Source organism: Janthinobacterium sp. SUN100 (assembly GCF_030397705.1).
Lineage (GTDB): Bacteria > Pseudomonadota > Gammaproteobacteria > Burkholderiales > Burkholderiaceae_D > Janthinobacterium > Janthinobacterium kumbetense.
Genome location: NZ_JAPUBU010000003.1, coordinates 631,352 through 689,022, shown reverse-complemented (window position 1 = coordinate 689,022; position 57,671 = coordinate 631,352). Strand labels below are relative to the sequence as shown.

General features: G+C 62.7%; 46 protein-coding genes (2 of these 46 running past the window's edge). 25 read left to right on the top strand and 21 right to left on the bottom strand.

Going from position 1 to position 57,671, the window contains the following annotated elements; all coding sequences use genetic code 11:
• Both O0881_RS19610 and O0881_RS19605 read right to left on the bottom strand, forming a co-directional pair.
• On the bottom strand, positions 1-88 hold the beginning of the coding sequence (locus O0881_RS19610; protein WP_289912594.1) for a DUF4440 domain-containing protein. Its footprint begins 311 nt before the window's first position; the window shows 88 of its 399 coding nt (coding positions 1-88); its start codon is at positions 86-88; its stop codon lies off the left edge, out of view.
• The gene (locus tag O0881_RS19605; RefSeq protein WP_289912593.1) at positions 85-1,506 is read right to left on the bottom strand and encodes an MFS transporter; all 1,422 of its coding nucleotides are present in this window, start codon (positions 1,504-1,506) and stop codon (positions 85-87) included. Before O0881_RS19605 ends, O0881_RS19610 begins: the two co-directional genes overlap by 4 nt.
• 127 nt (positions 1,507-1,633) lie before the next feature.
• Here O0881_RS19605 and O0881_RS19600 point away from each other — a divergent pair, with 127 nt between their 5' ends.
• Both O0881_RS19600 and O0881_RS19595 read left to right on the top strand, forming a co-directional pair.
• Positions 1,634-2,536, top strand: a complete 903-nt coding sequence (locus O0881_RS19600) for a LysR family transcriptional regulator (protein WP_289912592.1) — start codon at positions 1,634-1,636, stop codon at positions 2,534-2,536.
• Between the two features lie 139 nt (positions 2,537-2,675).
• On the top strand, positions 2,676-3,485 hold the full coding sequence (locus O0881_RS19595; protein ID WP_251349619.1) for a hypothetical protein: 810 nt from the start codon (positions 2,676-2,678) through the stop codon (positions 3,483-3,485).
• A 23-nt stretch (positions 3,486-3,508) separates the two neighbouring features.
• On the opposite strand, the gene O0881_RS19590 is transcribed toward O0881_RS19595, so the two are convergent.
• The 4 genes from O0881_RS19590 to O0881_RS19575 all read right to left on the bottom strand — a co-directional run bounded on the left by O0881_RS19590 (position 3,509) and on the right by O0881_RS19575 (position 7,528).
• Positions 3,509-4,564: a bifunctional nicotinamide-nucleotide adenylyltransferase/Nudix hydroxylase gene (locus tag O0881_RS19590; protein WP_289912590.1), complete on the bottom strand. Its 1,056-nt coding sequence runs from the start codon at positions 4,562-4,564 to the stop codon at positions 3,509-3,511.
• Positions 4,561-6,276 (bottom strand): NAD+ synthase, encoded by a 1,716-nt coding sequence (locus tag O0881_RS19585; protein ID WP_289912589.1) that lies wholly within the window; start codon positions 6,274-6,276, stop codon positions 4,561-4,563. Before O0881_RS19585 ends, O0881_RS19590 begins: the two co-directional genes overlap by 4 nt.
• Before the next feature lie 95 nt (positions 6,277-6,371).
• Positions 6,372-6,884, bottom strand: a complete 513-nt coding sequence (locus tag O0881_RS19580) for a ClbS/DfsB family four-helix bundle protein (protein WP_289912588.1) — start codon at positions 6,882-6,884, stop codon at positions 6,372-6,374.
• Entirely contained in the window at positions 6,884-7,528 is a 645-nt protein-coding gene (locus O0881_RS19575) for a metalloregulator ArsR/SmtB family transcription factor (RefSeq protein ID WP_289912587.1), read from the bottom strand. Before O0881_RS19575 ends, O0881_RS19580 begins: the two co-directional genes overlap by 1 nt.
• 59 nt (positions 7,529-7,587) lie before the next feature.
• Between O0881_RS19575 and O0881_RS19570 the strand changes: the two genes are divergently transcribed.
• Positions 7,588-8,076, top strand: coding sequence for a DUF2938 domain-containing protein (locus tag O0881_RS19570; protein WP_289912586.1), 489 nt, complete (start codon positions 7,588-7,590; stop codon positions 8,074-8,076).
• Here O0881_RS19570 and O0881_RS19565 read toward each other — a convergent pair.
• Positions 8,073-10,502 (bottom strand): DUF3772 domain-containing protein, encoded by a 2,430-nt coding sequence (locus O0881_RS19565; RefSeq protein ID WP_289912585.1) that lies wholly within the window; start codon positions 10,500-10,502, stop codon positions 8,073-8,075. The genes O0881_RS19570 and O0881_RS19565 overlap by 4 nt on opposite strands.
• A gap of 268 nt (positions 10,503-10,770) precedes the next feature.
• On the opposite strand from O0881_RS19565, the gene O0881_RS19560 reads away from it, so the two are divergent.
• Positions 10,771-12,450: a methyl-accepting chemotaxis protein gene (locus tag O0881_RS19560; protein ID WP_289912584.1), complete on the top strand. Its 1,680-nt coding sequence runs from the start codon at positions 10,771-10,773 to the stop codon at positions 12,448-12,450.
• A 112-nt stretch (positions 12,451-12,562) separates the two neighbouring features.
• Here the strand turns inward: O0881_RS19560 and O0881_RS19555 are convergent, their stop codons facing one another.
• The 3 genes from O0881_RS19555 to msuE form a co-directional block, all read right to left on the bottom strand.
• Positions 12,563-13,591 (bottom strand): methionine synthase, encoded by a 1,029-nt coding sequence (locus O0881_RS19555; protein ID WP_289912583.1) that lies wholly within the window; start codon positions 13,589-13,591, stop codon positions 12,563-12,565.
• 27 nt (positions 13,592-13,618) lie between these two features.
• Positions 13,619-14,596, bottom strand: coding sequence for a DUF1852 domain-containing protein (locus tag O0881_RS19550; RefSeq protein ID WP_289906017.1), 978 nt, complete (start codon positions 14,594-14,596; stop codon positions 13,619-13,621).
• 70 nt (positions 14,597-14,666) lie between these two features.
• The gene (gene msuE, locus O0881_RS19545; RefSeq protein ID WP_289912582.1) at positions 14,667-15,248 is read right to left on the bottom strand and encodes an FMN reductase; all 582 of its coding nucleotides are present in this window, start codon (positions 15,246-15,248) and stop codon (positions 14,667-14,669) included.
• Between the two features lie 129 nt (positions 15,249-15,377).
• Here msuE and O0881_RS19540 point away from each other — a divergent pair, with 129 nt between their 5' ends.
• Together O0881_RS19540 and O0881_RS19535 are read left to right on the top strand one after the other, a co-directional pair.
• Positions 15,378-16,277, top strand: coding sequence for a LysR family transcriptional regulator (locus tag O0881_RS19540; protein ID WP_289906015.1), 900 nt, complete (start codon positions 15,378-15,380; stop codon positions 16,275-16,277).
• Between the two features lie 13 nt (positions 16,278-16,290).
• A complete protein-coding gene (locus O0881_RS19535; protein ID WP_289912581.1) occupies positions 16,291-17,175 on the top strand; it encodes a methylenetetrahydrofolate reductase in 885 nt (294 codons plus the stop codon).
• A gap of 54 nt (positions 17,176-17,229) precedes the next feature.
• Here the strand turns inward: O0881_RS19535 and glmS are convergent, their stop codons facing one another.
• Positions 17,230-19,059, bottom strand: a complete 1,830-nt coding sequence (glmS, locus tag O0881_RS19530; protein ID WP_099665965.1) for a glutamine--fructose-6-phosphate transaminase (isomerizing) — start codon at positions 19,057-19,059, stop codon at positions 17,230-17,232.
• A 161-nt stretch (positions 19,060-19,220) separates the two neighbouring features.
• Here glmS and O0881_RS19525 point away from each other — a divergent pair, with 161 nt between their 5' ends.
• Positions 19,221-19,694: an Lrp/AsnC family transcriptional regulator gene (locus O0881_RS19525; protein ID WP_289912580.1), complete on the top strand. Its 474-nt coding sequence runs from the start codon at positions 19,221-19,223 to the stop codon at positions 19,692-19,694.
• Between the two features lie 315 nt (positions 19,695-20,009).
• On the opposite strand, the gene O0881_RS19520 is transcribed toward O0881_RS19525, so the two are convergent.
• Positions 20,010-20,708, bottom strand: a complete 699-nt coding sequence (locus tag O0881_RS19520; RefSeq protein ID WP_289912579.1) for a response regulator transcription factor — start codon at positions 20,706-20,708, stop codon at positions 20,010-20,012.
• An 80-nt stretch (positions 20,709-20,788) separates the two neighbouring features.
• Here O0881_RS19520 and O0881_RS19515 point away from each other — a divergent pair, with 80 nt between their 5' ends.
• The 3 genes from O0881_RS19515 (at position 20,789) to O0881_RS19505 (ending at position 30,553) form a co-directional block, all read left to right on the top strand.
• Positions 20,789-22,801, top strand: coding sequence for a sensor histidine kinase (locus O0881_RS19515; protein WP_289912578.1), 2,013 nt, complete (start codon positions 20,789-20,791; stop codon positions 22,799-22,801).
• A 329-nt stretch (positions 22,802-23,130) separates the two neighbouring features.
• Positions 23,131-28,848: a YDG domain-containing protein gene (locus O0881_RS19510; protein WP_289912577.1), complete on the top strand. Its 5,718-nt coding sequence runs from the start codon at positions 23,131-23,133 to the stop codon at positions 28,846-28,848.
• A 34-nt stretch (positions 28,849-28,882) separates the two neighbouring features.
• On the top strand, positions 28,883-30,553 hold the full coding sequence (locus O0881_RS19505) for a ShlB/FhaC/HecB family hemolysin secretion/activation protein (protein ID WP_289912576.1): 1,671 nt from the start codon (positions 28,883-28,885) through the stop codon (positions 30,551-30,553).
• A 433-nt stretch (positions 30,554-30,986) separates the two neighbouring features.
• Here the strand turns inward: O0881_RS19505 and glmU are convergent, their stop codons facing one another.
• The gene (gene glmU, locus O0881_RS19500; protein WP_289912575.1) at positions 30,987-32,363 is read right to left on the bottom strand and encodes a bifunctional UDP-N-acetylglucosamine diphosphorylase/glucosamine-1-phosphate N-acetyltransferase GlmU; all 1,377 of its coding nucleotides are present in this window, start codon (positions 32,361-32,363) and stop codon (positions 30,987-30,989) included.
• 25 nt (positions 32,364-32,388) lie between these two features.
• Here glmU and O0881_RS19495 point away from each other — a divergent pair, with 25 nt between their 5' ends.
• From O0881_RS19495 to O0881_RS19475, 5 genes are all read left to right on the top strand, one after another.
• On the top strand, positions 32,389-33,294 hold the full coding sequence (locus O0881_RS19495) for a DUF6279 family lipoprotein (protein ID WP_289912574.1): 906 nt from the start codon (positions 32,389-32,391) through the stop codon (positions 33,292-33,294).
• Positions 33,295-33,363: 69 nt separating this feature from the next.
• Positions 33,364-34,023: a 16S rRNA (guanine(966)-N(2))-methyltransferase RsmD gene (gene rsmD, locus O0881_RS19490; RefSeq protein ID WP_289899693.1), complete on the top strand. Its 660-nt coding sequence runs from the start codon at positions 33,364-33,366 to the stop codon at positions 34,021-34,023.
• A gap of 112 nt (positions 34,024-34,135) precedes the next feature.
• Positions 34,136-34,633: a pantetheine-phosphate adenylyltransferase gene (gene coaD / locus O0881_RS19485; protein ID WP_034752633.1), complete on the top strand. Its 498-nt coding sequence runs from the start codon at positions 34,136-34,138 to the stop codon at positions 34,631-34,633.
• 14 nt (positions 34,634-34,647) lie between these two features.
• Positions 34,648-34,914: a YfhL family 4Fe-4S dicluster ferredoxin gene (locus tag O0881_RS19480; RefSeq protein ID WP_077398358.1), complete on the top strand. Its 267-nt coding sequence runs from the start codon at positions 34,648-34,650 to the stop codon at positions 34,912-34,914.
• A gap of 112 nt (positions 34,915-35,026) precedes the next feature.
• Positions 35,027-35,635: a chalcone isomerase family protein gene (locus O0881_RS19475; protein ID WP_099665957.1), complete on the top strand. Its 609-nt coding sequence runs from the start codon at positions 35,027-35,029 to the stop codon at positions 35,633-35,635.
• 66 nt (positions 35,636-35,701) lie between these two features.
• Here the strand turns inward: O0881_RS19475 and O0881_RS19470 are convergent, their stop codons facing one another.
• Positions 35,702-36,007 carry a hypothetical protein gene (locus O0881_RS19470; protein WP_034752641.1) on the bottom strand — a complete coding sequence of 102 codons (306 nt, stop codon included), beginning with the start codon at positions 36,005-36,007 and terminating at the stop codon, positions 35,702-35,704.
• A 192-nt stretch (positions 36,008-36,199) separates the two neighbouring features.
• Here O0881_RS19470 and O0881_RS19465 point away from each other — a divergent pair, with 192 nt between their 5' ends.
• Positions 36,200-37,180: a LysR family transcriptional regulator gene (locus O0881_RS19465; RefSeq protein WP_289912572.1), complete on the top strand. Its 981-nt coding sequence runs from the start codon at positions 36,200-36,202 to the stop codon at positions 37,178-37,180.
• Between the two features lie 49 nt (positions 37,181-37,229).
• Here the strand turns inward: O0881_RS19465 and O0881_RS19460 are convergent, their stop codons facing one another.
• Positions 37,230-38,789 (bottom strand): methyl-accepting chemotaxis protein, encoded by a 1,560-nt coding sequence (locus O0881_RS19460; RefSeq protein WP_289905999.1) that lies wholly within the window; start codon positions 38,787-38,789, stop codon positions 37,230-37,232.
• Between the two features lie 204 nt (positions 38,790-38,993).
• On the bottom strand, positions 38,994-39,449 hold the full coding sequence (locus O0881_RS19455; protein ID WP_010393827.1) for an Lrp/AsnC ligand binding domain-containing protein: 456 nt from the start codon (positions 39,447-39,449) through the stop codon (positions 38,994-38,996).
• Positions 39,450-39,655: 206 nt separating this feature from the next.
• On the opposite strand from O0881_RS19455, the gene putA reads away from it, so the two are divergent.
• Complete coding sequence (gene putA, locus O0881_RS19450) at positions 39,656-43,309, top strand: trifunctional transcriptional regulator/proline dehydrogenase/L-glutamate gamma-semialdehyde dehydrogenase (protein ID WP_289912571.1); 3,654 nt, start codon at positions 39,656-39,658, stop codon at positions 43,307-43,309.
• A gap of 166 nt (positions 43,310-43,475) precedes the next feature.
• On the opposite strand, the gene O0881_RS19445 is transcribed toward putA, so the two are convergent.
• Entirely contained in the window at positions 43,476-44,234 is a 759-nt protein-coding gene (locus O0881_RS19445) for a 5'-methylthioadenosine/adenosylhomocysteine nucleosidase (protein ID WP_289912570.1), read from the bottom strand.
• A gap of 1,445 nt (positions 44,235-45,679) precedes the next feature.
• On the opposite strand from O0881_RS19445, the gene O0881_RS19440 reads away from it, so the two are divergent.
• The 7 genes from O0881_RS19440 (at position 45,680) to O0881_RS19410 (ending at position 54,415) form a co-directional block, all read left to right on the top strand.
• Entirely contained in the window at positions 45,680-47,305 is a 1,626-nt protein-coding gene (locus O0881_RS19440; RefSeq protein WP_289912569.1) for a GMC family oxidoreductase N-terminal domain-containing protein, read from the top strand.
• Positions 47,306-47,438: 133 nt separating this feature from the next.
• On the top strand, positions 47,439-48,209 hold the full coding sequence (locus tag O0881_RS19435; protein WP_035823437.1) for an ABC transporter ATP-binding protein: 771 nt from the start codon (positions 47,439-47,441) through the stop codon (positions 48,207-48,209).
• The gene (locus tag O0881_RS19430) at positions 48,209-48,937 is read left to right on the top strand and encodes an ABC transporter ATP-binding protein (protein WP_077398364.1); all 729 of its coding nucleotides are present in this window, start codon (positions 48,209-48,211) and stop codon (positions 48,935-48,937) included. The genes O0881_RS19435 and O0881_RS19430 overlap by 1 nt, the downstream gene beginning before the upstream one ends.
• Positions 48,938-49,013: 76 nt before the next feature.
• A complete protein-coding gene (locus tag O0881_RS19425) occupies positions 49,014-50,222 on the top strand; it encodes an ABC transporter substrate-binding protein (protein WP_099665952.1) in 1,209 nt (402 codons plus the stop codon).
• 159 nt (positions 50,223-50,381) lie between these two features.
• Positions 50,382-51,266 carry a branched-chain amino acid ABC transporter permease gene (locus tag O0881_RS19420; protein WP_034752662.1) on the top strand — a complete coding sequence of 295 codons (885 nt, stop codon included), beginning with the start codon at positions 50,382-50,384 and terminating at the stop codon, positions 51,264-51,266.
• Between the two features lie 31 nt (positions 51,267-51,297).
• A complete protein-coding gene (locus tag O0881_RS19415) occupies positions 51,298-52,278 on the top strand; it encodes a branched-chain amino acid ABC transporter permease (protein WP_099665951.1) in 981 nt (326 codons plus the stop codon).
• A gap of 76 nt (positions 52,279-52,354) precedes the next feature.
• Positions 52,355-54,415: a 3-hydroxybutyrate oligomer hydrolase family protein gene (locus O0881_RS19410; RefSeq protein WP_289912568.1), complete on the top strand. Its 2,061-nt coding sequence runs from the start codon at positions 52,355-52,357 to the stop codon at positions 54,413-54,415.
• Positions 54,416-54,480: 65 nt separating this feature from the next.
• Here the strand turns inward: O0881_RS19410 and O0881_RS19405 are convergent, their stop codons facing one another.
• The 4 genes from O0881_RS19405 to sugE all read right to left on the bottom strand — a co-directional run bounded on the left by O0881_RS19405 (position 54,481) and on the right by sugE (position 56,564).
• The gene (locus O0881_RS19405) at positions 54,481-55,638 is read right to left on the bottom strand and encodes an iron-containing alcohol dehydrogenase (RefSeq protein WP_289912567.1); all 1,158 of its coding nucleotides are present in this window, start codon (positions 55,636-55,638) and stop codon (positions 54,481-54,483) included.
• Positions 55,639-55,714: 76 nt separating this feature from the next.
• A complete protein-coding gene (locus O0881_RS19400; protein ID WP_180278653.1) occupies positions 55,715-55,876 on the bottom strand; it encodes a hypothetical protein in 162 nt (53 codons plus the stop codon).
• A complete protein-coding gene (locus O0881_RS19395; RefSeq protein ID WP_289905988.1) occupies positions 55,873-56,232 on the bottom strand; it encodes an NADH-quinone oxidoreductase subunit A in 360 nt (119 codons plus the stop codon). Before O0881_RS19395 ends, O0881_RS19400 begins: the two co-directional genes overlap by 4 nt.
• An 11-nt stretch (positions 56,233-56,243) precedes the next feature.
• Positions 56,244-56,564 carry a quaternary ammonium compound efflux SMR transporter SugE gene (sugE, locus tag O0881_RS19390; protein ID WP_289899682.1) on the bottom strand — a complete coding sequence of 107 codons (321 nt, stop codon included), beginning with the start codon at positions 56,562-56,564 and terminating at the stop codon, positions 56,244-56,246.
• 317 nt (positions 56,565-56,881) lie between these two features.
• On the opposite strand from sugE, the gene mnmG reads away from it, so the two are divergent.
• Positions 56,882-57,671 carry the 5' end (the start) of a tRNA uridine-5-carboxymethylaminomethyl(34) synthesis enzyme MnmG gene (gene mnmG / locus O0881_RS19385; RefSeq protein WP_251349586.1) on the top strand. Its footprint extends 1,148 nt past the window's final position, so the window shows 790 of its 1,938 coding nt (coding positions 1-790); it begins with the start codon at positions 56,882-56,884; its stop codon lies beyond the right edge, outside the window.

Genomic DNA, 57,671 nt, shown 5'->3' with positions numbered 1-57,671 from the left:
CGGGCGCCGTGGCTACGCCGGAGAGCCACTCGCAAATCAGCACATGCGTGGATAACACGTCGTCAAAACAGGGGGTCGTTGTCTTCATTTTTTTGCTGCTCCATGGTGATGTAAAAGGTCGAGAACGGCGCGGTTATCGATGCGCATGCACAGCGCCAAAGGCAGCACGCACGCGCTGGCGGCCAGCGCAAAACACCAGTGAAAAACCTGCGCCGCGCGCAGGTGCTGGGCGGGGTCGTCCAGCGACGTAATTCCCTGCGCCGCCAGCAAGCCGTTGAGCAGTACGCTGAGCAGCGCCACGCCCAGGCAAAAGCCCAGCTGACGGTTGATATTCCACACGGCGCTGGCCTGGCTCAGCTGCCCGTCGGGCGTGCGCAGGAAGGCCGTGCTTTGCGCCGTGCTGCTGCACAAGCCGCCGCCAAAGCCCATCACGGCATACGCGCCGGCCAGCCAGAACAACTGGCCCGCCGCGTCCACGCGCAGCAACATCAGCATGCCCGCCGCCTGCAGCAGCGCGCCAACGATGAACAGCGGTTGCGGCCCCACGCGGCGATAGCTTTTGCCCGTGAGCGAGATGGCCGCAAACGAGGCCAGCGCCCACGGCAGCATCAGCGCCCCCGCCGTCGACGCCGACATGCCCAGCACGCCCTGCAAATACAGCATGGCCAGCAGGCTCACGCCCATGAAGACGCCCGGCACCAGCAGATACATCAGCATGGCAATGCGCAGCAGCGGTTCGGCGGCCAGGCGCAGGTTCAGCAGCGGCGTGGATTTGCGCAGCGCGCCGCGCACGTAGATCCAGGCGCAGGCGGCGCCCAGCGCCAGCACGCCGGCGCCGGCAAGCAGCTCGCCCGGCGTACCGAGCATGGTCAAGCCCAGCAACAGAAAAAGGATGGCCGTGCTGCCCGCCACAAGGCCGCCCGTGTCGAGACGGGGCACTTGCGCGCGCGGCGGGTCGGGACGCAGCCAGCAGGCGGCCAGCAGCAGCGCCAGCGCGGCAAACGGCACGTTCAAGTAAAAAATCGCCCGCCACGACAGGCTGTCGACGATCACGCCGCCCAAGGCGGGCGACAGGGCGGGCGCCAGCAAGCCCACCAGCATGATGACGGACGACAGGCCGGGCCGCTCGGCCGGTTGATACAGCTGGTAGGTCATGCTTTGCCCCAGCGGGATCAGCAAGCCGCCGCCCAGGCCCTGCACGCAGCGCCAGGCGATCAGCGCCTCGATCGAGGGCGCCAGGCCGGCGCCGATGCTGGCGCATAAAAAAGTTAGCAACGATGCCATGAACACGGTTTTGCTGCCATAATAGGCAGCCAGCCAGGCGCTGGCGGGGATGACGATGGTCAGGCCAAGGATGTAGGCCGTGCTGATCCAGGCCAGCTGCGCCACCGAGGCGTGCAGGGCATGGCCGATGTCGGGATAGGCGACGCTGGTGATGAACATGTTGATCAGGTCGACGAAAAACCCCAGCAGATAGATGGCCGCGACCTTTTTGCGATAGTCCATGGTGCTCCGAATGGCAAACGGCCAGCTTAAGCTTTCATCGCCATTTGCGTAACGGGCCAGCCCCGATTACACTGTCAAAGAAATTTTGACAAACTCCCGCAACCCGCATGTATCCTCATATTTATTTATGATCAGTCTTGACCGTTTGGGTATTTTTATCGCCATCGTCGACGCCGGCTCGCTCACGGCGGCCGCCGCCGTGCTGGGCCAGAGCAAGGCCGTCGTCAGTTTTAACTTGAAACAGCTGGAAGCGGAGCTGGGCGTGTCGCTGCTGACGCGCAGCACGCGCAGCCTGGCGCTGACCGACGTGGGACGGCGCTTTTACGAGGATTGCCAGCGCGTGCTGAGCGAAGCCCAGGGCGCCATCGAGACGGCGCGCCAGGGGCACCAAGGCTTGCGCGGCACCCTGCGCCTGACCACCACCGTCGAGTACGGCAGCCGCACGGTGATCCCCGCGCTGATCGCCTTTGCCGCCGCCCATCCGCAGCTGCAGATCCAGCATTCCTCGTCGTCCTCGCATGAAGACCTGATCTCGGGCGGCTACGACCTGGCCATCCGCATGGGTTCACTCAACGATTCGAGCTACCGCGCCGCGCTGATCGAGCCATATGCGATCTGGCCCGTCGCCTCGCCCGCCTACCTGGCCAGCCTGCCCGGCCGGGACATCGCCACCTTGCCCGACTTGCAGCGCGCGCGCTGGCTGGCGCACAGCCGCCTCGCTATGCCCCTGCGCTGGGACGTGCAGACACCCGACGGTGCCGCCGTCTTCGCCGCGCAGGACGACGCCGCCATCCATTCCGACTCCGCCTCGGCCCTGCTGGGCTTTGCCCTGGGCGGCTGCGGCGTGGCCCTGCTGCCGCAATGGCAGGTGGAAGGGGACGTGCGCGCGGGACGCCTGCGCCGCCTGCTGCCCGACGTCGTCTTCCCGGAACAGGGCGTGTATGCCGTGTATCCGAACACCCAGCATATTGCGGAAAAAGTGCGCGCGTTTATCGACTTCTTGCGCGCCTTCGTGGGCACGCCCGCCTGAGGTTTCACGTGGCGCCACGGCGCCCATGTCACGTCGTCAATACTTGTTGAATACAACGATTTCCAAAGGGCAAACGAGCGCCCATTTCGCTTTTCACGGCCTACACTGGAAGGACGTTGTTCACCGATTGGAGACCATCATGGCACATACATTGGCAGCAGTTTTCGCCGTGCGCGACATGGCCGAGCGCGCCCGGCACGACCTGATCACGGCGGGCTTTCCCGGCGCCAACATCCGCCTGCACGATGCGGGCAGTGACGACTTTTCCGCCACGGAAAACATCCGCCGCGACGACAGCGACAGCCTGCTCGACAGCGTCAAGCATTTCTTCACGGACCTGTTCGGCAGCCACGCCGACCGCCACATCTATGCGGAAGCCGTGCGGCGCGGGCATGTCGTGCTGACACTGGAAGGGGCGAGCGACGCCGATATCCAGCGCGCCACCGACCTCGTCGAGCGCTATGCGCCGCTCGACATCGATGCGCACGCCGAGCACTGGCGCACCGGCGGCTGGCAGGGTGCGCCGCAAGACGACGGCGCGCGGCGCCAGGGCGCCAGCATGCAGCAGGGCGCGTCCGCCGGCAACCTGAACGAGACGGCGGCATCGCAGCAATTTGCGGGCGGCATGGCGCCGCCGTCATCCGGCGCGGGTGCCAACGCGCGCCGCTACCCCAGCGCCGACAACCTGCCGGGCACCAGCTACGACGACGAGCAGTACTACCGCAACCACTGGAGCGCCACCTATGTCGCCACCGGCGCGCGCTTCGAGGACTACGATCCCGCCTACCGCTATGGCCATTCGATGGCGAACAGCGACAGCTACCGGGGCCGCCCGTGGGATGAAGTGGAAGCGGAGCTGCGTTCCACGTGGGAGCACACGTATCCGCAATCGGCGTGGGACAACTTCAAGGCGGCCATCAGACATGGCTGGGAGCGCATCACGTCCTGATGCGCGGCGAGGGGATGGCTCTGTCAGCGCCCCTCGTGCGTGAGCCTGAGGAAGTGGTTCAGGATGTGGAAGTGGTCTTCGAAGAACTGCTCTTCCATGGCCGGCAGGGCGCTCACCGGCACCCACTGCGCCAGCGCCGCATCGTCGGCCGCCGTCACGGCCGGCAGCTGGCGCGTCTTCAAGTCGAAATAATGCGCATGCGTGATGGTGCGCCCCCGCTGGCTGCGGTCCGGATGGTCGAACACGGCCACGCCGACCAGCGCCTCGACCAGGGTGGGCGCCAGCACGCCCAGCTGGGTTTCTTCCGCCAGTTCGCGCAGGGCGCCCTGCAGCAGGCGTTCTCGCGGCTCCAGGAAGCCGCCGGGCAGCGCCCACAAGCCCTTGCCAGGATAGCCGCCGCGGCGCACCAGCAAGACGTGGCCGCCCGTCTGCACCAGCGCATCCACGGTGCAAAAGATGGGCGCATACGGCGCCGTGCGCCAGCGCGCCTTGTACGCTTCGATGGCGCGGTATTCCTGCACCAGCGGCGCGTACCACGGCAATAAGGTCCATGCTTTCAAGTACTGGCCGATGGCTGCCGGCAGCAGCTGCGCCACGGCGCTCAGCGACACGTCCACGTCTTCCGCCTCGAACAGCACGTTGCGGATCGCCGTCGCGCCGATGGGCGCACCGGGATCGATCTCCAGGTTGAGCAACTGCCAGTGCGGGAAGTGGTGCAGGTAGTAACTGGTGGCGTCCTTGAAACAGGCTACCAGGGTGACGCGCTGCACCGCGGGCACGGCGCCCGCCACGGCGCGCCGCACGGCATCGGCCCACAGGCCATCGTCGTAGTAATCGCGCACGGCCACGTAATGCACGCGCGCGCGCTGCGCCTCGGGCAGGGTGGCGGCGATCATGGCGGCCCGCTCCTGCCACGTAAACGGGTTCTTCGGGCTGCGCGCATGGAAGGCGGAACCGAGCACCACCACGACGCTGGCGGCGGTGGCCAGCGCCTTTTGCAGCAAGCCCGCATGGCCATTGTGAAAAGGCTGGAAGCGGCCGATCAGGATGGCCGCGTCGGCAGGATAGGATAAGCTCATGCGTCGTCTCCGGTGGGGTAGTGGGCGGCGATCGGCAATTGACGCCCACTGCCAAACGCGCGCGAACGCACGCGGATGATGGGCGCCGCCTGGCGCCGTTTGTATTCATTGCGGGCAACCATGCCGAGGATGCGCGTCACCAGTGCGCGGCCCTCGTCCGTCTCGCGCAGCTGGTCGACCAGGGTCAAGGCTTGCGCGCTTTCTTGCGCCGGCAGGCGGCGTCCCTCGATATGCCATTTCAAGATTTCATCGAGCACGGGATAGGGCGGCAAACTGTCGGTGTCGCGCTGGCCCGGCGCCAGTTCCGCCGACGGGGGTTTGTCGAGCACGGCGACGGGGATCAGTTCGCGCCCGGCACTGGCGTTGAGGTGGCGCGACAGGGCGAACACCTCCGTTTTATACAGGTCGCCGATCAATCCCAGTCCCCCGTTCGTGTCGCCATACAGGGTGCAGTAGCCCACCGAGATTTCGCTCTTGTTGCCGGTGGTGAGCAGCAGGGCGCCGAAGGCGTTCGAGTATTCCATCAGGATGGTGCCGCGCACCCGCGCCTGCAGGTTTTCCAGCGGCAGCCCCTGCAGCTTGCCATCGAAGGCTTGGGCATAGCCCGCTTCGTATTGCGCCACGATGTCGCGGATGGCATGCGTGTGCAGGACGATGCCCAGGTTGGCGCACAGGGCGACGGAATCGGTGACGGAGCCGGCGCTGGAAAACACGGACGGCATGGTGATGCCCACCACGTTGTCCGCGCCCAGGGCTTCGACGGCCAAGGCCAGGGTCAGCGCCGAATCGATGCCGCCCGAGCAGCCGACGACGACTTTCGTAAAGCGGCAGCGGCGCGCATAGTCGCGCAAACCGAGCACGATCTGGCGGCGCGCAAATTCCACGGCGGGGATACCGTCCGGGTCGGGCACGGGAAACGCCGCGCCGTCCGTGCGCGTAAAACCGCCGTCGGCAAAGCGCAGCAATTGAAAATCCTCGACGAAGCGGGCCGCCTCGAATTGCACGCCGAGGGTGGGGGACATGGCGAACGAGGCGCCGTCGAACACGAGTTGATCCTGGCCACCCACCTGGTTGACGAAGAGCAAAGGCAAGTTCACGCGCGCGCAGGCGGCGCCGAACACGGCATGGCGCTGCGCGCGCTTGCCGATGTCGGACGGGCTGGCGTTGATGCTGACGACCAGGTCGGGCCGCGCCGCGTGCAGGGCGTCGAACGGGTTGACGGCGTAGGCGCGGCCATCGTCGTTCCAGCCATCCTCGCAAATCATGAAACCGACCTTGCAGCCGGCGATATCGAGGGTGCAGGCACCGGGCGGACCCGGCTCGAAATGGCGCCCCTCGTCGAAGATGCCATACGTCGGCAACAGCTGCTTGTAGTATTCGGCCACGATGCGTCCGTCGCGCATCGCCAGCAGCGCGTTGTACAGGGGCTTGCCGACGCCGGGATTCGGCCGCGCCGTGCCGATGACGGTGACCAGCGCAGGCCAGCGCGTGGACGCTTCCAGCAGCTGATCCAGCGCCTGCTGCATGTCGCGCAGGAAGGCGGCGTCCTCGAACAGGTCGCCCGGATAGTACGCGCACAGCGACAACTCGGGGCACACGAGCAGGTCGGCGCCATCGCTGCTGGCGCGGCCCATGCGCGCGATGATGGCGGCACAATTGGCGTCGAAATCGCCCACGGTGGGATTCATCTGGGCGAGGGCGATGGTCAGCATGGCGATCCTTCATTGGTTACGCTTGAAACCACTATCCTGCCTGAAAAATTTTCTGAGCGTACTGATGCAATCGTGCAAGCCTGCCGATCAGGGTGCTACAAGGTCTTGAGCCAGGCCCGCAAGCGCGTGCGCGCATTCGCATAGGGCGACGCCGTATTGAACTGGATCATGCGTCCCATCGTGTAATGCGTGTACCAGGGCTGGCCATACAATTGCGCATCGTCATGGCTTTCAATCAGCGCCAGCAGCTGATCTTTCGCCTGTGCCAAGCGCTGCAGCAAGTCGTCCATATTCAAGTCAGCATAGTCGGCATAGAAGCGCTGCGCCAGTTTTCCCAGAGCGTTCCACGTGAAACCTTCGGCGGGAAAGGCGATGTCCTCGATGCGTTTGCCGTCGCGCAGCTGCGCGTGCCAGTGCAAGACCTGTTCATTCCAGCCGACCAGGTAGGCGAGCAAGTCGCACACGCTCATGCGCGTGCCCGCCACTTGCCCTTCCAGAACGGGTTCCCGCGCCAGCGTGGGCGGCACGCGCGCCAGCTCCTGCATCAACTTGGCATACGTGCTGTCGATGGCGGCTATCAGTGCCTGCTTGCTGTCGGGGATCGCCATCAGGCCGCCTTCACGACCGGCAAGCCGGCCGCCTGCCAATCGTCGTAGCCGCTGCCGAGACGGCGCGCATGCAAGCCGTGCTGGCGCAGGGCCGCCACGGCCTGCACGGACAGCACGCAATACGGGCCGCGGCAATACGCGGCGATTTCTGCATTCTCCGGTAATTCGCCCAGGCGGCGCTGCAAGTCATCAAAGGGAATATTGACCGCGCCGGGCAAGTGGCCGGCCGCGAACTCCTGCGCCGGCCGCACGTCGAGCACGGTGATGCTGGCTTCACGCATGCGTTCCTGCAACTCGTCGCCCGTGATCGCTTCCACGTGGTCACCCCGGCCCAGCGCCTGCAATTCGCTGCGCTGGTGCTGCGCATACACGTCCAGCGCGGCCAGCAGTTGCACGATGGGGCCGCTGCCCAGCCGGTACAGCACGCGCTTGCCGTCGCGCCGCGCCAGCACGAAACCGGCGCGCCGCAACTGCTGTAAATGCTGCGAGGTATTCGCCACGGACAGGCCCGTCAACTCCACCAATTGCTCCACCGCATACTCGCCGTGCACGATCTGCTCGAGCAGGCGCAGGCGCGGCGCGCTGCCTAAAATATGGGCAAACCCGGCGGAACCGGTGAGAAGTTCGATATCGGCATTTTTCATTGACACGATGCTAGCACCCTTATAACATTCAAGCAATCAATTGAATGTTAGGAGCAGCAATGCAAATACTCTGGCTCGATGCGCTGGCGATCGGCGCGGGCGCGACGGCGGTGATGGATGTGTGGGCGGTGGCGTTAAAACGCTTCTGGTGCATCCCCTCGCTGAACTTTGCGATGGTGGGACGCTGGCTGGGCCATCTGCCGCGCGGCACTTTTACCCACGTCAACATCGCCCAGGCGGCGCCCGTGCGCGATGAAGCCATCCTGGGCTGGACGGCTCACTATGCGATCGGCGTGCTGTTTGCGGCCGTGCTGCTGGCGCTGGTGGGTGAGAGGTGGGTGCAAGGGCCGACCTTCGCGCCGGCCCTGCTGGCGGGCCTGGTGAGCGTGGCCGCGCCGTTTTGCATCTTGCAGCCGGGCATGGGCGCCGGCCTGGCCGCCAGCAAGACGCCGCATCCGACGGCCGCCCGCCTGCGCAGCCTGATGGCCCACACGGCGTTCGGCATCGGCCTGTACCTGGCGGCGCTGCTGTGGTCGACGGTCCGTTAGGACGTCAGCGGCGGCACGGGCGCGGGCGCCGGCGCGGCTGCCACCGCCGACATGGCCGGTGCCTCGGGCTGGGCCGGCACCGTGCTCAGCACCATCGTGCTGGGCTTGGCGATCGCGATATGCGCCGCGTCCAGGCGCTTGAGCAGTTCGAACAGCAGCGCGCTGCGGATGCCCGAGGTCAAACGCGGCGACGAGGCATAGCCGGTGGCGTTGAACAGCAACAAGCCATTGTCGATGCCGTCGAGCTGTACGCTGGGCGCCGGCGTGTCGAGCACGTCGGGATTGTCGACAAAGGTGGACAGGATCAGCGCGCGCGCCGCCTGCGCATCCGTGCCCAGCGGCAACGGCAGCTTGACTTGCACCAGGCCCAGCGGATTGGCCAGGGTGACGTTGCGCACCGTCTTGGTGATGAATTCCGAGTTCGGCACGATCACCGTCGAGCGGTCGCTCAGTTGAATTTCCGTGGCGCGCACGTTGATGCGGCGAATGTCGCCCTCCACACCGCCGAGTGACACCCAGTCGCCCACTTTCACCGGACGTTCGGCCAATAAAATCAGGCCGGAGACGAAGTTCTGCACCACCGCCTGCAAGCCAAAACCGATACCCACCGACAAGGCCGACGCCACCCACGCGATGCGTTCCAGGCCGATGCCGGCGGCCGACAGGGCCAGCGCCACGGCCAGCACGCCGCCGATGTAGCCAAACAGCGTGATGAACGACACTTGCATGCCGGAATCAAGGTTGGTGGTCGGCAAATAACTGTTTTGCAGCCAGCGCTTGAACAGGCCCAGCGCAACAAAACCGGCGAGCAACACCAGCAAGGCCTGGATCAGCGCGGCAGGGCGGATCGCCACCTCGCCGATGGCCAGGCCATCCTGCAGCTTGCCGATCCGCTGGAACAGCTCGCCTGGCCCTTCGCCGAACGGCGCCAGCAGCAGCATCAGGGCCAGCAGCACGACGATGGCGCGGCCTATGCCCGACAGCAACACGGCCGCCTGGTCGCGCGCCTTGGGCGTGGCCAGCACGGGGTTGGCCACATCCGGCGGCGGCGGGGTGGAAGCCAGCAGCATGCAGATATCGTCGACCAGCACCGTCAGCAGATAGGTGCTGCACAGCACCACGATGACCCAGGCGATTTGCTTGGCGACAAAGCTGCCGAACGCCACATAGCCGACCAGCAAGCTGATGACGCTGGACGCCAGCGCCAGCCACAGCAGCACCGTGACGCAGCGCAGCCACAGCGGCGTGACCAGGGTGGCGGGATCGGCCTCGCGCAACTGGCGCCAGCAGCGCTCGGCGCGCATCAAGCCGTAGGCGATGGTCGTGCTCATCACCAGGGCGACGATGCAGTTGACGGCCACGGCCGTCGACAGGCCCGCATTGATGACGATGGTGACCCGTTCCGTCGCCCACACGAGCACGACGATGAAGGAAAACATCGATGGAAAATTGCGCATGCGGTGCGCCAGCGCGTCGGGCAGGGGCAGCAAACGCCACGACACGCGCCGTGGCGACAGCAGCGCATGGCCCAGTCCCGCCGTAAAACCGGCAAAACAGATGATGCCGATCAAGCTGCTGAGAAAAGTCGAGGTTTTGTCCGACAGGCCGCCTTCCCAGCGCAAGCCCATGGCCAGCAATTCCGCCACCAGTCCCGGCGTGGCCAGCGCCAGCACCAGCACGGCCAGCGCATGCAAGGAGCGGCGCAAGCGGCCATGCGGCACGCGCGTGGCCGTCACCACCAGCAAGTAGCGCGAAGCCCAGACGCTGGCGCCGATCACGGCCACGATGGCGGCCAGCAAGCCGCCCCAGGCCGACCACGGCGTGGCGCTGGCCGCGTTCGCCAACTCCAGCTCCAGCGCCCGCAGGCGCTGCAAGTTCTGCGGCAATTCCGCATGCAGCTGTTTCCAGAAAGAACCAGCCAAAATCGACGCCGTGCGCTCGCCCAGGCGCGCCTGCAACTGCGCGCGGCGCACCGTCGACACTTGCTCCGAGGCCTGCGCCGCTTCCACGGCCAGCAGGCGCGCCAGTTTCACCTGCGCATCGAGCGCGCTGCTGGTGCGGTCCAGCTGGCTGCGCTGCGCCGCCACGTCGGGCGCATCTTTTACCCCCGCTGCCGGCTTGCCCAGCTCGGCCAGCCGCGCCTGCACGCTCGACAATGTCGGCGCGAGCGCGTCGGCCACCTTGTCCGCTTCGGTGCTGGCCGCCAGCGCATCGGCGCGCATCTGCGACAGGGTCGCGTCATCCAGATCGGCCTCGCCATCGAGCGCCTTCTGGATGCCGGTAATTTGCTTGCGCAAGCCGTCGAGGCGCTGGTCGGCCGTGGCGGCGTCATCGACGGGCTGCGACCAGGCGGGCGGCGCGGATAGCGAGCACGCCAGCAACAATGCCAGCAGGAAAGGGAAGAAACGGAGACGGAAAGAAGTCATGCGGACCTATGCCTGAAAATGAGAAAAACTGCCGGACTGGCGGCGGCGCCGGTCATGGCGTGCCGCCCGGCGGGTGCCTGTCAATATAGCTGAAAACACCGGCAAGCCACAGAATCAGCGGAACTGGCGTGTGCCTCCAGGCGCGACTAGGCATATTGCCCTATGGAAATGTCATTCAAAAAGGTCTAGGATCGTCGTCCGCTTGGCGGCGCGGCACCCATCTGCACGCCGCAGACCTTTTCACCACTCCCTCCGTATTGAGACAGCCATGAAGTTTTTATCCAACCTGACCATCGGCACACGCCTCGCCACAGGCTTTGGCGCCATCGGCGCCATGCTGATCATCATCTCTTGCCTGGGCATCGCCATGCTGGGCAAGATCAACCAGGGCACCGGCCATATCGTGCATGACAGCATGCCGAAGATCGAGCTCGCCAACAGCGTGTCGGCCAACATCAACGACATCGCCATCGCGCTGCGCAACATGATGCTCAGCGCCGATCCGGCCGACCAGCGCAAGCAAACGGACGCCATCCTGGCCGCGCGCCAGGCGGCGGCCGGCAATCTCGGCAAGCTCGCCCGCATGCTCGATTCCGACCGTGAACGCGCCTTGCTGGCCAAGATGAACGACGCCAACACGCGCTATGCGCAGGGGCAGGAAGCCTTGCTTGAACTGATCCGTAGCGGCACGCCGGACGACAGCAGCGCCTACCTGTACGGCCAGCTGCGCCCCGTATTGCTCGTCTACAAACAATTGATTGCTGAACAGATCAGCTTGCAAAATACCCTGGCCAACACGGCGGGCGACAACGCGAATGCCACCTATGCCAACACGCGTACCTTGCTGATCGGCATGTCGCTGGCGGCGCTGGCCATCGCGGCGGCGTTGGCGTATGGCATCACGCGCTCGATCACCGGCCCCGTCACCACGGCGCTGCAGGTGGCCAACACGGTGGCCGCAGGCGATTTGCGCAGCCAGATCACCGTGCAATCGAGCGATGAAATGGGGCAACTGTTGCAGGCGCTCAAGCGCATGAACGACAACCTGGCGCAAACGGTGGGCACGGTGCGCGCCGGCACGGAAACGATCGCCTCGGCCTCGTCCGAAGTGGCGGCGGGCAGCCTGGACCTGTCTGCGCGCACGGAGCAGCAAGCCAGTTCGCTGGAAGAGACAGCGTCATCGATGGAAGAGCTGACGTCGACCGTCAAGCAGAATGCCGACAATGCGCGCCAGGCGCACGTGCTGGCCGACACGGCTTCCGGCGTGGCGCAGCGCGGCGGCGCCGTCATCGCGCAAGTGGTGGCGACCATGCGGCAAATCGATGCCTCGTCGAACAAGATCGCCGACATCATCGGCGTCATCGACGGCATCGCCTTCCAGACCAACATTCTGGCCTTGAACGCAGCCGTGGAAGCGGCGCGCGCGGGCGAACAGGGCCGCGGCTTTGCCGTCGTGGCCACGGAAGTGCGCAGCCTGGCGCACCGCTCGGCCGCCGCGGCCAAGGAAATCAAGACCCTGATCGACGACTCGACCCAAACCGTGGCAGCCGGCAGCGAGCTCGTGCACCAAGCGGGCGACACCATGAGCGACCTGGTCGACAGCGTGCGCCGCGTCACCGACATCATGGAAGAAATCACCTCGGCCAGCGCGGAACAGACGGCCGGCATCGAGCAAATCAACCAGGCCATCAGCGAGATGGACAACGTCACCCAGCAAAACGCGGCCCTGGTAGAAGAATCGGCGGCCGCGGCGGCAGCCATGCAGGAGCAGGCGGCCACCCTGGCACAGGTGGTGAGCGCCTTCAAGCTGGAAGCCGGCGCGCCGGCAAGCAAGCCGGCAATCGCCGCGACAACCGTACCGCGCCAGCAAGCCGTCGCCCTGCGCGTACCGGCCGCCAGGAAAGCTGCACCGGCGGCAACGGCGTCATCCGACTGGGAAGAGTTCTAAGACAGCAACGCCACAGGTGCCTCTCGGCGCCTGTGGCGTCATGCAGCATGGGCTGCTTCCTGTTACGTGACCTGATCCATGTCAATCAACAATCCAGTTTGACACGGTGCGGCTAGGCCGAGAGTTCTCTGCGGATGATGTCTGCGCCGGCACTGAGCGCTTGCAATTTGCCTCTGGCTACCCGGCGCGACAAAGGCGCCATGCCGCAGTTGGTGCTTGGATAGAGTTTGTCGGCATCGACAAACCGCAGCGCCTTGCGCAGGGTGTCGGCCACTTCTTCCGGCGTTTCAATGGTGTTGGATGCCACGTCGATGGCGCCGACCATCACTTTTTTGCCGCGGATGAGTTCAATCAGATCGATGGGCACACGCGAGTTGTGGCATTCCAGCGAGATGATGTCGATATTCGATTGCTGCAGCTTGGGGAACGATTCCTCATATTGACGCCATTCGGAGCCCAGCGTATTTTTCCAGTCCGTATTGGCCTTGATGCCGTAACCATAGCAAATATGCACGGCCGTTTCGCATTTGAGTCCTTCGATCGCCCGCTCCAGGGTGGCAATCCCCCAATCATTGACCTCATCAAAGAAAACATTGAATGCCGGTTCGTCAAACTGGATGATGTCGACGCCGGCCGCCTCCAGTTCCCGGGCTTCCTGGTTGAGGATCTTGGCGAATTCCCAGGCCAGTTTTTCGCGGTTCTTGTAGTGGCTGTCATACAGCGTATCGATCATCGTCATCGGGCCTGGCAGCGCCCATTTGATCGGCTGCGTGGTTTGCTGGCGTAAAAACCTGGCGTCGTCGACAAACACCGGTTTCGGGCGGCTCACGGCGCCAACGACGGTCGGCACGCTCGCATCGTAGCGGTCGCGGATTCTGACGGTCTCGCGTTTGTCAAAATCGACGCCGCTCAGATGCTCGATAAACGTGGTGACAAAATGCTGACGCGTTTGCTCGCCATCACTGACGATATCGATACCCGCCTGCTGCTGTTCCTGCAGCGACAGACGCAAGGCATCCTGTTTGCCTTCGATTAATTCCTCGTCCTGTAATTTCCAGGGCGACCACAGCTTTTCAGGCTGCGCCAGCCAGGAAGGTTTGGGCAAGCTGCCGGCAGTTGAAGTAGGCAATAATTTTTTCATGATGATTGATGTCGTGTATTTGATTAATCAGAGAGCGTAATTGGCAGCCCATTGTTCCAGAATATGCTTGTACGGCTTGATGAAATGCTCTTCCGTATATTTGCCCTGCTTGACGGCCAGCTGGCTGCGCTCTTCCCGGTCATAGACAATTTGCGTGAGCGAGTAATCCTGATTCTTCAGGCTAGGCTGATAAACTTTTCCCGCCGCTGAATTGGCATTGTAGATTTCGGGCCGATAGATCTTTTGAAACGTTTCCATCGTGCTGATGGTGCCGATCAGCTCAAGATTGCTGTAGTCGCCCAGCAAGTCGCCGATAAAATAGAAAGCCAGGGGGGCGGCACTGTTTGGCGGCATGAAATAGCGAACTTGCATCCCCATTTTTTCGAAATATTCATCCGTCGATGAAAATTCATTCTGTTGATACTCGACGCCCAGGATGGGGTGCTGATTTTCAGTGCGCTGATAGGTCTTGCTGCTCGAGGCGCTGATGCAGATAACGGGCGCCTTGTTGAAGTGTTCCTTGTAAGTATTTGACCTGACAAAGTGCTTGAACAGCTTGCCATGAAAATCGCCGAAATCCTCCGGTGCGCTGAATGCAGATTGATTGTTGTTGTGCTCTGGCAGCAACACGCTGAAGTCGTAATCGCGGACGTAAGAGGAGAAGTTATTTCCTGCAATGCCGGCGATGCGTTCGCCGGTTTTTTTGTCGATGATGGTCGGCTTTAATATCTCGATCAAGGGGATATTGCCGCCTTTGACATCAATATTCAATTCGACGGAAATGATTTCAAGCTCGACAGAGTAGCGGTCCGCCTTCGGGTTATCCCAATGCGCCAGGCTGTTGAAACGGCTGTCGATCATTTTCAGGGTGTTGCGCAAGTTCTCCTGGCGGCTCGTTCCCCTGGCCAAATTGGCAAAGTTGGTCGTCAGGCGGGTATTGTCCGATGGATGATAGTTCTCATCGAAAATAATGCTTTTGATGCTGAATGCAAAATCTTTGCTCATGGTGATCTGGTGTCCTGAATTCTGCGAAAGGATGAATGGGGTAATTGCTTGGTGACCGTGGCGATGCGTATCAGGCTGCGACCACCTCTTCAGCGGTGACCGGGTTCGCATGGCGCGTCAATGCGATCAATGGCAATGCCCGTTGCACGGCCAGCGCGGCCCGCTGGATCAGGGCCTCGTCCTGCACGCGGTAGTCGGCGAAATCCTTGTCGGTGGCATACACGCCCAGCGGCAATGTGCGCGCCTGGAAAAAGCTGAACAGCGGACGCAACTGGTGGTCGATCATCAGGGCATGGCGCTCGCTGCCGCCGGTGGCCGCCAGCAGGACGGGCTTGTCGATCAGGGCATCCTGATGAATGAAGTCGAAGAAATGCTTGAACAGTCCCGTGTAGGAGCCGCGGTAGACCGGCGTTGTCACCACCAGGATGTCGGCTTGCTCGACGGCAACAAGTTCCTGTTCCACCGTCTCAGGCAGGTGGGAGCGCCAGACCGCGCCGGCCAGCTGGGGTGCGAGCTGGCCCAGTTCGACCAGGCGTTGTTCGCACAGCACTTCCTCGGCGATCAGGTCCATCAGGTGCTCTGCCAGGGCGGCCGCCTTGGAAGGGCGTTGCAGCCCGCCGGAAACCGCGACTAAACGAAGTGGACGTGTCATGTTTGCTTTCATGTGGATGGATGCGCCAGGGCCGTAAAAGTGCAGGCAACAAGGGGATCGATGATAGCGGCGGGAATCGATGAAGTATAATGGTCTTATTTCATACATCCATGAACATGGCTCATCTCAATGCTTGAACGCATCCACCTCAGCATCGTCCAGCAGGTCGAGAAACAAGGGTCGCTGACGGCCGCCGCAGGCGTGCTGCACCTGACCCAGTCGGCCCTGAGCCACAGCATGAAGAAGCTGGAGCAGCAACTGGGCACCGACGTCTGGCTGCGCGAAGGGCGCAACCTGCGCCTGACGCAAGCCGGCCAGTATCTGCTGGCGGTGGCGAACCGGGTGCTGCCGCAACTGGACCTGGCCGAAGAGCGCCTGGGCCAGTTCGCGCAGGGCGAGCGCGGCGCGCTGCGCATCGGCATGGAATGCCACCCTTGCTACCAGTGGCTGCTGAAGGTTGTGTCGCCGTATCTGGCCGCATGGCCCGACGTGGATGTGGACGTCAAGCAGAAGTTCCAGTTCGGCGGAATCGGCGCGCTCTTCGGCTACGAGATCGACTTGCTCGTCACGCCCGACCCGCTGTACAAGCCGGGACTGACGTTCGAACCCGTGTTCGACTACGAGCAAGTGCTCGTCGTGGCCAAGGGCCATGCGCTGGCCGCGGCGGCCTATGTGCAGCCTCAGCAACTGACGCAGGAAGTGCTGATCAGCTACCCCGTGGACATCGAACGCTTGGATATCTATAACCAGTTCCTCTTGCCGGCCGGTGTCACGCCCAAGCGCCACAAAGCCATCGAGACCACCGACATCATGCTGCAGATGGTGGCCAGCGGCCGCGGCGTGGCCGCCCTGCCGCGCTGGCTGGTCGAGGAGTACGCGGCCAAGATGGACGTGGTGCCTGTGCGGCTGGGCGCGCGCGGCATCGCCAAGCAGATTTTCCTGGGGGCACGCGAGACGGACACCGCCATCGACTACGTGCGCGCCTTCATCGCACTGGCGCGCCAGCCTGCCAGCGCCAGTGCGCAGTGACCGCAGCGACGCCATGGGTCATCTCTTGATGCATCCCGCTCAGCTCGGGTCCGCTGGCCACATCGCGCACGCCTATTCCCTGGAAGTCAGTGCGAAGGACATGCCGGCGTTGAGCGCGGCGGCGCCGCGGATAGCGCCCGCGTCCACCATTGCCATTCCCTACCTGCCGCGCGAGGACAACGCCGCGCGGCTGGCCGCGGCCCGCACCGTGCGCGCGCTCGGCTTTGAACCCATGCCGCACCTGTCCGCGCGCCGGATTGCCTCGTTCGCCGAGTTTGAGTCATTCGTCCAACGCGCGGTCGCCGAAGCAGGCGTCGAGCGCTGCTTCGTGATCGCCGGCGATCCATCCGCCGCGATGGGGCCGTTTTCCGACAGTGCCGCGCTGATCGACACAGGCGTGTTCGAGCGCGCGGGCATGAAGGTGATCGGCGTGGGTGGTCATCCGGAAGGCCATCAGGTCATGAGCAAGGCCGAGCAGTGGGATGTGCTCGAACGCAAGTGCCGCAGCATCGCGCAGCGCGGCATGACGCCCTTGATCGTCACGCAGTTTGCGTTCGATGCCGACATCGTGTTGACGTGGCTCAAAGCGCTGCGCGAGCGGGGCATTGACCATCCCGTGCGCGTGGGCGTGCCGGGTCCCGCCAGCATCGCGGTGCTGGCCCGCTATGCTGCATTGTGCGGCGTCAGTGCATGCGCATCGATGTGGTCCAAGTACGGCGTGTCCATCGGCAAGCTGTTCGGCACGGCGGGGCCGGATCTGTTTGTCGAGCGCCTGGCCGCCGGCCTGACAGCGGCACACGGCGAGGTCAGCCTGCATTTCTTTCCCTTCGGCGGCATCGCACAGTCCGTCAAGTGGATCGAGCAGTACCGTTCCCGCGCCCACCCGGCCCCTGGCTGACGAGCGCCCCGCCGGCGGCAGCGCGCCGCCAGCGACAGGCGCCATCCGTCCTGCTTACTCCACCGTCACCGACTTGGCCAGATTGCGGGGCTTGTCCACATCCGTGCCGCGCGCCAATGCCGTGTGATACGCCAGCAATTGCAGCGCGACCACGTGCAGGATCGGCGACAGGTCGCCGTAGTGCTCGGGCAGGCGGATCACGTGCAAGCCTTCGCCGGAGCTGATGCGGGAATCGACGTCGGCGAAGACGTACAGCTGGCCGCCGCGGGCGCGCACTTCCTGCATGTTCGACTTCAGCTTTTCGATCAGCGCGTCGTTCGGCGCGATGGTGACGACCGGCATTTCATTCGTCACCAGGGCCAGCGGGCCGTGCTTCAGTTCGCCGGCCGGATACGCTTCGGCGTGAATATACGAAATTTCCTTCAGTTTCAAGGCGCCTTCCAGAGCGATCGGGTAGTGCATGCCGCGGCCCAGGAAGAGGGCGTTTTCCTTGCGCGCAAATTCTTCGGACCAGGCGATGATTTGCGGCTCCAGCGCCAGCACGGACGCGATGGCGACGGGCAAGTGACGCATGGCTTTCAGGTGCGCCGCTTCCTGTTCTTCGCTCAAACGGCCATTGACTTGCGCCAGGCACAGGGTCAGCAGGAACAGGCCGGCCAGCTGCGTCGTAAACGCCTTGGTCGAGGCCACGCCCACTTCCACGCCGGCGCGCGTGATGTAGGCCAAGGCGCATTCGCGCACCATGGCGCTGGTGGCCACGTTGCAGATGGTCAAGGTGTGCTGCATGCCCAGGCTGCGCGCATGTTTCAGGGCGGCCAGGGTGTCGGCCGTTTCGCCGCTTTGCGAAATCGTCACCACCAGCGTGTTCGGGTGCGGCACGCTGTCGCGGTAGCGGTATTCGCTGGCCACTTCCACGCTGACGGGCACCTTGGCGATGGCTTCGATCCAGTACTTGGCCGTCATGCCCGCATACGAGCTGGTGCCGCAGGCGAGGATCAGCACGCGGTCGATCTGCTTGAAGATGGCATAAGCGTTGTCGCCGAACAATTCCGGCATGATGCCCGTCACGCCTTCGAGCGTGTCGCCGATGGCGCGCGGCTGTTCAAAAATTTCCTTTTGCATGTAGTGACGGTACGGGCCCAGCTCGGCCGCGCCCGTGTGGGCGTGCACGGTCTTCACTTCGCGCTCGACGGGCTTGCCATCCACGTCGACGATCCAGCAGCGCGACAGTTGCAGGTCGACCACGTCGCCTTCTTCCAGGTAAATGATCTGGTCCGTCGTGCCGGCCAGCGCCATGGCGTCGGACGCGACAAAGTTTTCACCATTGCCCAGGCCGACGATCAGGGGCGAGCCCTGGCGCGCGGCGACCACGCGGTGCGGCTCGTCGCGGCAAAAGACGGCGATCGCATACGCGCCGTCCAGGCGTTTCACGGCCTGCTGCACGGTTTCAAACAAATCGCCGTTGTACATGTGCTCGACCAGGTGGGCGATCACTTCCGTGTCCGTCTGGCTCTGGAAGACGTAACCCAAGGCCGTCAGTTCGGCGCGCAGTTCGTCGTGGTTTTCGATGATGCCGTTGTGCACCAGCGCCACGCGGGCGTTCTCTTCCGTCGGGGAGAAGTGCGGGTGGGCATTGAAGGAGACAGGGGCGCCATGCGTGGCCCAGCGCGTGTGGGCGATGCCCGTGAAACCGCTCAAGCCTTCTTCCGCGATCTGCTTTTCCAATTCCGCCACGCGCGAGGTGGAGCGCGAACGCTGCAAGCGGCCATCCGCATGCAGGGCGATGCCGCAGGAATCGTAGCCGCGGTATTCCAGGCGCTTCAAGCCTTCGAGCAGGATGGGAGTGATATTACGTTGCGCTACCGCGCCGACGATGCCGCACATGGAAACCTCTGTCTAAAATTTAATCAATGCAAGCATGCTAATGCAGAGTGAATGAAATATGCTTTCTAAATCTGTGCATTTTTGACCGAATATTTCACACTCATTTTGTGATGAAATATTATTTCATTTAGAATCAATTTATTTTCCAATTCATCAAAACCATGAGCGATAGCAACATTACCCTCGACGAGATCGATCGTCGCATCCTGAACGCCTTGCAAATTGATGCATCGCAAACCAACAGTGAGCTGGCGCAAGCGGTGCACGTTTCGGCGCCCACCTGTTTGCGGCGGGTCAAGCATTTGCGGGAAAGCGGCGTCATCGAACGGCAAGTGGCCATCGTCGCGCCGCAACTGGTGGGCGCGCGCCTGACGGCCATCGTGGAAATCACGCTCGACGTGCAGGCGGCGGAACGCATGGCGGAATTCGAGCAGCTCGTGGCGGGCGAGTCCGCCGTGCTGCAATGCTACCGCGTCTCGCCCGGCCCCGACTTCGTGCTGATGGTGCAGGTGGCCGACATGCCCGCCTATCACGCGCTGGCGCACCGCCTGTTTGCCGCGCACGCAAATGTGCGCAACGTGAAGAGCTATTTTTCCACGTTCCGCAGCAAATTCGAGACGCGCATCGCCGTGTGATTTTTGACTTTCATTTATCCACCGCTTGCACACCGCTTGCCCACACACTTATACGGTGCTTTTCCACCGCTTATGCCGCACTTGCCCACAGGCTTATGCACAAGCATGATGCGGGCAAGCCATGGCAGCAGAGCAAGGGATGCGCGGGGAAGCAGCGCCAGGCGCGCCCGCGACGGTACCGCACCGGCATGCAAAGAGTACACAAGCTACTGCCAGCTTGACTTGTGCACCGGCTGCACACAGCTTGCCAACAAGTTAGCAGTCCAGTTATCGACAGGCTTATCCACAGCCCGTCCGTGGCGGCAGACGGTAAACTCAGGGGCGCACTTCCGCTTCGGCAAAGAAGCGGTAGCCGGCGTTGCGGGCGGTATTGATGGGCAAGGCCAGGCCCGCCGCCTGTTCGGCCTTGCGGCGCAAGCGGCTGATCTGGGTGTCCAGGCGGCGCTGGTCGTAGGTGAGAAAATCCTCGCCCAGCGATTGCACGATCTGCTGGCGGCTGACGATGCGTTCCGGCTCGGCCATCAGCACATGCAGCACGGTGACGTCCTGTTGCGATAGCGCAATAGCGCCGCAGCCGGGAGGCAAGAGGCGGCGCGGTCCCAGTTCCAGCACCCAGGCCGTGGCGGGCGGCGGCGCGTCGGCAGGCGGCGCACCCAGGCGCCGCGCCAGCGCGCCCAGGGTGGCGGCCAGCTCATCGAGGTCGGCGCTCTTCGGCAGGTAATAGTCGGCACCACCGCCCAGTCCGTTGACCTTGTCCTGCGTGGCCCCGCGCGCCGTAAACACGACGATGCCGATGCGCTGCCCCTGCGCGCGCAAGGCGCGCACCAGCACCATGCCTTCGCCATCGGGCAAGCCCAGGTCGATGATGGCAATGCGGTGCACGGCCGGCGCGTAGCAGGCGTGGAAGGCGGCCAGGTCGGCCACGGCGCTGACGCGGTAGCCGCAGTCGCCGAGAAATTCGGTCAACTCGTGGCGCAGCACGGCTTCGTCTTCAAGCAGGATGAGGTTCAACATGGCGCAAGGATAACCGATCGCCGTGGGGCCGGGAAGTTGTCTTTCTGACTCCCACACTGGCCGTGGTAAGCTGCCTCGCCATGAAAATCCTGCTCGCCCTTTGCCTGTTCTTCACCGCCCTGTTCCCCCATGCTGCACCTGCAGCTGCCGCGCCCGTACCTGCGCCGCTGCTGCTGCCGGCCAGCGGGCAGCCCGTGTCCGCCAGCGGCCACCTGCAGATGCTGCGCGATGCCACGGGCCGGCTGGGGCCCGATGCGGCATTGGCGGCGCCAGGCTGGCGCACCTTGCCCGGCGCCGTCAGCGCCGGTTACACGCAGGACGCCGTCTGGCTGCGCCTGGACGTGACGCGCGCGGCAGGCTCCCCCGATGAATGGGTCGTGCGTTTCAGCAACGCCGTGCTCGACGACGTGCGGCTGTACCGCTGGGACGCGGCGGGCCACTGGGTCTTGCAGGAAGCGGGCGCCGACGTGGCGCGCGGCAACTGGCCCATCGATGCGCGCCAGGTGGTGTTTCCGCTGCGCCTGCAAGCCGATACGCCGCAGCGCTGGCTGGTGCGCCTGCACAGCAAAAAGGCCATGTCGACGGAGCTGACCTTGCTGCCCAGCGATGCCTTCGACAACGCTTCGCGCCGCGAATACCTGTACTACGGCTTGCAGTTCGGCAGTTATTTGCTCTTGATCCTGTTCCATATCTTTTTCTGGCGCATGACGCGCGAAGCCCACAGCGGCTGGTATCTGCTGTACGTGCTGACGAATGCCACGACGGAAGCGCTGACGATCGCCATTCCCCAGCAAATCTTCACCATGCCGAACTGGCTGTCCGATCCCATGCTGGGCGTGTCGATGGCGATGTCCATCGCCGTCGGCGCGCGTTTTTCCACATTGCAACTGGAACTGCCCGCCCTGTATCCCCGTTTCAGCCGCGTCGTGGTGGGCTTGACGGCCGCTGCCGCGCTGTGCGGGGCGCTGCTGGTACTGCACGGCGACTATGCCGCCGGCGTGCTCGTCGTGCAAATGACGGCCTTGCCATTGATCGTGCTGTTCATCGCCCTGGCCAGCTGGCTGGCGCTGCGCGGGCATCGTCCGGCGCACGCCTTCCTGTTTATCTTCGGCATCTTTTACGCGGGCGTGGTGATCAGTTTCCTGCGCAATATGGCCATCGTGCCGCCGAACTTCTGGACCAACCATGCGGCCACCCTGGGCGCCTTCGTGCACATGATGCTGATGAGCCTGCGCCTCAACCGCCGCTACGCCGAATTGCGCCGCGCCAAGGACCGCGCACAGGCGGAGGCCGTCAGTGCCGTGCGCGCCCTGAATGAACGGCTGGAAGAGCAGGTGGCACTGCGCACCGTGGCGCTGCGGCAGGAAATCGGCCGGCGCGCCGTGCTGGAAGGCGAATTGCGCGCCGCGCTGGAAGTGGAAACCCGCACCCGCGAAGAGCAGCAGGATTTCGTTGCCATGGTGTCGCATGAATTCCACACGCCCTTGGCCATCATCAATACCACGGCCCAGCAAATTGCCCGCAACACGGACGCGCCGCGGGAAAAAACCCTGCAGCGCTGCCAGAACCTGCGCGAAGCGAGCGGCCGCATGACGGCGCTGGTGGATGAATACCTGAGCGCCGACCGCATGGAAACGAGCGCGGCAACCTTCCGGCCCCTGCCATGCGACTTGCCCGCGCTGCTGACGGCCGTGCTGGCCGAATGGCCGCCAGGCCGCATCGAAGCCAGCGTACAGGCGCTGCCCGCCAGCGCCGTGGTGGACGCCAGCCTGCTGCGCGTGGCCCTGCGCAACCTGCTCAGCAATGCCGACCGGCACGCGCCGCAAGCCCTGGCGATCCGCGTGCAGGCCGGCACGCTCGAGGACGGCCGCGTGCAGATCGCCGTCAGCAACGAAGGCGAGCCGCTGCCCGCCGATGAAATCCCGCGCCTGTTCCAGAAATACTTCCGTGGCCGCATCGCCCAGCACAAGCCCGGCGCCGGCCTGGGCCTGTACCTGGTGCAGCGCATCGCCGAATTGCACGGCGGCCAGGTGATACTGGCCAGCGCCGGCAACAACGGCACCATCAGCTTCGCCTTGCGCCTGCCCGTCTGACGACCGCGCGTATTCCCGACTAAATCAGTCGGGAATCGCTCAGGTTTGCTCAATTTTAAATTTCCCCGTTCTGATATCTTTCCGTTCAGAAATCTTTGTAGCTTTTTATAACGTTTATATTTAAAAAAGCAACAAAAGCCGCAACGGACGCCGTCCACGCACAGCACAGGGAAAACATGCACCGCAACCAACTCGCCAGCCACCTCACCGGCCCCTCCTTGTTCGCGCCGCTTTCCTGACCCGTTCTTCCCCCATTTCCCGCTCGCGCCAGCCCGGCCAGGTCCGCAGGCGCGCGAGCGTCTCCCTATTCAAATCAACAAGGACATCGCATGCATCGTCACGGATCGTTGAACCACATCTACCGCCTCGTCTGGAGCCACGTCTTGAACGCCTGGGTCGCCGTCGCGGAAACCTCGCGCGGACGCGGCAAGGGCAGCCGCCGCAAACTGGCCGCGGCAGCGGCCGCCATGACGGCGCTGGCGCTGGGAGGACCGGCGCAGGCCGCGCCCACGGGCGGGCAGGTGGTGAGCGGCACGGCCAGCATCAGCCAGCAGGGCGGCACCACCACCATCCATCAGGGCAGCGCGCAGGCCGCGCTGAACTGGAACAGTTTTAACGTGGGCGCCAAGGAAACCGTCAACTTCGTCCAGCCCTCGGCCAGCGCGCTGGCCGTCAACCGCATCTTCGACAGCAACGGCACGCAGATCCTCGGCAAAGTCAACGCGAATGGCCAGGTGTACCTGATCAATCCGAACGGCGTGCTGTTCGGCCGCGGCGCGCAAGTCAACGTGGGCGGCCTGGTGGCTTCGACGCTCGACGTCGACGGCGCCAGCCTGGGCGGTTCGAAACACGCGTTCGGCGGCCAAGGTACTGGCAAGGTCGTCAATGAAGGCACGCTGCGCGCGGCCGATGGCGGCTATGTCGCCCTGCTGGGCCGGCAAGTGAGCAACCAGGGCGCCATCTCGGCCCGCCTGGGCACGGTCGCCCTGGGCGCCGGCAGCGCCGCCACCCTGAGCTTTGACGGCGCGCGCCTGCTGCAACTGCGCATCGAACAAAGCACCCTGAACAACCTGGCCGAGAACGGCGGCCTGATCCGCGCCGATGGCGGCCAGGTGCTGATGAGCGCAGGCGCCCGCGATTCGCTGCTGGCCAGCGTCGTCAACCACACGGGCGTCATCGAGGCGCGCAGCGTGGAACAGCGCGATGGCAGCATCGTCTTGCTCGGCGGCATGACCGCCGGCACCACCCATGTGAGCGGCCCCCTGGACGCCAGCGCCCCCGCGGGTGGCAATGGCGGCTTCATCGAAACGAGCGCCGCCCACGTGAAGATCGGCAACGACGTGCGCATCAGCACGGCCGCTGCCCAGGGCCGCGCCGGTACCTGGCTGATCGACCCCGTCGACTTCACCATCGCCGCCAGCGGCGGCGACATCAGCGGCGCCGCCCTGACGGCCAATTTGCGCAACGGCAATGTCGTGATCCAGAGCACGCAAGGCAGCCACGGCACGGCCAGCGACGTGCACGTCAACGACCAGGTCAGCTGGTCGGCCAATGAACTGACCTTGAATGCGCAGCGCAACATCAATATCAACGCCAACCTGAACGGTTCCGGCACGGCCAGCCTGGCGCTGGAATACGGCCAGGGCGCCGCCGCTGCTGGCAACACGGCCGTGTATCAGCTGGGCAACGGCGCGCAGGTGAACTTGCCCGCCGGGCAAAACTTCAGCACCAAACTGGGTGCGGACGGCGTGCGCACCGGCTACACGGTGATTACCACCCTGGGAGCAGCCGGCAGCGTCACTGGCACTGACTTGCAAGGCATTAACGGCAAGCTGAATGGCAATTATGTGCTGGGTGCAAATATCGACGCCTCCGCCGCAGCCAGCTGGCAAGCCGGCTGGAGCGTTGGCTTCGCGCCACTGGGCGGCGACACGGGTTTTAGCGGCGTGTTCGATGGGCTCGGCCACTCGATCAATCAACTCAGCATGCGAGCCTCGCGCAACCAGGGCAGCGGCCTGTTTTCCATCACCACCAAGGATGCCCTGATCCAGAATGTGGGCTTGAATGGCGGCAGTATCTGGGCCACGTATGTAGCCGGCGGCCTGGTCGGCACAAACGCAGGCACCATCCGCAACAGCTATGCTGCGCTCGACGTCGACAGCTACTCCGTCAGCGGCGGTCTGGTGGCGCGCAACAATGGCAGCATCGATAATAGCTACGCCACCGGCACCGTCAGGAGCCAGGCCCAGACAGGTGGCCTGGTCGCCAGCAATAACGGCAGCATCAGCAACAGCTATGCCACGGGAAGCGTGGCGGGTCAGACTTATATCGGCGGCCTGATTGGCATCAACTGGGGCAGTGTCGACACCAGCTTCGCCACGGGCCGCCTGGTCCTCACCAGTGGCGGCAGCGGCGTCGGCGGCCTGATAGGCAGTAATGCCTACTCCAACAAGGTCAGCAACAGTTTCTGGTCCATCAGCGGCACTGGCCAGGCCAGCTCGGATGGCGGCACTGGCTTGACGGATGCGCAAATGCGCACGGCCAGCAGTTTTACGGGATTCAATTTCACCACCACGCCTGGCGCGCCAGGCAACAACTGGGTGCTGGTCAGCGTGGATGGCGGCTTGAACAATGCTGGCGGCGCGGCAGGCGCCACGTATCCGATGCTGGCATCCGAGTATGCGACCACCATCCAGAATGCCCACCAGCTGCAATTGATGGCCATGGCGCCGGGCACGGCGTATGTGCTGGGCAGTAACATCAACGCGGCCGGTACGGCAGGCGGCAAGGATGTCTGGACAGCTGCCGGCTTCGTGCCCGTCGGCAGCGAGGCACACCCCTTCACGGGTAGCCTGGACGGCCGCGGCTACACCGTCAGCGGCCTGACCATCGACCGGCCGACGTACGATTACGTGGGTCTGATCGGCTACACGAACCCAGGCTCGCTCATCAGCAATATCGGCCTGCTGGACGGCAGCGTGAAGGGTAATTTCGCCGTCGGCGCGTTGGTCGGCTCGAACGCAGGCCTGGTCAGCAACAGCCATGCCAGCACCACGGTCAGCGGCGACAACAATGTCGGCGGCCTGGTGGGTGAAAACTACGGCGGCACCATCAGCGCCAGCCACGCCAGCGGCAAGGTCAGCGGCGTCGCGGACCGCGTAGGCGGCTTAGCTGGCAGCAACAGCGGCAGTGTCACGGGCAGCTATGCCACGGGCGACGCCAGCGGCTTGCGCAATGTCGGCGGCCTGGTGGGCGACAACCGCGGCTATGACGGCGCCATCGCCCAGGTCAGCGGCAGCTATGCCAGCGGCAATATCACGGCAATCGAAGACAATGCCGGCGGCCTGGTCGGCTACAACAAGAGCGGCACCATCGCCGACAGCTACGCCAGCGGCAAGGTCAGCGGCGACCGCGATGTGGGCGGCTTGCTCGGTTTTAGTTCCCGCGCCACCGATAGCGTCAGCAACAGCTACGCCACGGGCGAGGTGCAAGGCAATGCCAGCACGGGCGCGCTGGTCGGCAGCAATGCGGGCGTGATCAGCAACAGCTTCTGGAAGAATACGCCAACGGCACCGGGCGTCGGCGAAAACGAGGGCACCTTGACCAATGTGCGGGGCCTGAGCGACGCAGAGCTGCGCTCGCCATCGAGCTTCGAAGGCTGGGACATGGCGACCAGCGGTGGCAGCCATGCCGTCTGGCGTATCTATGAGGGCCAGACCACGCCGCTGCTGCGCAGCTTCCTGACGGCCCTGACCATCAACGCCGACGCCATCAGCAAAACCTACGATGGCAAGAGCTACTCCGGCGGCTTGGTCAATGCCCGCTATTCGCTGGCCGGCGCCGCCGAATCCGGGAAAATACTCTACAGCAACAATGGCCTGTATGGCGCCATGCGCGATGCCGGCAGCTATAACGCCCTGGACAATTACGCGTACTCCGGCCAGCAAGGTTATGACATCAATATGATGGCAGGGCCGCTGACGATCCAGCGCGCCGTTATCACGCTCGATGGCATGCGCACCTATGACGCCAGCACCAGCATGGCTGCCGGCCAGTTGACCATGCACGGGCTGGTCAACGGCGAAAGTCTGTCCCTGTCCGGGAATGGCAGCCTCGATAACAAGAGCGTCGGCGCAAACAAGCACATCAACAACGGTAGCCTGACGCTGGCGGACGGCCAGGGTGGCCTGGCGGACAATTACACGCTGGAAGGTGGCCAACACCGTGCCACCATCACCCAGGCCACACTGGCAGTGCAGGATGCGGGCGTGGCCAATAAAGTGTATGACGCCACGAACAGCGCCACCCTGACAGGCACGGCCAAGGTGCAGGCGCTGGGCAACGACCAGCTCAGCCTGACGGGCGGCAATGCGCATTTTGTCGACAAAAACGCGGGCAGCGCCAAAACCGTCACCCTCGGCGGCTTTGTCTTGCAGGGCGCGGATGCGGCCAACTATGTCCTCGTGCAACCGGGTAACGTAAAGGCCGATATCGGCAAGGCCAGCGTCACCGTCGCCGGCGTGGGCGCCGCAAGCAAGGTGTATGACGCCACCACCGGCGTCATCCTGACGGGCAAGGCCACCGTGCAGGCGCTGGGCGGCGACCAGTTGAGCGTGGCCGGCGGCACTGCCCGCTTTGCCGACAAGAACGCAGGCAAGGGCAAGGCCGTCATCGTTGATGGCTACAGCCTGCAAGGCGCGGATGCGGGCAACTATGTGCTGGTGCAGCCGAACAACATCACGGCCGACATCAGTAAAGCTACTGTCAGCGTGAGCGGCGTGGGTGCGGCAAACAAAGTGTATGACGCCACCACGGGCGCCACCCTGACGGGCAAGGCCAAGGTGCAGGCGCTGGGCGGCGACCAGTTGAGCGTGGCCGGCGGCAGCGCATCCTTTGCCGACAAGAACGCCGGCATGGGCAAGACCGTCACCCTCGACGGCTTTGCCCTGCAAGGCGCGGATGCGGCCAACTATGACCTCGTGCAGCCGAACAAGGTCACGGCCGACATCAGTAAAGCTATTGCCAGCGTGAGCGGCGTGGGTGCGGCAAACAAAATGTATGACGCCACCACGGGCGCCACTTTGACAGGCAAGGCCAACGTGCTGGCGCTGGGCGACGACCAATTGAGCGTGGCCGGCGGCACTGCCCGCTTTGCCGACAAGAACGCAGGCAAGGGCAAGGCCGTCGTCGTCGATGGCTACAGCCTGCAAGGCGCGGATTCGGGCAACTATGACCTCGTGCAGCCGAACAACATCACGGCCGACATCGGCAAGGCCAGCGTGGTCATCGTCGGCGTGGGTGCGGCAAACAAGGTGTATGACGCCACCACGGGCGCCACCTTGACAGGCAAGGCCAGCGTGCTGGCGCTGGGCGACGACCAATTGAGCGTGGCCGGCGGCACTGCCCGCTTTGCCGACAAGCACGCCGGAACAGGGAAAACCGTCATCGTCGACGGCTACACCTTGCAGGGTGCGGATGCGGGCAACTATGCACTCGTGCAACCGGGCAACATCACCGCCGATATTGCCAAGGCCAGCTTGCTGTTGACGGCCACGGCCACCAGCCTGACGGGTGGCCGCACGCCAGAACAGTTAAGCGGCAAGGTCAGCGGCCTGCTGGGCAGCGACACCCTGGCGGACGCCACCAGCGGCACCCTGGCCTGGACCAGCCCGGCCACGGCCAGCAGTCCGGCTGGCAACTACGCCATCACGGGCAGCGGCCTGGCCTCGACCGACTATGCCTTCGTGCAAGCCGAGGGCAATGCCGGCGCCCTGACCTTGACGTCGGCAAGCCTGCCACCACCGGCCCAGGCAGCCGTGGTGCAACTGCAGGCGCAAGTGCTGGGCAGCTTTGCCGACACGCGTCCCGGCACGCTGGCCGCCGCACCCACCATCACCATCACGCAGACGGATGCCCCGGCCGGCACGGGCGCTGCCAGCAATGCCTTGCCAAACACCAGCATGCAGATCGGCAGCCGCGGCCCGGCCCTGCAAGTCGTCCTGGGCGGCGTCAAGCTGCCCGCCAACATGCTTAACGTAAATCAATAACACCATGACTCATTCCTTGACTCCGCGACACCTGATGCAACAACCGTTGCTGTCCCTGCTGCTGCTGGCCTTTGCGCCATGCGCCGTAGCACAAACCACCCCGGTCGTGCCCGATGCGGGCGCCATCCTGCGCCAGTTGCAGCCAGCCACGCCCGCCAATGTTGCTCCCGGCGCGCCGGCGCTGCGCATCGAACAGAAAGAGGGCGCGCCGCTGCCCGCCAGCGCGCCCTTTCTCGTCACGCAGATCGATATCGCCGGCAACAGCGCGTTCGATACGGCCACCTTGCAGGCGCTCGTCGCCAGCGCCCATGGCACGACTTTGTCCCTGGAGCAACTGGGAGAACTGGCGGCCCGCCTCACCAGTTACTACCGCGCCCATGGCTATCCGCTGGCGCGCGCCATCGTGCCCGCCCAGACCATCCGCCAGGGCATCGTGCGCATCGACGTGCTCGAGGCGCGCTACGGCAAGGTGGGCATCGACAACCGCAGCGACGTCAGCGACGCCTTGCTGAACGCCACGCTGGCGCCGCTGCAAACGGGCCAGACCATCAGCCAGGCGGAACTCGACCGCAGCTTGCTGTTGCTGTCCGACATACCGAATGTCGCCATCACGGCCACGCTCACGCCCGGCGCCGAAGTGGGCGGCTCCGACCTGCTGGTCGATGCCTGGTCCGGTCCTCGCATGGCTGGCGCTGCCTTCCTCGACAACAATGGCAACCGCTACACGGGCCGCGCCCGCCTTGGCGCCACCGTGTACCTGTACAACCCGCTGCACCAGGGCGACGTGGCCAGCGCCAGCGTGCTCAGCTCGGGCACGGGCATGTCGTATGCGCGTCTCGGCTATGACCTGCTGCTGAACGGCGCCGGCACGCGCGCCGGGGTGGCCATGTCCGCCCTGCGCTACCGCCTGGAAGGCGCCATGCGCCCGCTGCACGCACATGGCACGGCTCAGGTCGCCAGTGCCTGGCTGCGCCATCCGCTGCTGCGCAGCCGCGATGCGAACATGTCGATCCAGCTGCAATATGACCAGGTGCACTTGCGCGACCGCATCGACGCCAGCGCCATGCGCAGCGACCGCCGCCTGGACAACCTGAGCGCCACCCTGGGTGGCGACGTGCGCGATGCCGCCTTCGCTGGCGCCATCACCAGCTGGAGCGTGGCCGCGACGGCTGGCAAGCTCGACATCAGCGACCCGCTGACGCGCCTGAACGACGCCTTCAGCGCCCGCAGCCATGGCAATTTTGCGAAATGGAACGTCAACCTGTCGCGCCTGCAAAACCTGGACCAGCGCAACGCCGTGTACCTGGCCTTCGCGGGACAGTGGGCGGACAGCAACCTCGATTCCTCCGAAAAGATGAGCGTGGGAGGCCCGTACACGGTGCGCGCGTATGACGTGGGCGCGGCAGCTGGCGACCTCGGCTATTTCGGCAGCGCCGAATGGCGGCATGAACTGAGCGCCGGCGACGCGGGACAATGGCAAGCCGTGGCCTTCGTCGACAGCGCGCGCGTGACGGTGAACCAGCAGCGCTGGACGCCGGGCCCGAACAGCGCACGCCTGCACGGCGCCGGACTGGGCCTGAACTGGGCGGGCGGGCAGCAGTGGAATGCCCGCGCGTACGTCGCCAAGCCCATCGGCGGCACGCCCGTCCTGCTGGCGGCGCGCAGTTCGGCCCGCCTGTGGGTCGAACTCAATCGCCGCTTCTGATGCGGCGGCAACAGCCGGAAGTCCGACTTTCGGCTGTTGCTTGATCCAACGCAAGACTTACCCACCAGCTATCCACCGTCTGTGCACGGTTTTTCCACAGGCTTACCCACAGCAATATCCGGGAAGCAGGTGGCAAAACTGCAGTTATCCCCACTTGTACCTACGCTATCCAGCGCTTATCCGCAGGCTTACACACAGAGTTATCCACAATCAACAGGAAAAGGCGATTACATCGCTGGCAAGCCACTGGAATCAGCGGAAAAGGCAGCGACAAGCGCATGGCGGGCCAGATTGGAAAACTTGCCAACAGCTTATGCGCAGGCTTGCACACAGGCTTATGCGCCACTTGTGCAGTGGCTTGCCCACAGAGTTATCCACATACAAAAAAGGCAGGCCATGCGGCCTGCCTGTGTGCAAGGGCTGACTGCGCCGCTTACTTCTTGATTTTCACGGGGCGCGTCCAGCCATCGATGGTCACCTGGCGCGCGCGCGACACGGTCAGCTTGCCGGCCGGCGCATCTTTCGACAAGGTCGTGCCCGCGCCCAGGGTGGCGCCCTTGCCGACGGTGACGGGCGCGATCAGCTGGCTGTCGCTGCCGATGAAGGCGTCGTCTTCAATGACCGTGCGGAACTTGTTCACGCCATCGTAGTTGCAGGTGATCGTGCCGGCGCCGATGTTGACCTTCGAGCCGATGGTAGCGTCGCCGATGTACGCCAGGTGATTGGCCTTGCTGTGCGCGGCGATCTGGCTGTTTTTCACTTCGACAAAGTTGCCGATGTGCACGTCTTCCGCCAGGACCGTGCCCGGGCGCAGGCGCGCATAGGGGCCGATGATGGAAGCGGCGCCGACGATGGCGTCCTCGATATGGCAGAAGGGCTTGATGTGTGCGCCAGCCGCCACCGTGGCGTTGATGAAGACGTTGTTGGCGCCCACGCGCACGCCGTCGCCCAGTTCCACCCGGCCTTCGAACACGCAGCCCACGTCGATGGTGACATCGCGGCCGCAAATGAGTTCGCCGCGCACGTCGATGCGGGCCGGATCGAGCAGGGTCACGCCCCCTTCCAGCAGCGCTTGCGCGATATTGTTCTGGTGGATGCGTTCCAGCTGGGCCAGCTGCACCTTGCTGTTGACGCCCGCCACTTCCCACACGGCGGCCGGGTGGGCCGAGGTGACGGCCACGCCATCGGCGACGGCCTGGGCAACGATATCGGTCAGATAGTATTCCCCTTGGGCATTGTCATTCGACAAGGCCGACAGCCATTGCTTGAGCTGCACGGTGGGCGCAACCATGATGCCGCTGTTGATCTCGCGGATGGCGCGCTCGGCAGGTGTCGCATCCTTTTCCTCGACGATGCGCACGATGGCGCCGTGCTCGCGCACGATGCGGCCCAGGCCAAACGGGTCGTCCTGTTCCACGGTCAGGATGGCCAGCTTGTCCTTGCCGGCCGCCTGCACCAGTTGCTGCAGGGAAGCGGCGCTGGTCAGCGGCACGTCGCCGTACAGGATCAGGGTCGGCACGCTGTCATCCAGCAAAGGCAGCGCTTGCTGCACGGCATGGCCCGTGCCCAGCTGCTGCGCCTGCTCGGCGGCGTCGATCTGCACGCCATGGTTCACCTTGTAGCCGTCGAGCAACTTCAGCACTGCTGCGCCCCCATGCCCGTAAATCACGCATAATCGGGACGGCGCCAGGCCGCGCGCCGTGTCGATGACGTGCGACAACAGCGGCTTGCCCGCCAACGGGTGCAATACCTTGGGCAGTGCCGACTGCATGCGTTTGCCCATACCGGCAGCGAGAATGACAACGTTCATAGACCGTCTTTTATAAGTTAAGAATATGAAAAAGTTTAACACGCAGGCCCCGTCTTCCACGTCTTCCAGCCGCTTGACGTATGCCTTACTGGCCATCCTGCTCGTCGTCATGGCCGGTTGCAGCGGCTTGCGCCTGGCCTACAACAATGGCGATACCGTGCTGTACTGGTGGCTGAACGCGTATGTCGACCTGGACCGCGACCAGAAGGGCTGGGTGCGCGACGATATCGACAAGCTGTTCGACTGGCACCGCAAGACGCAATTGAAGGATTACGTGGAAATCCTGCGCACGGGCCAGAAGCAGTTGCAAGGCAATGCCACGCAGGCGGACCTGCTGGCGGATTACAGCGAGATCAAGCAGCGCACCCAGGCGCTGTTGCTGAAGGCGGCGCCCGAGCTGGCCGACCTGGCGCGCTCGCTCAAGCCCGAGCAGATCGCGCAGATGGAAAAGAAGTTCAAGTCGAACAATGAGGATTACCGCAAGAAATACCTGAGCGGCGACCACGAGAAGCGCCAGAAACTGCGCTACAAGAAAGCCATGGAGCAATTCGAACTGTGGTTCGGCAGCTTCAGCAGCGAGCAGGAAGCCCTCATCCGCAAGGCGTCCGACGCGCGTCCGCTGAACAACGAGATCTGGCTCGACGAACGCATGCGGCGCCAGCAGAACGTGTTGAGCCTGGTCAAGAAAGTTCACCAGGAAAAACTCGGCAAGGAAGCCACCGTGACCTTGATCAACACCCTGATCAAGGACAGTTTCGAGCGCCTCGAGCATTCCGAGCGCAAGGCCTTCTTCGATGCCTACGAAAGCAGCACGGCGCAGATGGTCATGACGGTGATCAAGATCGCCACGCCCACGCAAAAAGCCCATGCCGTCAAGCGCATGCAGGGCTGGATCGACGATTTCAATTCCCTCGCCACGCAAGCCAAATAGCCAGGCAGCGCCAGCAGGGGGGAGGGGGCCATATGCTATAGTGGCCGCCATCGAATTGAAGAAATACCCATGCAAAAGAAAATTAAGAAACCCGCCAAAGTCCCCGTCCACCACGCGCCGCCACCGAACCAGGTGCGCATCATCGGCGGCCAGTGGAAGCGCTCCGTGCTGCCTGTTTTGCAGGCACTGGGCTTGCGCCCGACACCGGACCGCGTGCGCGAAACCGTGTTTAACTGGATCAACCACTTGCGCGACGGCGACTGGGCCAATGCCCAGGTGCTGGACCTGTTCGCCGGCAGCGGCGCGCTCGGCTTCGAGGCGGCCAGCCGCGGCGCCGCCGCCGTCACCATGGTCGACACCCATACGCCCGTGATCCGCCAGCTGGAAGAAAACAAGACGAAATTGCGCGCCGACAATGTCCAGCTGCTGCGCGGCGACGCCTTGCTGACGGCGCAAGGCCTGGCATCGCGCGGCCAGCGTTTCGACCTGATCTTCCTCGATCCGCCCTACCAGCAGGATTTCCTGGCGAAAGTGTTGCCGCTGTGCGCCAACCTGCTCAAGGAAGGCGGCATGGTGTATGCGGAATCGGGCTTGCCGCTCGTCTTCGATGCAACCAGCGCCCTGGAAAAACCGGAGTGGATGGCGCCGTGGGAAGTCATCCGCGCCGACAAGGCGGGCACCGTTTATTATCATTTGCTAACTTACAACAAAGTGCCGGCTACTGCCTGAATCTGCCTATAAATGAGGCAAAAAAGCTCCCTGGCCCGAGGCGCAACACCAAGGTGGTCACCAATTTCAGGCATAATGCGCGTCTATATTGGTGCATCGTCAGGGAGCCGCAATGGTTGTAGCCGTTTATCCAGGAACATTCGATCCGCTCACGCGCGGTCATGAAGATTTGGTGCGCCGCGCATCGGGTCTGTTTGACAAGCTGATCGTCGGTGTGGCCGACAGCAAGAACAAGCAACCGTTTTTCTCGCTCGACGAACGCCTGGAAATCGCCAACGAAGTGCTCGGCCACTATCCGAATGTGCAAGTGGAAAGCTTTTCCGGCCTGCTCAAGGATTTCGTGCGCAAGCATGAAGCGCGGGTCATCGTGCGCGGCTTGCGCGCCGTCTCCGACTTCGAATACGAATTCCAGATGGCGGGCATGAACCGCTACCTGCTGCCCGATGTCGAAACCATGTTCCTGACGCCATCCGACCAGTACCAGTTCATTTCGGGCACCATCGTGCGCGAAATCGCGGCGCTGGGCGGCGACGTCTCCAAGTTTGTCTTCCCCTCGGTGAACCGCTGGCTGCAAAACAAGATCGCCGCCAACGCTGCCTCATCGCAATAAGTAAGAGTGAAATCATGGCATTACTGATCACCGACGAATGCATCAATTGCGACATTTGCGAGCCCGAGTGCCCGAATGACGCGATCTACATGGGCGCGGAAATCTACGAAATCGATCCCAACAAGTGCACCGAATGCGTGGGCCACTTTGACGAGCCGCAATGCCAGCAAGTGTGCCCCGTCAGCTGCATCCCCTTCAATCCCGCCTGGCGCGAAAGCCCGGAGCAATTGATGGCCAAGTACGAACGCCTGCAGGCGGAACTGCCCGCCGCCAAAGCCTGAGCTTTACTTCAGCGCCACTTCCGGGCCACGTCTGCGTGGCGCCAGCTTCTGCCAACTGTTCTACACTGTGTGCTGACTTATCCACAGCCCATGGTTTCCACGGAGGTAGAAGATGCAAATAAGCACATCCCGTTTGGGCCGCTCCCTGGCCACCGCCTGCCTGTGCGCCAGCCTGTGCGCCGCCGTGGCACGACCGGCGCTCGCCGTCGAGGTGGGCGGCGTCAAGCTGGACGAGACGGTACAGCTGGCCAGCCGCGAATTGAAACTCAACGGCGCCGGCGTGCGCTACAAGGTCATCTTCAAGGTGTACACGATCGCGCTGTACCTGCCGGAAAAGAAAACCCAGCTGGCCGACATCCTGGCGCTGCCCGGGCCGCGCCGCCTGGAAATCGTCATGCTGCGCGACATCACTTCCGACGAGCTGGGGCAAGCCTTCATGCAGGGCTTGAAGCGCAGTTCCGACCAGGCCGACCGCACGCGCCTGCTGAGCCAGACGATGCAGTTCGGCGCCATGTTCGAAATGGTGCCCGGCCTGAAGAAGGGCGACATTCTCACCGTGGACTGGCTGCCGGAAGAGGGAACGTTGTGCAAACTGAACGGCAAGCAGGTGGGCGACACGGTGCCGGACCTGGCTTTCTATAATGCGCTGCTGAAAATCTGGATAGGTGCCCATCCGGCCGACACCATGTTGCGCGCGCATTTGCTGGGCGACATGGCGTAATCGGCTGGCGGCAGGCGTAAAAAAAGCCGGCGCAGGCCGGCTTGTCATTCTGCAACAGTTGCTCGCTCACGCACGCGTAGACAGGGCGCGCAATTCGGCGGCATTGCTTGGCGATACGCCATCCATCTTGCCGAGCGTGCGTTTCAAGGCTTGCGCTTCGCGCATCTGCTGGCGCGCCAGGCGCTCTTCGCGGCTCAGCTTGGGACGCACCACCAGCATCATGGCGCGGGCGATGCCCACCAGCAAAGGCTTGAACAGCAGGGCGAAGGCGCCCACGGCGACGATCACCAGCACGAGTTGCAGGGCGTTCAGCAGGGAAATCTCCAGCACGGGTGCGGATACTGCGTACAGGGCGGAGGCGAAGGTAGACATAGTGTTCCAGTGCATTATAGAATTTGACAGTACTATAGTGCAGTGCAACATATAAATCTAATTCCATTTCTTGATACCAATTATATGAATCGTGAATGGAAAACTGTAATATTTTTTTACGAGTGAAAATATTCGTGCCCGGCGCGGTTTACACTCTTAAGTAATCAATTCAACTTTTATCTTGGGCTTTCCATGAGTTTTCTGACGCTGGATCTGAACTTGCTGCGCGTTTTCGACGCCGTCATGACGGAACAAAACCTGACGCGCGCAGCCGGCCACCTGGCGATGACGCAGCCGGCGGTATCGAACGCCATCAAACGCCTGCGCGAGAGCCTCGGTGACGAATTGCTGATCCGCACGGCCTATGGCGTGAAACCCACGCCCCGCGCCGAAGCGCTGTGGCCGTCCGTGCGCTCGGCCCTGGCCAGCCTGGAAGCGGCTGTTACGCCGGAAACCTTCGATGTGTCGAAAACACATGCCACTTTCCGCATGGCCATGGCCGATGCGACGGCCGCGTTCTGGCTGCCTTCGCTGATGCGCTCGATCGAACGGGAAGCGCCCGGCGTCAACGTACGCATGATGCCGCTGACCACGCGCGAACCGCGCCCGATGCTGCTGCGCGGCGACATCGACCTGGCCGTGGGCTTTTTTCCCGGCGTGGCGGCGCAATTGTCGAGCGAAACGGGCTCGCCCATCCGCCACGAGCGCCTGTATTCCGGCAAGTACGTGTGCGTGATGCGGCGCGGCCATCCGCTGGCCGACAAGGAATTGACCCTGGATAACTACTGCGCGGCCAACCATTTATTGGTGAGCTTTTCCGGCCGCGCGCATGGCTTGATCGACGAAGCGCTGTCGCAGATCCACCGCGAACGGCGCATCTTGTTGACGGTCAACCAATTCTTCACGGCCGGAAGAGTCGTCGCCAATTCCGACCTGATCACCGTCTTGCCGCGCCATTTGATCGCCTCGACGGGCATGACGGAATCGCTGCTGTACAAGGATTTGCCGTTGACCTTGCCAGCCGTCCACCTGGACATGCTGTGGCACGAGCGCGACGCCCGCAGCCCCGCCCACAAATGGCTGCGCAACCACCTGGAAAGCATGAACACGCCCACCCTGCGCACGGCCACGGCGGCCGGCGGCGGCGTGGCGCCCAAGCCGCACGTCGATTAAGACTTGCGACAGGACAAAAAAACGCCTGATATCTCATCAGGCGTTTTTTTTATGCGTGGCTGCTGGAGCGGTAACCAATCCGGAAACCGCCCCAGTGCTTGCCCTCGACGTGGATGGGCACGGACAAATCGTGCATGACCTCACCCGTGTCGCGTTTATAGGTCTGCAACAGGAACGCCTTGGTGTTGCTGCCGCAGCGCTTGCCCGTGCGGTCGCTGAAGATGCGCTTGGTGCGGTTATTTACAATATCGGTGGCGTAATCGCCCGTCAGCGGCTGGGAAAACTTCTTGTTGTGCGTAGGAAAATATCCATTGTTGTCGACGGCGCCCGCATACGCCAGGTGGGGCAATGCCGCCAGCACGCCTTCCTGCAAGTCGGGCAGCACCTTGTCCGTGAACGCGTCGAATTTCGTGTTGTGCTTGGGCGGATCGGTATTCGGGATGGGGCGGTAATGGCGGTCGAACAGGGCGTCGCGCGTGATGCGCCCCGAGGCGATCGCTTGCTCGAAGAGTTTGCCCACGTCGCGCGCGGCGCGCTGGGCCGCCTCGCGGATCTCGTCGTGCGGCGTGGCCACGCTCGATTCGCCCAGGGCGCCGGCGATCACTTCGGCCCGCTCTGCCAGGGCCATGGCCGACTGCGTGGCGCGCGGCAATTCGGCATTCGTCGACAGCATGCTGTCGCGGATTTGCCCGATGGCGTCGGCGATCACTTGCGTCGTCTCGACGTGTTCGCGCGAGGCGCGGGCGATTTGCCCGATCTCGTCCTCGGACTCGCCCGATGACTGCTCTATATGGCTGAGCGAGGCGTGCACGCTTTGCACATTGCGCGCCGCTTCCGTGACGCCGGCCGCCAGCGAACTCATGCCGCGTGCGGCTTTTTCCGACTGTTCATTGATTTCGCGCACCATCACGCTGATTTCATCGGAAGCTTCCTTGGTGCGCTGCGCCAATTGCCGCACTTCCCCGGCCACCACGGCAAAACCCCGCCCGTGTTCACCGGCGCGCGCCGCTTCGATGGCGGCATTCAGCGCCAGCAAGTTGGTGCGCGCGGAAATATCGGAAATGGCTTCCGTAAAGCCCGTGATGCGTTTGGATTTTTCCTGCAAGCTCAGCATGTTGCTGGAGGCGCCTTGCGCTTCCTCGCGTGCGTTATTGATGCGCTGCAAGCCCTGGTCCACTTCGGCGCGCGCCGCCACGCTTTCCACGCGCACGCCGGCGGCCACCTTGGCGGCCCGTTCCGCATTGGCGGCAATCTTTTCCGTCATCGCGGCATTTTGTACGGAACTGTCGGCGATGTCGCTGGCCGTGCGGACATCGAGTTCCACCTTCTGTTTGACGGAATCGACAAAATACGAGGTTTCCGCCGCGCCGATCATGATGGCATCGATGGCGTTGCCCACCGTATCGGCGAACTGGTGCAAGCCCGGCTCACCGCGCGGACGGCCGGCAAACGCCAGCAACGCGGCGCCGATGGCGGCGGCCACGCAGGCAATCAGATAGGGATGGTCGCCGCCCGAGAGCAACAACAGATAGGCCAGGCAACAGGCGACGGCCATGGCCAGGATCGTGAATACAAAGAAACGCACCAGCTGATGCTGCAACTGCTTCATTTGTCCCCCGCTGCGCGAACCCGTCACGTCCCGCGAAAGGGACGTGCCGTAACCGTATGCGGGTGGGCACGATTGCCCACTTTGCACCCTGAAGTGACCGTCTGCGCGGCGTTTCAGGCGGCTACCGGATAGCAGAATTGTAGTTCTACCCTACAACATTTGTTCCGATAGCTCAATCAGAAAAGTGGGGCGGCTACACCAGGGTCACTTAATTGGCAATTTGGTCGTGTTTTTGACCTCTTCCATGACGGCATAAGTGTGGGTTTCCCGCACACCTTTCTGCAACAGCGTCTTGCCCAGGAATTCGCGGTAGGCGGCCATGTCCTTGACGCGCGCCTTGACCAGGTAATCGAAACCGCCGGCCACCATGTGACATTCCAGTACCTCTGGAATGATTTGTACGCTATGCTTGAAGGCGTCGAACACTTCCGGTGTCGTGCGATCGAGCACCACTTCGATGAACACCAGCAGCGACACGTCGAGCAGCTGCGGGTTCAACTGGGCCGTATAGCCCATGATGTAACCGGATTCGTGCAACTTGCGCACGCGCTCCAGGCAGGCGGCCGGCGACAGGTTCACGCGCGCGGCCAGCTCCACATTGCTGATGCGTCCATCGCTCTGCAATTCCATCAAGATTTTCTTACTGATCTTGTCCAGCATTACCATCACCCCCAAATTAATATTATTTGGTTAAATTGTCGCATCAAAAACTATCTATTGCTAGTCCCCTGTATTACCAGAATTAATCCATAAGAATCCCCTTTACAATCGAATCATCTTAACGTCCGACTTTCTGTATTTTTTTGCACCAAAAAAGAGCAAGAATTACGTCAGTTTTCGTCCCCTTTTCCTTGTAAAGAGCACTTATGCACCCTGCAGGCCCCTCGGCTTTTACCCCGATTCCTTTTGCTGCGTTCCAGGCAGAAATCCTGCCCGAAGCGACACCACAACGCGCCGCCGTCACCGCCGCCTATAGGCGCGATGAGGTTTCCGCCGTGCAGTGGCTGTTGCAACAAGTCCGCCCCAGCAGCACCGAAACGACGGCCGAAGGGCAAGCCCTGGCGCACCGCCTGGTCTCGAACGTGCGCCAAAAACGCACACGCGCCTCCGGCGTCGATGCACTGATGCACGAGTTCTCGCTATCGTCGGAAGAGGGTGTTGCATTGATGTGTCTGGCTGAAGCGCTGTTGCGTATACCCGACAGTCAAACGGCCGACCGTCTGATCGCCGACAAAATCAGCAAGGGCGACTGGAAGAAACATCTGGGCGAATCGCCGTCGCTGTTCGTCAACGCGGCCACCTGGGGCTTGCTGATCACGGGCAAACTGGTCAGTACCAGCAGCGAATCGGGCCTCGGTTCGGCCATGACCAAGCTCATCGCCAAAGGCGGCGAACCGCTGATCCGCAAGGGCGTCGACCTGGCCATGCGCATGCTGGGCAACCAGTTCGTGACGGGCCAGACCATCGAGGAAGCGTTGAAGAACAGCCGCGACAACGAAACGCGCGGCTACCGCTACTCGTACGACATGCTGGGCGAGGCGGCCCTGACGCAGCAGGACGCGGCCAACTACTACGCCTCGTACGAAACGGCGATCCATGCCATCGGCAAGGCCTCGAACGGCCGCGGCATCCGCAACGGCCCCGGCATTTCCGTGAAACTATCGGCCCTGCACGCGCGCTACAGCCGCGCCCAGCGTGCCCGCGTCCTGGAAGAATTGTTGCCAAAAGTCAAAGCGCTGCTGTTGCTGGCCAAACAGTACAACATCGGCTTCAACATCGATGCGGAAGAGACGGACCGCCTGGAACTGTCGCTCGACCTGATGGAAGCACTTGCCTTTGATACAGATTTGGCCGGCTTCGACGGCATCGGCTACGTGGTGCAGGCGTACCAGAAGCGTTGCCCGTTCGCCATCGATTTCCTGATCGACCTGGCGCGCCGCAGCGGCCGCAAGTTCATGGTGCGCCTGGTGAAGGGCGCGTATTGGGATGCGGAAGTCAAGCGCGCGCAAGTCGACGGCCAGGAAGGCTATCCCGTCTACACGCGCAAGGTCTACACGGACGTCTCTTACCTCGTGTGCGCGCAAAAACTGCTGGCGGCCAGCAGCCTGATCTATCCACAGTTTGCCACGCATAACGCGCAAACCCTGTCGACCATCTACACGTGGGCGAAACGCGACGGCATTACCGACTACGAATTCCAGTGCCTGCACGGCATGGGCGAGACCTTGTACGACCAGGTCGTCGGCCCCGACAACCTCGACAAGCCGTGCCGCATCTACGCCCCCGTCGGCTCGCATGAAACCCTGCTGGCCTACCTGGTGCGCCGCCTGCTGGAAAACGGCGCCAACTCGTCCTTCGTCAACCAGATCGTCGACGAAAGCGTGGCCATCGATAGCCTGATCCGCGATCCGCTGGAACAGGCGCGCCTGCAGGGCGGCTTGCCGCACCCGTCGATTCCGCTGCCGCTGGACATGTTTGGCAGCGAACGCAGGAACTCGGCCGGCCTGGACCTGTCGAATGAAGATACTTTGCGCACCCTGGCCACGGGCCTGGCGCAGCAGCAGACGTGGCAGGCCGCGCCGCTGATCGATGGCGCCGTCAGCCTGAACGGCCCCACGCACATGCTGCACAACCCGGCCCAGCACGACGACGTCGTGGGCAAGGTCATGGAAGCCGGTCAAGCCGACGTGGAAACGGCCCTGGCCAGCGCCAGCGCCTTCGCCATGGATTGGCAAACCACGGAACCGTCGCTCCGCGCGCAAGCGTTATTGCGCGCGGCCGACCTGTTCGAGGAACACCATATCGAGCTGATGGCCCTGGCCGTGCGCGAAGCGGGCAAGTCCCTGCCGAACGCGATCGCGGAAATCCGCGAAGCCGTCGACTTCCTGCGTTACTACGCGGCGCAGGTGGAACACGCGCCGAATACCCTGGCGCTGGGGCCCGTCACCTGCATCAGCCCGTGGAATTTCCCATTGGCCATCTTTACGGGCCAGCTGGCCGCCGCCCTGGCGGCGGGCAACGTGGTGCTGGCCAAGCCGGCCGAGCAAACGCCGCTGATCGCCCACCGCGCCGTGCAATTGCTGCATGCGGCGGGCGTGCCGCGCGGCGCGCTGCAATTCTTGCCCGGCAGCGGCGAGATCGTCGGCGCCGGCCTGTGCAATGACACGCGCGTGAAAGGCGTGATTTTCACGGGCTCGACGGAAGTGGCGCAATTGATCAACCGCAACCTGACCGCGCGTGCCGTGGCCGAAGGCATCGATATTCCCCTGATCGCCGAAACGGGTGGCCAGAATGCCCTGATCGTCGATTCGTCCGCCTTGCCGGAGCAAGTGGTGCAGGATGTGATGTCGTCCGCTTTCGACAGCGCCGGCCAGCGCTGCTCGGCCTTGCGCGTGCTGTTCCTGCAAACGGAAATCGCCGACAAGACCATCCACATGCTCAAGGGCGCCATGCAGGAATTGCGTGTTGGCAATCCTGACCGCCTGGCCACGGATATCGGTCCCGTCATCGATGCGGAAGCGCAAGGTAACTTGCTGGCGCACATCAACAAGATGAAAACCATGGCCATCGACCATTATTCGCTCGATTTGCCGACCGTCAAAGGCACGTTTGTCGCCCCGACCGTGCTGGAAATCAAGTCGCTGGCGCAATTGACGCAGGAAGTCTTCGGCCCCGTGCTGCACGTGATCCGCTACAAGCGGTCCGAACTGCCGCAACTGGTGCAATCGATCAATGACAGCGGTTACGGCTTGACCCTGGGCATCCATACGCGCATCGATGAAACCATCGACTTCATTACCAAGCGCGCGCACGTGGGCAATATTTATGTGAACCGCAACATCGTGGGCGCCGTCGTCGGCGTGCAACCGTTCGGCGGCGAAGGCAAGTCCGGCACCGGCCCCAAGGCGGGCGGCCCCCTGTACCTGAAACGCTTGCAGCGCAATGCGCCGGCCGGCGCGCAGCACCAGCGCCAGGCGCCGCCGGCCCTCGATGCGCTCACCGTGTGGGCGAAGATGCATGGCCACGACCAGGTGCAGCAACTGGCGCAGGACTATGCGCGCACCACCTTGCTGGGCAGCACCACCGTCTTGCCAGGCCCGACGGGCGAGCGCAATACCCTCAGTTTTGCCGCGCGCGGCACGATTCTGTGCGCGGCGGCAACGTCCGGCACGCTGATGAACCAGCTGGCAGCCGTGCTGGCCACCGGTAACCAGGCCCTCGTGCTGGCGCAAGCGCCGGATCTGATCCCCGGCGACTTGCCGGCCGCGCTGAAGGACCGCATCCAGGTCGTCAACAGCCTGGAGTCCGTCAAGCATGATTTCCAGATCGCCATGATCGAGCCTTGCCTCGATGGCCAGCTCAAACCGCTGCTGGCGGCACGGGAAGGGGCCCTGGTGGGCACCATCGCCACCACGCAAGAGGGTGTCATCCCCCTGTGGCGCCTGGTCGCTGAGCGGGCGCTGTGCGTGAATACGACGGCGGCTGGCGGTAACGCCAGTCTGATGATGCTCAGCGTCTAAAGGAACCTGAGAAAAAGTCCATGGCGTTGTTGCCTTGCCTGGCCGTACATTCGTACTGCCTGCGGCAAGGCGCCTAGCCCTGAACATTTTTCAGGCTCCTTTATTGAAAAATAAGAAGGGCGGAACCAGTGGTTCTGCCCTTTTTTTATGCACGCTAGCTGAAAAATCAGTTAGCCAGGCGCTGGCATAGCTGCTGAATCACCGTCAACGCGTACGGCGAAGCGACGGTTTGCACGAAACGCATGAAGTCGACGGCCGCCTCTTCGTTGGCGTTGTCGGAAATGGTGCGCATGACCGTAAACGGTACGCCCAGTTCAAAACACACTTGCGCCACGGCGGCGCCTTCCATTTCGACGGCCAGCAGGTCGGGGATATCAACTTTGAGCTGGTTCACATGCGCGGCGCTGCTGATGAACTGGTCGCCGCTGGCGATCAGGCCGCGGTGCACTTGCGCGTGTTGCAGACGGAATTGCGCAATATCCGCCGCCTTGAGCACGCTGGACACATCGTCACGCAGGAAATCTTCCGCGGCGGCAGCCAGTTGCGTGCTCAGTTGCAGGTCCGTGGCAAAGCGCTGCAGTCCCGTCAGCGGCACTTCGAAGCGGGGAAACAAGGGACGGGCGTCCATATCGTGCTGCAACAGCGCTTCGGCCACGACGATATCGCCGACTTTCACGTGTTTATCCCCACTGCCGGCCACGCCGGTGAAGACGATGTGGGTAACTCCGTACTTTTCCACAAGGATAGAAGCTGTCATGGCAGCGGCAACCTTGCCCAGACGCGACAGGACGCACACAGCGTCGATATTCCACAGGGTTCCCAGGGTGTAGTCGCGCATGCCGTGCGAACGCCTCTGGGGGCCTTGCATGGCTTCTACCAGCCCCTGCTGTTCTTCGTGCAAGGCACTGATGATGCCTAAACGCATTTTTTTGTGTGAATTCATGCTGTTTTTACAGGTTTTTTGGATTGCCAAACGGTTTACAGGGTGAAAACAGCTATTTCGGTGACTTTTCCACCGTTCGCGTTTGTCTCTGTGTTTTAAATAAAGATGTATACATAAAAATAGTAGTGATAGTAAACGGCCATTTTTTTGTGGATAAGTCGGTATACCGTATAAAAATCATCGACTTGGCGCACAAAAAAGTAGGCGCACAAGCATTGTATCTACGGAGGACTTGTTTGGGATAAAAATCGGGCTGTGGACAAAGATCGACTTTTCCCACATCTCATCCTGTGGATATGCAGGCACTTATCCACAGCAGCAAGCAAAAATCACGGATTTTCTTGCTGTAGTGGCATGTTTGACGTGTTTCGTTTGCCTTGATCCTTGCCTGGCAATCCTGGTTGAGCAACCACGAGCGTTGTTCTTTCACGGACCTTGGCATCCAGGTGATTCCTGGAAGACGGTTTGGCAGTGGGTCGCGATGTCGCCGTTGGCTTTTTTTTTGGCGGTTTTTGCATGCTTTTTAGAAATATCCCCGGACTTCCGCTTTTTTTGTCGGTTTACAATAGATCTATATATAAAAATAGTAGTAATAGTAAACGCGTTTTTTTCTGTGGATAAGTCGCTTTTTTTCAACAGGATCAATCGTTTACGCGCAAAATAAAGCGTGCATAATCGCTGTATCACGCGAGGAGCAAAATTGTATAAAATGCGGGCCTGCGCAAAAGTTCGTGTTTACGCACAAGTCATCCTGTGGATATCAAGTGACTTATCCACAATCGTCTCAAATTCCCCCTCTCTTTCACATCGAACCGCTTGCTGGCACTGTGCCTGCTCAAGCCTGTTGACGTTTCCATTTTGCAAAACGGTTTGGCAGTGCTGTGCGCGTGATGCCGGCCGTGCCGGTTTTCGTCGCGCAGTTGTTGGCTCCATTTTTTTTTTGCAGACAGGCTGGCGTAGCTTCTTGACGGCGAAGGGCAGGCAAAGCGCGCGTTGTCGGGTTTACCTTAACAAGTTCGTATACAAGAATAGTAATAGTAGTTAACGGCGACATCTTCTGTGGATAAGTCCGGATTTATCCTTGTAAACAATCGCTTGGCGTACGGATAAACGCTGAGTAAGGGTTGTATCTGCCGGGGATGGTTTTGGGATAAAAAAAAGGCCTCCAAAAAAATTTTCGTTTACGCACATATCGTACCTGTGGATATCCATACGGTTATCCACAGCTTGGCGACCCTGTTTTTGAGCTTGCCGTGACGTTCGGCCGTATCGCGGGCCACGATTAATGTCGCCCTGGCCCGGCACTGGTGGTAATCTCAAGGCGGCTCAGCAGCCATGCATGCATGAAGAAAGACAGACTCTGGTACAGGGACGCGGCGGGGAGACACGCCGCGCGACAGCTTGATGGCATACCGAAAGGAGCTTCATTGGAATCGGCAGGCGAATACGACTACATCATCGTGGGCGGCGGCACGGCAGGTTGCGTGCTGGCCAACCGGCTCACGCGCGACAAGGATGCCAACGTTTTGCTCGTGGAAGCGGGCGGCAAGGACGATTACGTGTGGATCCACATCCCCGTCGGCTATCTGCATTGCATCGGCAATCCCCGCACGGACTGGCTGTATTCCACGCAGGCGGATGCGGGCCTGGGCGGGCGCAGCCTGATCTATCCACGCGGAAAAGTCCTGGGCGGCAGCTCTTCCATCAACGGCATGATCTACATGCGCGGCCAGGCGGGCGATTACGACCACTGGGCCGACCTGACGGACGACGCTTCCTGGCGCTGGGACAAAGTCTTGCCGCTTTTCAAACAAAGCGAGGATTATTACGGCGGCGCCTCGGAAAACCACGGCGTGGGCGGCGAATGGCGCGTGGAAAAACAGCGCCTGTCCTGGGATATCCTGAACGCATTCCGCGATGCGGCGCAGCAGGTCGGCATCCCGAAAACCAGCGATTTCAATGGCGGCGACAATAGCGGCAGCGCATATTTCGACGTCAACCAGCGCCGCGGCATCCGCTGGAATACCTCAAAAGCGTTCTTGAAACCGGCATCGCGCCGCCCGAACCTGACCATCATGACGGGTTGCCACGTGGAACGTCTGTTGCTGGAAACGACGGACGCGGGACCGCGCTGCGCGGGCATCGTGTTTACGGGCGGCGGCACGCAGTGGCAGGCGACGGCCCGGCGGGAAACCCTGCTGACGGCCGGCGCCATCGGTTCGCCGCAATTGCTGCAATTGTCCGGCATCGGCCCGGCCGCCTTGCTGCAGCAGCATGGGATTGTCCCAGTGCTCGATGCGGCCGGCGTGGGCGGCAATTTGCAGGATCATTTGCAGCTGCGCATGGTTTACAAGGTGCAGGGCGTGAAAACCTTGAATGTGATGGCCAGCAATATCGTGGGAAAAATGCAGATCGGCTTGCAATATGCGCTGTTCCAGAGCGGGCCCATGTCGATGGCGCCGTCGCAGCTGGGAGCGTTTGCCAAGTCCGATCCGCAGCAAGCCACGCCGAACCTGCAATATCACGTGCAGCCGCTGTCGCTGGATAAATTCGGCGAACCGTTGCACTCTTTTCCCGCGTTTACTGCCAGCGTGTGCAATCTGCGCCCCACCTCGCGCGGCCACGTGCATATCGCGTCGGGCGACAGTTATGCGGCGCCGAAGATCGTGCCCAATTACCTGAGTACCGAGCAGGACCGCGCCGTGGCGGCCGACGCCTTGCGCCTGACGCGGGCCATCGCCGCCGCGCCGGCGTTAAGTAAGTTTGCGCCAGAAGAGTACAAGCCCGGCGTGCAATTCCAGAGCCAGGAAGAACTGGCGCAGGCGGCCAGCCAGATCGGCACCACCATCTTTCACCCCGTCGGTACTTGCCGCATGGGCCTGGCCAGCGATCCCTTGAGCGTGGTCGACAGCCAGCTGCGCGTGCTCGGCGTAGCCGGCTTGCGCGTCGTCGATGCATCGGTCATGCCGTACATTACTTCTGGTAATACGAACTCGCCCACCGTGATGATCGCGGAAAAAGCGGCGCAAATGATACACGCGGCCTGGAAATAGCTGGGCAAGCGTGCGAGTTTGCGCCATTCGGGCCGGCGAAAAATCCCCGTAGTTATACTGTATTGTGCGTTAAATTTAAGTTGTGTATTATAAAAATGACTAAGTAGTACAAAAAGTACAACTAGGAGACACGATGTCAAACGTAATCTTGGAAACAAGAAATTTGACCAAGGAATTCAAGGGATTCACCGCTGTGAGCGAGGTGAACCTGAAGGTAGAGCGGGGCCATATCCACGCCTTGATCGGACCGAACGGCGCCGGCAAGACCACGTGTTTCAACTTGCTCACCAAATTCCTGGTCCCCACTTCCGGACAGATCCTGTTCAATGGGAAAGATATCACGGCCGCCAAACCGGCCCAGATCGCGCGCATGGGCGTGATCCGTTCCTTCCAGATTTCCGCCGTCTTCCCGCATTTATCCGTGTTGCAAAATGTGCGCATCGGCTTGCAGCGCCAGCTCGGCACCTCGTTTCACTTCTGGCAAAGCGAACGCGCATTGAACCAGCTCAACGACCGCGCCATGGCCTTGCTGGCCGAAGTCGACCTGACGGAGTTTGCCGACACCATCACGGTCGACATGCCGTACGGCCGCAAGCGGGCGCTGGAAATTGCCACCACCCTGGCGATGGAGCCGGAAATGATGCTGCTCGATGAACCGACGCAAGGCATGGGCCACGAAGACGTGCACCGCGTGACGGAACTGATTAAAAAAGTGTCGGCTGGCCGCACGATTTTGATGGTGGAACACAATATGAGCGTGGTTTCCGGCATCTGCGACAAGATTTCTGTCTTGCAGCGTGGCGCCATGCTGGCCGAAGGCAGTTACGCGGAAGTGTCGCGCAATCCGCAAGTGATGGAAGCGTACATGGGCACCACCCACGCGGAACTGGAAGGGGCGCATTGATGGCGACACGAGCGAATGGCAGCGCACCCGCGCTGGAAATTGCACAACTGCACACCTGGTATGGCGAATCGCACATCCTGCACGACGTGAACCTGAAAGTGGAACAGGGCGAAGTGGTGACCTTGCTGGGCCGCAACGGCGCCGGCCGCACCACCACCTTGCGCGCCATCATGGGGCTGACGGGCGCACGCACGGGCTCCATCAAGGTCAACGGCGTCGAAGCGATAGGTTTGGCCACGCACAAAATCGCCCACCTGGGCATCGGGTATTGTCCTGAAGAGCGCGGTATTTTTTCTTCGCTGTCGACGGAGGAAAACCTGTTGCTGCCGCCGACCCTGGCCAGCGGCGAGAAGGGCATGTCGGTGGAGGAAATCTACGCCATGTTCCCGAACTTGCAGGAACGCCGCCACAGCCAGGGCACGCGCCTGTCGGGTGGAGAACAGCAGATGCTGGCCGTGGCGCGCATCCTGCGCACGGGCGCGCGTTTGCTGCTGCTCGATGAAATTTCCGAAGGCCTGGCGCCCGTCATCGTGCAAGGCTTGGCGCGCATGATCACCACCCTGAAAGCAAAGGGTTACACCATCGTCATGGTGGAACAGAATTTCCGGTTTGCCGCGCCGCTGGCGGACCGGTTTTATGTGATGGAGCACGGTCAGATCGTCGAGACTTTTGCTGCATCCGAACTGGAGGCCAAGATGCCGGTATTGACCGAGCTGCTTGGCGTGTAGTCCCCATGTAGTCTGTTGTACTCGTCATCGTCCAGCAATCGACTGAATAGCAAACAATAATCCCAACGGAGACACTATGAAACGTAACGCTATCGCCATTGCCACCGCCACTCTTTGCGCCCTGGGCTTGTCCAGCGCCGCGCACGCCCAGGTATCGGGCGACACCATCAAGATCGGTTTTATTTCCGACATGTCGGGCGTGTATTCCGACGTCGACGGCCTCGGTGGCGCGGAAGCCATCAAGATGGCGATCGCCGATGCCGGCGTGGTACTGGCCGGCAAAAAGGTGGAATTCATTTCCGCCGACCATCAAAACAAGGCCGACATCGCCGCCTCGAAGGCGCGCGAATGGTTCGACCAGCAGGGCGTCGACATGCTGATCGGCGGCACCAATTCCGGCGCCAGCCTGGCCATGGCCAAGGTGGCGGCGGAAAAGAAGAAAATTTTTATCGCCATCGGCGCCGGTTCGTCGCGCCTGACGAATGAGGAATGCACGCCGTACACCGTGCATTATGCGTATGACACGGTGGCGCTGGCGCGCGGCACGGGCGGCACCATCGTCAAGCAGGGCGGCAAGAACTGGTATTTCATGACGGCCGATTATGCGTTTGGCCATTCGCTGGAAAAAGACACGGCCGAGGTCGTCAAGGCGGCCGGCGGCAAGGTGCTGGGCAGCGTCAAGCATCCGCTGGGCGCCTCGGATTTCTCGTCCTTCCTGCTGCAGGCGCAAGCGGCAAAACCGCAAATCCTCGGCCTGGCCAATGCCGGTGGCGACGCCATCAACAGCATCAAGGCGGCCAACGAGTTCGGCTTGACGAAATCGATGAAGCTGGCCGGCTTGCTGATCTTCATCAATGATATCCATTCGCTGGGCTTGAACTTGACGCAGGGCATGTACCTGACGGACGGCTGGTACTGGGACTTGAATGCGGAGACGCGCGCCTGGTCGAAACGCTATTTCGCCAAGATGAAGAAGGAACCGTCGATGCTGCAGGCGGCCGATTACTCGGCCGCGGCGAACTACCTGAAAGCCGTCAAGGCGCTGGGTACGGACGACACGGAAAAGGTCATGGCCTATCTGAAAAAGACCAAGATCAACGACATGTTTACCCAGAATGGCGAAGTGCGTCCCGATGGCCGCATGGTGCACGATATGTATTTGATGGAAGTCAAGAAACCGTCCGAGTCGAAGTATCCATGGGATTACTACAAGGTGGTCGCCACCGTGCCCGGTGCGCAAGCGTATGTGACCAAGGCCGAGTCGAAGTGTTCGCTGTGGAAGTAATGCTGTAGCAATCTCTACAGAGTGCCCGCCGCTGCGCGGGTGCTCTGTCCTGCACGCTTCGCCCGCAGGGTTCGCCTTGCGCCGCCGCTCCCGTTTGCGGTGACGCGTTTCCCTTGATACCACACCGCTACCCGGCGGTGCTTTTTATACTGTGATGCCATGGAAATTTTCGGCGTTCCAATACAAGCGATGATGAGTCAGCTGCTGCTGGGTCTCGTCAACGGCTCGTTCTATGCCATGTTGTCCCTCGGTCTGGCCGTCATCTTCGGCTTGCTTAATGTGATTAATTTCTCGCACGGCGCCATGTACATGATGGGCGCCTTCCTGGCCTGGATGGGCCTCAGCTATTTCGACATTAATTACTGGGCCATGCTGGTCATCGCCCCGATCCTCGTCGGCCTGGTCGGCATCCTGATCGAAAAGACCATGCTGCGCTGGCTGTATAAACTCGACCACCTGTATGGCTTGCTGCTGACCTTCGGCATCACCCTGATCATGGAAGGCGTGTTCCGCTCCTTCTACGGCGTGTCGGGCCAGCCGTATGCCGTGCCCGAAGCACTGGCCGGCGCGACGGACCTCGGTTTCATGATCCTGCCGAACTACCGCGCCTGGGTGGTCATCGCCTCGCTCTCCGTCTGCCTGGCGACCTGGTTCGTCATCGAAAAAACCAAGCTGGGCGCCTACCTGCGGGCCGGGACGGAAAACCCGAAACTGGTGGAAGCGTTCGGCATCAACGTGCCGCTGATGGTGACGTTGACGTTCGGCTTCGGCGTGGCCCTGGCCGGTTTCGCCGGCGTGCTGGCGGCGCCCATCATCCAGGTCTCGCCGCTGATGGGCTCGAACCTGATCATCGTCGTGTTTGCCGTGGTGGTAATTGGCGGCATGGGTTCCATCATGGGCTCCATCCTGACGGGCCTGGGCCTGGGCGTGATCGAGGGCCTGACCCGCGTGTTCTATCCGGAAGGCTCGGCCACCGTGGTGTTCGTGGTGATGGTCATCGTGCTGCTGTTGCGTCCCGCCGGCCTGTTCGGCAAAGAAAAGTAATCCTCATCAGTCATGTATTGGAGCTACCACGATGAATAAGAATGTAGGCTACGCCATTGCCTTGCTGCTGGCGTTGGCGGCCCCGTTTTACGGCTACCCCGTCTTCCTGATGAAGTTGCTGTGCTTTGCCCTGTTTGCCTGCGCTTTCAACTTGCTGATCGGCTACACGGGCTTGCTGTCGTTCGGCCATGCGGCCTTCTTCGGCGGCGCCGGCTACGTCACCGGCTACGCGCTGCGCACCTGGGGTTGGCCAACGGAACTGGGCTTGCTGGCCGGCGTCGTCACGGGCGCCTTGCTGGGCCTGGTGATCGGCGGCCTGGCGATCCGCCGCCAGGGCATCTACTTTACGATGATCACCCTGGCGCTGGCGCAGATGGTGTACTTCCTGGCCTTGCGTCTGCCGTTCACGGGGGGAGAGGATGGCTTGCAAGGTGTTCCACGTGGAACCTTGCTGGGCACGATAGACCTGGGCAATGACACCGTCTTGTATTACGTCGTGCTGGCCATTTTTGTCGCCGGCTTCGCCCTGATCGTGCGCACCATCCACTCGCCGTTCGGACAAGTGCTCAAGGCGATCAAGGAAAACGAACCGCGCGCCATCTCGCTGGGCTACGACGTCAACAAGTACAAGCTGATGGCCATCGTGCTGTCCGCTTCGCTGGCCGCGCTGGCCGGCGCCACCAAGACCCTGGTGCTGGGCTTTGAAACCCTCACCGACGTGTACTGGGGCATGTCGGGCCTGGTCGTGCTGATGACACTGGTGGGCGGCATGGGCACCTTGTCCGGCCCCATCCTCGGCGCCGTCTTGATCATCGCGCTGGAAAACAAGCTGGGCGATGTCGGCACCTACCTGGCCACGCACACGGGCATCGAGTGGTTCGGCACCCTGGGCGAATCGGTGGGCATGGTGACCGGCGTGATCTTCGTCATCTGCGTGCTGATGTTCCGGCGCGGCATCGTCGGCGAAGCCATCGCGCGCTTCGGCGGCAGGCCAGCCAAAGCCGCTGTCTGATTTTCAAGCAACGCCGGACGGATCGTCCGGCGTTTTTCATTGTGCGTCCACTGTTACCTTAACGGAGAGAACCACCATGCAAACGACGATCACGCGCGCGGGGAGCAGCCTGTGCACCCTGCTGGCGTTGGCAGCCTGCGGCAGCAATCATGCACCGGAAGAGCGGAACCAGATACCCGGCTACCTGGGCACCATCACGCGGACCGACTACGACGGCAAGACGAATGATTTGCTCACGGCCGGCCTGGGCAAGACGGGGCTGGCGGGAGCGACTCCCGCGTACGCGAATGTGGAGCAGCCGACGCCGGTCGAATTGCGCCGCAATGCGATCTACGCCAATTACCGCGCCGTGCTCGACATTGCCGCCAACAGTGGCTACGGCACCTTGTACGGACCGAATGTGGATGCGTCCGGGAACGTGGGCACGGGCGAAGGCCTGATCGCCGGTAGCGAATACATCGCGTATGCCGACGATGGCACGGGCAAGAAGAATGTCATCCTGATGGTGCAGGTGCCGGCCAGCTTCGACCCGGACCATGCCTGCATCGTCACGGGCACGTCCAGCGGCTCGCGCGGCATTTACGGCGCCATCGGCAGCTCGGGCGAATGGGGGCTGAAAAAGGGCTGCGCCGTGGCGTATGCCGACAAGGGCTCCGGTACGGGCCTGTATGTGTTTGAAGATGACAGCGTCAACCTGCAGAACGGCGTGCGCGCGGGCAGGGTGGCCGCCGGCAAGAATGCGCTCTTCGCGCCGGACTTGAGCGATGCCGACCGGCTGGCCTGGGCTGCTGCCAACCCGAACCGCATCGCCTTCAAGCATGCGCACTCGCAGCAGAATCCCGAGAAGGATTGGGGCAAGGTCACCCTGCAGGCCATCGAGATGGCGTATTACGTGTTGAACGAACGCTATGGCGTGCTGGCCCGCGACGGCAGTTCGCGCGTCGTGCGGCTGACGCCGAAGAACACCATCACGATTGCGTCCAGCATTTCCAACGGCGCCGGCTCGGCCTTGCTGGCGGCGGAACAGGATAGCAAGGGCTTGATCGGCGGCGTGGCGGCCAGCGAGCCGCAAGTCCAGCCAGCGCCATCGACTGCCTACAGCGTGCGCCAGGGTGGGGCGGTGGTGGCCAATCCGGGCCGCGCGCTGTTCGACTACGCCACCTATGCCGCCCTGTACCAGCCATGCATCGCTTCCGTGGCGGGCAATGCGGGACGCTGCACGGCGCTGGTGAACAAGGGCTTGCTGAACGGCGCCGACCTGGCGGCGCAGCAGGCGGACGCGAAGCAGCGCTTGCGCGCGTATGGCTGGTTAGCGGATTCCGATCCGCTGCAGGCGGCGCACGCGGGCACGAATATCCTCGTGGCCGTCACGTATGCGTATGCCTACGGCAAATTCTCCGTGACCGATAAAGTGTGCGGTTTCACGTTTGCGCAGACGGATCTCAGCGGCAATCCGATCGCGTTTACCACGGCGCAAAAGGCTGTCAGCTTTGCCGCGCAGAGCGGCATCGTGGGCAATGTCGTGTACGAAAACAGCGTGGGCGGCGCCAGGGTGTACACGGCCGGGGTATCACCATCGAGCAGCCTGGCGGACCAGTCGCTCGACGGCTTCCTGTGCCTGCGCAGCCTGGCGACGGGACGCGATGCCGTCAGCAACGCCAACTTGCAGGGTACGCTGGCCGCGCAAAGCGTGCGCGTGCGGGCAGGCATGGCCGAGGTGCAGGCGACGGGCAAACTCAATGGCAAGCCGGCCCTCATCGTGCATGGCCGCAGCGACACCTTGATTCCCGTCAATCACGCCTCGCGCGCCTATCTGGGACTGAACGCAGCGGTGGAAGGGACGAATAGCCGCCTGCGTTATATCGAGGTGACCAACGCCAACCACTTTGATTCCTTCAGCAGCGCCTTGCCGACCCTGATCGTGCCCCTGCACGTGTACCTGAACCGGGCGCTGGACGCCATGTATGCGCACTTGGACGCCAAGCAAGCCTTGCCGCCATCGCAGGTGGTGCGCACGGTGACGCGCGCCGATGCGTCGACCTTGATCACGAATGTCAACGTGCCGGCCATTGCGGCAACGCCGGCGGCCGGCAATGTCATCAGCGTGACGGGCACGGTGGTGGATATTCCCAACTAGCGGCTGCTCGTGGTCGCAAGGCTAGCCACGCGCCATGCGTGGCTTTTTTTATGTCTTGTATGTTTTTACAGCGCGGCCGCATAGATGGCGCGCGCATCGCTGCGCGTGACGGGACGGGGATTGTTGCCCAGCAAGCGTGTCTGCAGCATGGCTTCATCGGCTAGACGGTCCAGGTCGCTGGCCGCGATGCCCACCTCGCGCAGGGTGCGGGCGATGCCCGTGGCCGAGGCAATCTCCTGCATGGCGTCGATCAGGGCGTTCGCCCGCGCCTCGTCGCTGCCCATAATGCCAGGCTGCACGATGGCTGCCAGTTGCGCGTACAGGGGCGCCGCGTGGGACAGATTAAAGCGCAGCACATGCGGCAGCACCAGCGCATTCGACAGGCCATGTGGCACGTGGAACAGGCCGCCGATGGGATAGGCGAGCGCATGCACGGCGGCCACGGGGGCGTTGGCAAACGCCTGGCCGGCCAGCATGGCGCCCAGCAGCATGGCTTGGCGCGCCGGCAAGTGGCTGCCATCGCGGCAGGCCGTGAGCAGATTGCCGGACAGCAGCGACAGCGCCTGGCTGGCCAGCATGTCGGACAAGGGATTTTTCAACAGGCGGCTGGTGTACGCTTCGATCGCATGCACCATGGCGTCGATGCCGGTGGCGGCCGTCACGGCGGGCGGCAAGCCCAGGGTCAGGCGGGCGTCGAGGATGGCCAGGTCCGCATACAGTTGCGGCGCGACCACGCCCATCTTGCTGGTGGCGCCCGTGGTGACGATGGCGATATGCGTCACTTCCGAGCCCGTGCCCGCCGTGGTCGGCAATTGCACCAGGGGCAGGCGCTGGCCGTGGACATTGCCGATGCCATACAGTTGGGCCAGTTCCTGGTGGCCGGGGACCAGCACGGCGATCAGCTTGGCCACGTCCAGCGAGCTGCCGCCACCGAGGCCGATAATCAGTTCCACGTGAAACATCCGGGCCTGGGCCACGCCTACCAGCACGATGGCTTCGGGCGGATCGGCTTGCACGTCGGAAAAAACATGGGTGTCGATGCCTGCCGTGCGCAAGCTGTGCAGAGGGGCATCGGCCAGTCCCGTGCGCAGAAACCCTGCATCGGTGACGAGCAGGGCGCGGCGGACGGTGGGGAAGTGGTGGGCGATATGCGCGCCCAGCTGGGCGGCGGCGCCCGGTTCAACGATCAGGTGCGGCACGGTGCGGAACTGGAAGGCGGGCATGCAGACTCCTGGCGGCAAGGACAGAAGCCAAGCTTACTCCGCTTTCCCGCGCCGCGCATGTTTCACGTGGAACCGTTTAGTCTTGCAGCTGGCTGGCCAGCCCCAGGCTCACGAGCAGCGACAGGCTGGAAACGGCCGCCAGCACGCGGAACGTGCGGGCATCTTGCCGATACTCGCGCACGGCCGCATAGGCCAGGCCGGCACCCATCAGCAGGTTGAGCAACAGCAGCTTGCTCATTCCCACTCCAGCGCGCCGCGTTTCCATTCATAGGCCAGGCCGATGGTCAGTACGCCCAGGAAACCCATGACGGCCCAGAAACCATGCAAGCCCAGTTCATTGACGTTGGCCGCCCACGGCATCAGGAAGATCACCTCGATATCGAACAGGATGAACAGGATGGCCACCAGGTAGAAGCGGATGTCGAACTTCATGCGCGCATCGCCGAACGCTTCGAAGCCGCATTCATACGGCGACAGTTTTTGCGGGTCCGGTTTGTGCGGACCCAGTGCGCGGCCCAGCAGCATGGGCACGATGCCGACGAGGATGCCGATCAGAATGAACAGGAGGACGGGAAAATAGTTTTCGAGGAGCATGGGAATTCCTCTCAGTGGCTGGACGACAGTTTCATCAACACGATGCCGCACACGATGAGGACGGCAGCGCACACGCGCATGGTGTTGACTTGCTCGCCCAGAAAGACGATGCCGACGATGAAGGCGCCGACGGCGCCGATGCCCGTCCAGATCGTGTAGGCCGTGCCCAGGGGCAGGGTGCGCATGGCCAGCGACAGCAAGCCGAAGCTGGCGATCATCATGACGATGGTAATGACGGAGGGGGTGAGTTTGGTGAAACCCTCGGAGAGTTTCATCGAGTATGCCCACACGACTTCAAACATGCCGGCAATGAGTAACAGTATCCAGGCCATGGCGGCTCCTTATACAGAGCGGGCCGTCCCGGTGTGTTCCCATGATGGGGGAGGCCGTCCTCCTGGATGCTCGTCCCGCTGGCCACTGGCGTGGTCACGTTGGCGGACGATGCGGCAATTGTAGCAAACATTTCACGCCACCGCAGCCCTCTGCCTGACCACGTTGCGTGTTCCACGTGAAACAGAAATCGTCGTTGGCTTGCCCCTGCTGAGTAAAAATTAAGCAAAAAATGCGCTGCGCAAGGTTGCGCTTGCAAAAAGACTCTATAATCGGAGCTCTCATCCCGCATTTTTACTTGCACTGTTACCTATTTATCATGTTATTTCCTACAGAATTCGACGTCATCGTTGTCGGTGGTGGTCACGCCGGTACCGAGGCGGCCCTCGCTTCCGCCCGCATGGGGCAGAAGACGCTATTGCTCACGCATAATATTGAGACACTGGGCCAGATGTCGTGCAACCCTTCCATCGGCGGCATCGGCAAGGGCCACCTGGTCAAGGAAGTCGATGCCATGGGCGGCGCGATGGCGATCGCCACCGACGAGTCCGGCATCCAGTTCCGCATCCTGAATTCCTCGAAAGGCCCGGCAGTCCGCGCCACGCGCGCCCAGGCCGACCGTATTTTGTACAAGGCCGCCATCCGTACGCGCCTGGAAAACCAGACTAACCTGTGGCTGTTCCAGCAAGCCGTCGATGATCTGATCGTCGAAGGCGACCGGGTCGTCGGCGCCGTGACGCAGATCGGCTTGAAGTTTCTCGCGCGCGCCGTCGTGTTGACGGCCGGAACCTTCCTCGACGGCAAGATCCACGTGGGCTTGAATAACTATTCGGCCGGCCGTGCCGGCGACCCGCCCGCCATCTCCTTGTCGGCCCGCCTGAAAGAGCTGAAACTGCCGCAGGGCCGCCTGAAAACGGGCACGCCGCCGCGCATCGATGGCCGCACGATCGACTTTTCCGTGATGCAAGAGCAGCCGGGCGACCTCGATCCCGTGCCCGTGTTTTCCGTCATGGGCAATACGGCCATGCACCCGCGCCAGGTGCCGTGCTGGGTCACGCACACGAATAGCCAGACGCACGACATCATCCGCGCCGGCCTGGACCGCAGCC

Coding starts and splice junctions, on each gene's coding strand:
- O0881_RS19540 (WP_289906015.1), top strand. CDS start 15,378: ATGCTTGAACGCATCCACCTCAGCATCGTCCAGCAGGTCGAGAAACAA.
- O0881_RS19435 (WP_035823437.1), top strand. CDS start 47,439: ATGTCAAACGTAATCTTGGAAACAAGAAATTTGACCAAGGAATTCAAG.
- O0881_RS19395 (WP_289905988.1), bottom strand. CDS start 56,232: ATGCTCCTCGAAAACTATTTTCCCGTCCTCCTGTTCATTCTGATCGGC.
- O0881_RS19595 (WP_251349619.1), top strand. CDS start 2,676: ATGGCACATACATTGGCAGCAGTTTTCGCCGTGCGCGACATGGCCGAG.
- O0881_RS19570 (WP_289912586.1), top strand. CDS start 7,588: ATGCAAATACTCTGGCTCGATGCGCTGGCGATCGGCGCGGGCGCGACG.
- rsmD (WP_289899693.1), top strand. CDS start 33,364: ATGCAAAAGAAAATTAAGAAACCCGCCAAAGTCCCCGTCCACCACGCG.
- O0881_RS19470 (WP_034752641.1), bottom strand. CDS start 36,007: ATGTCTACCTTCGCCTCCGCCCTGTACGCAGTATCCGCACCCGTGCTG.
- O0881_RS19400 (WP_180278653.1), bottom strand. CDS start 55,876: ATGAGCAAGCTGCTGTTGCTCAACCTGCTGATGGGTGCCGGCCTGGCC.
- glmU (WP_289912575.1), bottom strand. CDS start 32,363: ATGAACGTTGTCATTCTCGCTGCCGGTATGGGCAAACGCATGCAGTCG.
- O0881_RS19550 (WP_289906017.1), bottom strand. CDS start 14,596: ATGAGCAAAGATTTTGCATTCAGCATCAAAAGCATTATTTTCGATGAG.
- O0881_RS19605 (WP_289912593.1), bottom strand. CDS start 1,506: ATGGACTATCGCAAAAAGGTCGCGGCCATCTATCTGCTGGGGTTTTTC.
- O0881_RS19525 (WP_289912580.1), top strand. CDS start 19,221: ATGAGCGATAGCAACATTACCCTCGACGAGATCGATCGTCGCATCCTG.
- O0881_RS19480 (WP_077398358.1), top strand. CDS start 34,648: ATGGCATTACTGATCACCGACGAATGCATCAATTGCGACATTTGCGAG.
- O0881_RS19505 (WP_289912576.1), top strand. CDS start 28,883: ATGCAACAACCGTTGCTGTCCCTGCTGCTGCTGGCCTTTGCGCCATGC.
- O0881_RS19535 (WP_289912581.1), top strand. CDS start 16,291: ATGGGTCATCTCTTGATGCATCCCGCTCAGCTCGGGTCCGCTGGCCAC.
- O0881_RS19445 (WP_289912570.1), bottom strand. CDS start 44,234: ATGCGTTTAGGCATCATCAGTGCCTTGCACGAAGAACAGCAGGGGCTG.
- sugE (WP_289899682.1), bottom strand. CDS start 56,564: ATGGCCTGGATACTGTTACTCATTGCCGGCATGTTTGAAGTCGTGTGG.
- O0881_RS19455 (WP_010393827.1), bottom strand. CDS start 39,449: ATGCTGGACAAGATCAGTAAGAAAATCTTGATGGAATTGCAGAGCGAT.
- coaD (WP_034752633.1), top strand. CDS start 34,136: ATGGTTGTAGCCGTTTATCCAGGAACATTCGATCCGCTCACGCGCGGT.
- O0881_RS19575 (WP_289912587.1), bottom strand. CDS start 7,528: ATGAAAAATGCCGATATCGAACTTCTCACCGGTTCCGCCGGGTTTGCC.
- putA (WP_289912571.1), top strand. CDS start 39,656: ATGCACCCTGCAGGCCCCTCGGCTTTTACCCCGATTCCTTTTGCTGCG.
- O0881_RS19565 (WP_289912585.1), bottom strand. CDS start 10,502: ATGACTTCTTTCCGTCTCCGTTTCTTCCCTTTCCTGCTGGCATTGTTG.
- O0881_RS19475 (WP_099665957.1), top strand. CDS start 35,027: ATGCAAATAAGCACATCCCGTTTGGGCCGCTCCCTGGCCACCGCCTGC.
- O0881_RS19495 (WP_289912574.1), top strand. CDS start 32,389: ATGAAAAAGTTTAACACGCAGGCCCCGTCTTCCACGTCTTCCAGCCGC.
- O0881_RS19590 (WP_289912590.1), bottom strand. CDS start 4,564: ATGAGCTTATCCTATCCTGCCGACGCGGCCATCCTGATCGGCCGCTTC.
- O0881_RS19510 (WP_289912577.1), top strand. CDS start 23,131: ATGCATCGTCACGGATCGTTGAACCACATCTACCGCCTCGTCTGGAGC.
- O0881_RS19580 (WP_289912588.1), bottom strand. CDS start 6,884: ATGGCGATCCCCGACAGCAAGCAGGCACTGATAGCCGCCATCGACAGC.
- O0881_RS19420 (WP_034752662.1), top strand. CDS start 50,382: ATGGAAATTTTCGGCGTTCCAATACAAGCGATGATGAGTCAGCTGCTG.
- O0881_RS19415 (WP_099665951.1), top strand. CDS start 51,298: ATGAATAAGAATGTAGGCTACGCCATTGCCTTGCTGCTGGCGTTGGCG.
- O0881_RS19430 (WP_077398364.1), top strand. CDS start 48,209: ATGGCGACACGAGCGAATGGCAGCGCACCCGCGCTGGAAATTGCACAA.
- O0881_RS19600 (WP_289912592.1), top strand. CDS start 1,634: ATGATCAGTCTTGACCGTTTGGGTATTTTTATCGCCATCGTCGACGCC.
- glmS (WP_099665965.1), bottom strand. CDS start 19,059: ATGTGCGGCATCGTCGGCGCGGTAGCGCAACGTAATATCACTCCCATC.
- O0881_RS19405 (WP_289912567.1), bottom strand. CDS start 55,638: ATGCCCGCCTTCCAGTTCCGCACCGTGCCGCACCTGATCGTTGAACCG.
- O0881_RS19520 (WP_289912579.1), bottom strand. CDS start 20,708: ATGTTGAACCTCATCCTGCTTGAAGACGAAGCCGTGCTGCGCCACGAG.
- O0881_RS19410 (WP_289912568.1), top strand. CDS start 52,355: ATGCAAACGACGATCACGCGCGCGGGGAGCAGCCTGTGCACCCTGCTG.
- O0881_RS19555 (WP_289912583.1), bottom strand. CDS start 13,591: ATGAAAAAATTATTGCCTACTTCAACTGCCGGCAGCTTGCCCAAACCT.
- O0881_RS19515 (WP_289912578.1), top strand. CDS start 20,789: ATGAAAATCCTGCTCGCCCTTTGCCTGTTCTTCACCGCCCTGTTCCCC.
- O0881_RS19465 (WP_289912572.1), top strand. CDS start 36,200: ATGAGTTTTCTGACGCTGGATCTGAACTTGCTGCGCGTTTTCGACGCC.
- msuE (WP_289912582.1), bottom strand. CDS start 15,248: ATGACACGTCCACTTCGTTTAGTCGCGGTTTCCGGCGGGCTGCAACGC.
- O0881_RS19460 (WP_289905999.1), bottom strand. CDS start 38,789: ATGAAGCAGTTGCAGCATCAGCTGGTGCGTTTCTTTGTATTCACGATC.
- O0881_RS19425 (WP_099665952.1), top strand. CDS start 49,014: ATGAAACGTAACGCTATCGCCATTGCCACCGCCACTCTTTGCGCCCTG.
- O0881_RS19560 (WP_289912584.1), top strand. CDS start 10,771: ATGAAGTTTTTATCCAACCTGACCATCGGCACACGCCTCGCCACAGGC.
- O0881_RS19585 (WP_289912589.1), bottom strand. CDS start 6,276: ATGCTGACCATCGCCCTCGCCCAGATGAATCCCACCGTGGGCGATTTC.